Here is a 55,179-nt window from a genome sequence, read left to right on the forward strand (position 1 = left end):
GTCGAGCCAAACGACATCGATATCTATTCGCGGCCCGGCTACTATTTCCAGTATGACAATCCGAAGTTCAACGATGTCATCGAGGAGCTCGGCACCACGGTCGACAAGGACAAGAGGCTGGAGCTGCTGGGTGAGGCACAGAGGATTCTCGCGCACGACGTGCCCGCCGTCTACCTGTTCGAGCTGCCCAAGATTGGCGTCTGGGACGCCAAGCTGCAGGGCATGTGGACGAACTGGCCGATCGAGGCTGACGATCTCACCAAGGTGAAGTGGACGGATTGAGGCCGGCGCGATCGCCCGATCGCCTCCCATGACCGCATACCTCGTAAAGCGCCTGATCATCGCGGCCCTCACACTGGTGCTGGCCTCGATGGTGGTGTTCGCGGTCATGGAGATCCTGCCCGGCGACCCGGCGCGCCTGATGCTGGGCCTCAATGCCAGCGCCGACCAAGTCGAGGTGCTGCGCAACCAGATGGGGCTGAACGCGCCGCTGGTCCTGCGCTACCTGCACTGGGCGGCGGGCTTGCTCAGCCTCGATTTCGGCCGCTCCTACACTTATTCGGTCCCCGTCATCGACCTCGTGCGCGAGCGCATCGCCGTCTCCCTGCCGCTGGCGCTGATCGCGCTGGCGCTCTCGACCGTCATCGCCATCCCGGTCGGCGTGTTCTCGGCCAGCCGCCAGGGCCGGGCCGGCGACACGCTGGCCATGGGCGCCGCCCAGCTCGGCGTCGCCGTGCCGAATTTCTGGTTCGCGCTGATGCTGATCTACCTCTTCGCCGTCTGGCTGCGTCTGGTGCCGGCCGGCGGCTTTCCGGGCTGGGGCGCCGGTATCTGGACGGCGTTGAAGTCCTTGGTCTTGCCGGCCGTGGCCCTGGCGCTGCCGCAGGCGGCGATCCTGGGGCGCGTCGCCCGTTCGGCGCTGATCGAGGTGCTCAACGAAGACTATATCCGCACCGCGCGCGCCAAGGGCCTGCCCTATCGCGCCGTGCTCTGGCGCCATGCGCTGCGCAACGCCATGATCCCGGTGCTGACAATCCTCGGCCTGCAATTCGCCTTCCTGCTGGCCGGCACCATCATCATCGAGAATGTTTTTTACCTGCCGGGCCTCGGCCGGCTGATCTTCCAGGCCATCACCCAGCGCGACCTAATCGTCGTCGAAAGCATCGTCATGCTGCTGGTCGCCGCCGTGATCCTGATCAACCTCGTTGTCGATTTCTCCTACGCCATCGTCGACCCACGCCTCAGAGGCCGGCAATGACCATGCGCGTCGACCTGCCCGAGGAAACCCTTGCCGGCGTGCTGGCCAAGGCTTTTGGCAATCGCTCTTTCCTGATCGGGCTTGTCATCACGCTGCTAATCGTGGCGGTCGCGCTCCTCTCCTTCGTCTGGACACCTTACGACGTCACAAAACTGGTGATCGCCGACAAGACGCAGGCGCCCTCCTGGGCGCACTGGTTCGGCACCGATCATTTCGGCCGCGACATCCTGTCGATGATCATGGTCGGCGCCCGCAATTCGATCGCCGTCGCGCTGGTCGCGGTCGGCATCGGCATGGGCATCGGTGTGCCGCTTGGCACCTTCGCGGCGGCGCGCGGCGGGATAGCCGACGAGGCGCTGATGCGCGTCAACGATCTCGTGTTCGCCTTTCCGGCCTTGCTCTCGGCAATCATGATCACCGCGATCTTCGGCCCGGGCGCCGTCAACGCCATCATCGCCATCGGCATCTTCAACATCCCGGTCTTCGCCCGCGTGGCGCGGGCCGGAGCTTTGGCCATCTGGCCGCGCGAATTCATCCTTGCCGCGCGCGCCGCGGGCAAGGGCATGACGCGCATCACCGTCGAGCACATCCTGCCCAACATCGCCACGCTGCTGCTGGTCCAGGGCACGATCCAGTTCGCGCTCGGCATTCTCGCCGAAGCCGGGCTTTCCTATGTCGGCCTTGGCGCCCAGCCGCCGATGCCGAGCTGGGGCCGCATGCTGTTCGACGCGCAGACGCGCATGGTGACCGCACCCTGGATGGCGATCTTCCCCGGCATGGCGATCGTCGTCACCGTGCTCGGGCTGAACCTGCTCGGCGACGGCATTGCCGACATCCTCGATCCAAAATCACGGCGGCGCCGATGAGCCTGCTCGAGATCGAAAACCTGTCGCTTTCGATCGGTGATACGCCGATCCTGAAAGGCGTCGAGCTGACAATCGCGCCCGGCGAGGTGGTCGGCCTGGTCGGCGAATCCGGCTCCGGCAAGTCGATGACAGCGCTGACGATCATGCGGCTTTTGCCGCATCTGGCCCGCGCCGAAGGCCGCGTCGCCTTCGACGGCATCGATATCCTTGCCGCGAGCGAAGACCAGATGTGCGCCCTGCGCGGCGATGACATCGGCATGGTGTTCCAGGAACCGATGACGGCGCTGAACCCGGTCAAGACCATCGGCGAGCAGGTCGCCGAAGGCATCCGCTGGCACACCAGGGCGGGCCGCGCCGAGGCCGAGGACCGCGCGCGAAAGATCCTCGATCGCGTCGGGCTGCCGGAGGCCAAATTCCCGCTGTCGCGCTACCCGCACGAACTGTCCGGCGGCCAGCGCCAGCGCGTCGTCATCGCCATCGCCTGCGCGCTTAAACCGAAATTGCTGATCGCCGACGAGCCGACGACGGCGCTCGACGTGGTGCTGCAGGCCCAGATCCTCGACCTTTTACGCAATCTGGTCAGGGAAAACCGCATGGGACTCATGCTCATCTCGCACGACCTCGCGGTTGTGACCGAGATGGCCGATCGGCTGACTATCCTGCGTCACGGCGAGGTGACGGAGGCCGGCGACACCGCACGCACGCTGTCGGAGCAACAGCATCCCTACACGCGCGACCTGGCGTTGGCCTCCATGCATGTGCCGGCGCGCTCGAAACCGCACCTTGCCGGCTCGGCAAAACCCTTGCTCGAAGTCGAAAACGTCGGCCGGGACTATCCGGGACGGCGCATATCCCTGTTTCGGCCGGCGCAATCGATCCGCGCCGTCGAGGATGTCTCGCTCACCATCGAGCCCGCCCAATCGGTGGCGCTGGTCGGCCGCTCGGGCTGCGGCAAGTCCACGCTTGCCCGCATGATCCTCGCCCTGGACAAGCCGACGGCGGGCACGATCCGCTTTCGCGGCGAGGCCATCACCGGCAGGCCGGAATCTGCGCTGAGGCCGGCCCGGCGCGACATGCAGGTGGTGTTCCAGGATCCTTACGGCTCCTTCGACCCGCGCCAGAAGGTGGAGAAGCTGGTGGCCGAGCCGCTGCATCTTCTGGAAAAGCAGCCGGCAAAGGCTGAGAGCCGCGAGATGGTCGCGCATGCGCTCGATGAAGTTGGCCTTGGGCGGCGCGACATGGACAAATACCCGCATGAGTTCTCCGGCGGCCAGCGCCAGCGCCTGTCGATCGCCCGCGCCATCATCACGCGGCCGAAGTTGGTGGTCGCCGACGAGCCGGTCTCGGCGCTGGACGTCTCGATCCGCGCCCAGATCCTCGACCTTTTCGCCGAGCTCAATCAGAAGCTCGGCATCGCCTATCTCTTCATCACCCATGACCTGACGGTCGCCCGCGCCATGGCGGACGAAGTGCTGGTCATGCATGAGGGCAAGATCGTCGAACGCGGCCGGGCGGCCGAAGTGCTCGACCATCCGCGCTCGGAAGCGGCGCAGGCGCTGGTCGCGGCGGCGCCCGACCTTCACCGCGCCATCGCGCGGCGCATGCAGGAACAGGGGTGAGCCAGCCTCCTCTTTTTGACGCAATTCCGGGCAGAAGGCTACGGCGAAGTCGCTGAGCTTAAACGCTCACGCTTGTCCTGGAATTGCTTCAGCTCTCCGGCTTCACCAAATCGACGGGGCTGATGTCGAGCAGGTCGAGCGTGCGGCGCAGGAGCTTCACCTCGCTCTCCGCCAGCTTGGCATCGGCCTTGGCGATCTCAGCCATGTGGCGCGCAAGCAGCTTTCGGCGCTCGACATCGAGGTCGCGGAACAGCGCGATCGCCTGCGAGCCATTGGTCTCGTAGCCATAATCGTTGAGATATTCGATGACGCTGTCGATCGAGGCCTCCGGAATGCCGAAGGCTTCCTTGCAGATATGCCGGAAGACGACCATCTCGCTCTCCGAGACCGAGCCGTCGGCCAGGATCATGCGGAACAGCATCAAGAGTTCCGCCGACAGCACCGGGTCGTCCGCCACCTTGCGCACACCCGGGTCACCGTCGAAGATCGAACGTATCTGGTCGAGCAGCGCCATCGCCACCAAGCTCCCTTTGCGATTCCGATTGGATTGTTAGAGCAATTCCAGGAAAAGTGTGAGCGTTTAGGCGTGGAATTGGTCTTGCGCAAACTGGTGGGGCGTGATGGAAGCTGCGGCTTCCTTCCAAACACCCCTCCCCGATGATCGACCTTACCCTGCAGACCGTCCTCATCCTCATCGCCGCCGCCTTTGCCGCCGGCTTCGTCGACTCGATCGCCGGCGGCGGCGGGCTGATCACGATCCCGGCGCTGCTGCTCGCCGGCTTTTCGCCGGTCGCGGCACTTGGCACGAACAAATTGCAGGGCATGTTCGGGTCCGGCTCGGCCACCATCCATTATGCCGCCAACGGTCAGGTCGACCTGCGCCGCCAGCTGCCGTCGGCGCTGCTGGCGCTTGTCGGCGGCGCGGTCGGCGCCCTGTTAGCGACGGTCGTGCCCGGCGATTTCCTGCGCGCCCTGCTGCCGCTGCTCCTGATCGCCATCGCCCTCTATTTCGCGCTGAAGCCGAACATGAACGACGTCGACCGCGCCGAGCGGCTATCGCCTTTCCTGTTCGGGCTGATCATCCCGCCGCTGATCGGCTTCTATGACGGCGTCTTCGGTCCCGGCGCCGGCTCCTTCTACATGCTCGCCTTCGTCACCCTTGCCGGCTACGGCGTGCTCAAGGCGACGGCGCATACCAAGCTGCTCAACTTCGCTTCCAACATCGGCGGTTTCGTCGTCTTCGCCGCCGTCGGCGTCATCGATTGGAAGATCGGCTTGATGATGGGCGTGGCGCAGTTCATCGGCGCCCGTGTCGGCGCGAGCCTTGCCATCCGCATCGGCGCCAAGCTGATCAAGCCGTTGCTGGTGGTCGTCTGCCTGGCGCTCGCTGTGAAGCTGCTGGCCGATCCGGCCAATCCCTTACGCCAGCTCATTGGTATGTGAGGCGCATGCTGGTAGAATTCGGGTGTTGCGAATCAGGTTGGAGGGACCAGACATGAATCTCAGTGCGCCCACCCAGATCGTGTTCATTATTTCGTTGGTCATCGCCGTCATCGGCCTTATCGCCGCGCTTGGCGTTCTTGCATTCATTCCGCTTGCGTCCGTTTGGATCATGCTCATCGCCTATATCGTGCTTGCCGCCGGCTGTTTGATGCGCGGCACCTAAAGCAATTCCAGGAAAAGTTTTCCGTCCCGAATTGCGTTAACCGTTAATAGCCAATCTCAGGCAACTCGGAGCGCCCGGCCCTGCCGGGCGCTTTTGATTCTTGCGAGCATATTCTGATAGGCTCTCGGCATGTCCGACGAGACAGAGCGCCTTCGACAGGATAACCGCTCTCCGACCATCCATTTCGAGATGGTGCGGCGCAAGCCCCCCGCCTCGCTGGCCGGCATTGTCACGGATATCTGCGGCTATCGCGAGACATTGCCCGGCCATTTCCGCATCGTCGAATATGCTTCGCTGACCGTGCCGCTGGTGATCAGCTTCGCCGAAGCCTTCGCCATCGGCCTCGGTCACAGCCCGGGCGACAACGATCGCTACGCCAGTTTCGCCGCCGGTCTCTATGCTGGGCCGGTCATGGTCGAATCCTTCGGCGGCTCCTGCTGCGTCCAGGTCAATTTCACGCCGCTTGGCGCCAGGCGGTTCTTCGGCCTGCCGATGAGCGAGTTGCGCGATCGCATGGTCGGGTTGGACGACGCGCTGGGCTTTGACGGCATGGCATTGCGCGAACGGCTTGGCGAGGCATCGGATTGGAACGCGCGCTTCGACATTGCCGAGGGCTTCATCGCCGGCCGACTTGCGGAGGCGAATGCGCTTTCGCCCGAAATCGCCTGGGCGTACAGAACAGTCATCATGTCGGGCGGCCGCACCCGTGTTTCGGCGCTCGCCGGCGAGATCGGCTGGAGCCGCAAGCATCTGGCGGCGAGATTCACCGACGCGATCGGCATCGGCCCGAAGACATTGTCGCGCATCGTGCGCTTCAACCGCGCGCTCTCGCTGTCCAGGCGGCAGGAAGACGACTGGGCCGGCATCGCCGCCGATTGCGGCTACGCCGACCAGGCGCATCTGGTGCGCGAGTTCCGTCAGTTGGCCGGAGAAACGCCGACCGGGTTCGCGGCGTCGATGTAGGCCTGACCGAGGTAACATTTCTTCAAGACGCCGAAACCGCTTTCGCACAGGCTGGCATTCATCAACCGACACAGGGAGATTGTCATGCCGACAGCAAACGAAGCACCCCGCCTCTATCCGGCCCTGCGCTACAGGAACGCCGCTAAGATGATCGACTGGCTCAGCGAGGCCTTCGGCTTCGAACTGCGCGCCCGCTATGGCGAGGGCGACATCGTCCACCACGCCGAGCTCACTTTCGGTTCCTCGATGATCATGCTGGGCACGGCGCGCGACGACGATTACAGCAAGATGGTCGGCGAGCCCGGCGGCGGCGGCAAGTCGATCTACATCGCCGTCGACGACGCCGATGCCACCTATGCCAAGGCGAAGAAAGCCGGCGCGAGAATCATCCAGGAACTGGTCGACCGCGACTATGGCAGCCGCGAGTTCATCTGCCTCGACCCGGAAGACAATGTCTGGTCCTTCGGCACCTATTGGCCGAAGGCGGGAGAGAAGGCGTAGGAAGTCTCACCGACGTTGGGGATTGGCAACAGCGCCTGAACTTCGTCATCCACGGGCGAAGCAAGGAGCGAAGCGACGCGCGCAGACCCGAGGATCCATTCCGTTACTTTCGCCGAAGAATGCAGCGGAGCGAATTCTGCACCGTTGCAACACCTTGACGTCACGGAATGGGTTCTATGATCTGCGCGCGTCGCTTCGCTCCTTGCTCCGCCATAGAATGACGACCGCATGAACGGCTCGGCTAATCGCCAAGGCACGCGATCCTCAGGCACATCCGGCCGGTCCAGTCCCCCTGCGGTGGAACTGACCTATCGCGCCAGTCTAAAAATAGCATCGCAGTCGAGATGCCGCTCCAGCTCGTCCGCGACCTCGTCCAGCGCCCTCTCGACGTCCGCGCGATAGTCGATGCCGCCTCCCCTGACGCCAAGGCTCTGCAGGTAGGCGGCGCGAAAGGCGTCGGCGGAAAAAAGCCCGTGCAGATAGGTGCCGATCACCTTGCCGTCGGCGGTAACCGCGCCGTCCTCGACACCGTTGAGGATCGTCGACGGCCGCGCCGTGTCCGGGCCGGTGGTGCGGCCGAGATGGATCTCGTAGCCTTCGAGCGGCAGGCCGAACTGCACCGAATGCGCGCTTGAATTGCGCACGGTCTTTTCGGGCTCCATCACCGTTTCGATGTCGAGCAGGCCGAGGCCCTCGGCCTCGGTCACGCTGCCTTCGATGCCGTCCGGGTCGGTGACCCTTCTGCCGAGCATCTGGTAGCCGCCGCAAATGCCGACGACATGGCCGCCGCGCTTGCGGTGAGCGAGAAGATCCCGATCCCAGCCGTTCTCGCGGAATTTGAGCAGGTCTCCGATCGTCGACTTCGAGCCGGGGACGACAACCAGCCCGGCATCTTCCGGCAGCTTCTTGCCCGGCGGCACGAACACGACCTCGACCTGCGGCTCGGCTTTCAGCGGGTCGAGATCGTCGAAATTGGCGATGCGCGCCAGCATCGGCACAGCCACCTTCAGCGCCCGTTTCTCGCCGGAAGCGAGGCGCTCGAGCACGACCGAATCCTCCGAAGGCAGCCGGCCGGCCGCCTTCAGCCACGGCACGATGCCGAAGCAGCGCCAGCCGGTGAAGGTCTCTATCGCCTTGATCCCGTCGTCGAACAACGACACATCGCCGCGAAACTTGTTGATGAGATAGCCGGCGATCATGCGCCGGTCTTCCTCCGGCAGGATGAGATGCGTGCCGGCCACCGAAGCGATGACGCCGCCGCGGTCGATGTCGCCGGCCAGGATCACCGGCACATGGGCGCGCGTCGCAAAACCCATATTGGCGATGTCGCGGCTGCGGAGGTTGATCTCGGCGGGCGAGCCCGCGCCCTCGACGATGACGAGGTCTGCGCCCTCGCCCACCTTGGCCCAGGAATCGAGCACCGCATCCATCAGTCCGGTTTTCATCGCCTGGTAGTCGCGCGCCCGCGCTTCGCCATAGACCTTGCCCTGAACCACCACTTGCGAGCCGATATCGCTCTGCGGCTTGAGCAGCACCGGGTTCATATGGACAGTCGGCCGGACGCCGCAGGCCAGCGCCTGCAGCCATTGCCCGCGGCCGATCTCGCCCTCGCCGGCCTTGTCGCCGCCGGGAATGTCAGCGACGGCGGCGTTGTTCGACATGTTCTGCGGCTTGAACGGCCTGACCTTCAGCCCGCGGTTCTTCGCGGCGCGGCAAAGCCCCGCGACCAGCACCGTCTTGCCGACATCCGAGCCGGTGCCCTGCAGCATGATCGCCTTGGCCATCAGCCTCTGCCTCCCGAGCCGATCGTCGACTTCTGCGCCAGCGGCCCGCCGCGCCAGAGATAGAGAGCCATCAGCGGCTCCTTGCCCGTGCGCATGGCATGGCTGACGTTGGAGGCGTGGTGAATGACCTCGCCGGCGTCGCGAGTATGGAAACCGCCTTCGCCCATCCGCCATTCCGTGCCGCCGGTCAGCGGGACGTAGATTTCCTCGGCGATGTGGTGGTGGTCTGGATAGACGATGTCCGGCCCGAGGATCAGCAGCCCGGCCGCAACCGCGTCATTGACGAAATGCCCGCGCATGCCGAACACTTCCAGCCAGCCGTAATTGTCGACAAAGCCCTGCCCGAAATCGGCGGCGGTATAGGTCTGCCCCCAGCGTAACTCACCCCGATGGTCGGCAACGAACCGCGCCAGCGGCTGGGCGTCGGCCGGCGCAAGCTCGGCGATGCGATCGAGATAGCCAAGGCAGCCAAGCGCCCGCGGTTCGAGCGAACGGACAGGCATGTCCCAGCCGATGCGCGCGACTTCGTCCGCGACCAGATTATTGTCGGCGCCGGCGAGATAGGCGTGGAACCGGTCCAGCAACTCATCGAAAATTGTCGGCACGTACGAGCTCCGTTGGTCATTTCACGCACAGCCGGTCCGCAGGAAGCCGGGTTGCGCGGCGGCATCATTGGTCTAGATTGAACGGTGCGCAAAGCCAAAAACGACAGGCCAGAAGGCCTGAAACGACAGGGAGCACGCCATGGACGCGACAGTCGATGCGGGCACTGGCCAGTTCGAACTCAACGAGCAACAGCGCGCCATCCAGGAGATGGCCCAAGCCTTCGCGGCGGACCGCGTCGCGCCCAATGCGCTCGACTGGGACAAGACAAAGCACTTCCCCGCCGATGTGATCCGTGAGACCGGGCCGCTCGGCCTCGGCGGCATCTATGTGCGCGACGATGTCGGCGGCTCGGCGCTTGGGCGGCTCGATGCGGTGCTGATCTTCGAGGCTCTGGCCCACGCCGACCCGGCCTTCTCCTCTTTCATTTCCATTCACAACATGGCGGCCTCGATGATCGACCGCTTCGGCAGCGACGAGCAGCGCCAGCGCCTCCTGCCGAAACTGACCTCGATGGAATGGCTGGCGAGCTATTGCCTGACCGAGCCCGGCTCGGGCTCGGACGCAGCGGCGCTTAAGACGCGCGCGATGAAGAGCGGCGGCGACTATGTCTTGAACGGCGCCAAGCAGTTCATCTCCGGCGCTGGCGACAGCGACCTTTATGTCGTGATGGCGCGCACCGGTGCCGATGGTCCGAAAGGCATCTCGACCTTCGTCGTGCCGAAGGACGCACCCGGCCTTTCCTTCGGCGCCAACGAGCACAAGATGGGCTGGCACATGCAGTCGACCCGCCAGGTCATCTTCGACGACTGCAAGGTGCCGGCCGAAAACCTGCTTGCCGCCGAAGGCGCCGGCTTCGGCATTGCCATGGCGGGGCTCGATGGCGGCCGGCTCAACATCGCCGCCTGTTCGCTGGGCGGCGCGCAGTCGGCGCTCGACAAGGCGCTGGCCTATACGGCCGAGCGCAAGGCCTTCGGCGCCAAGATCAACCAGTTCCAGGCACTGCAGTTCAGGTTGGCCGACATGGAGACGGAGCTGCAGGCGGCCCGCATCTTCCTCTACGCCGCCGCTTCCAAGCTCGACCGCAAGGCGTCGGACGCCGGCAAATGGTCGGCGATGGCCAAGCGCTTCGTCACCGATATCGGCTTCGATATCGCCAACCAAGCGCTGCAGTTGCATGGCGGCTACGGCTATCTGCACGATTACGGCATCGAGAAGCTGGTGCGCGACCTGCGCGTCCACCAGATCCTCGAAGGCACCAACGAGATCATGCGCGTCATCATCGCGCGGGCGCTGATTGGTAGGCAGTAGGCAGTAGGCAGTAGGCAGTAGGCAGTAGGCAGTAGGCAGTAGGGAAAGATGATCGGCAAGATAAACTCGTACAAGGATTTGATCGTCTGGCAGCAGGCCATTGATTTGGCTGTGGCTACCTACTCCTTGACCAAGGCATGGCCAAAAGAGGAATTGTATGGGCTGACCAGCCAAATTCGCCGCTCAGCCACATCTATCCCTGCAAACATTGCGGAAGGTTACGGCCGAGATAACACCGGCTCTTACCAGCAGTTTCTCAGGATAGCCCAAGGCTCTCTAAAGGAGCTTGAAACGCATCTCCAGATCGCTGAACGCGTCGGCCTGACCACTCGTGATGAGGTTCATCATATGCTGTCAGCCACAGAAGCCATCGGAAAAATGCTTCGCCAGCTTATTATCAAACTCGCACCTGAATAGACCCCTACTGCCTACTGCCTACTGCCTACTGCCTACTGCCTACTGCCTACTGAAATCACGGGAGCACTACTATGGCAACGATCGCCTTCATCGGCTTGGGCAATATGGGCAATCCGATGGCCGCCAATCTGGTCAAGGCGGGGCATGCGGTGCTGGGCTTCGACCTTGTGCCTGAAAATCTTACGGTTGCGAAAGAGCACGGCATTACAGTCATGGCCAATGCCGTCGCCGCGGTGAAGGACGCCGATGTCGTCATCACCATGCTGCCGGCCGGCAAGCATGTGCTGTCGGTTTATGAGGACATCGCGCCCAAGGCAAAGAAAGGCGCGCTGTTCATAGATTCCTCCACGATCGATGTCGAATCGGCGCGCAAGGCGCATGCGATTGCCGCGAAGCATGGCTTGCAGTCGATCGATGCCCCGGTTTCCGGCGGAACGGGCGGCGCCGCGGCCGGCACGCTCACCTTCATGGCCGGTGGCTCGGATGACGCTTTCGCCGCCGCCGAGCCGATCCTGAAGCCGATGGCCGGGCGTGTCGTTCACTGCGGCGGCGACGGTGCCGGCCAAGCCGCGAAGATCTGCAACAACATGATCCTCGGTATCTCGATGATAGGCGTCGCCGAAGCCTTTGTGCTCGCCGAAAAGCTCGGCCTGTCGCACCAGGCGCTGTATGATGTCGCCTCCACCTCGTCGGGCCAATGCTGGTCGCTGACCACCTATTGCCCGGTCCCCGGCCCTGTTCCGGCCTCGCCGGCCAACCGCGACTACAAGCCCGGCTTTGCCGCGGCCCTGATGCTAAAGGACCTGAAATTGTCGCAGGAAGCCGCGCAGGGCGCGGGCGCCGTGACCCCGCTCGGCGCCGAAGCCACGCAGCTCTATGCCTTGTTCAACGCCCAAGGTCATGCCGGCGCCGATTTTTCCGGAATTATTAATTTCCTGCGCGGAAATCCGGCGTAAGATACTGATTTTCTAAGGTTATTTTCGATATCCGCCGGTCAGAAGCCGGCAAATTTAGATTTGCTTAAGGTCTCGCTAACTCACCGGTAACGATGTGCCTTTAAAACGGACTGCGAGGCGGACATCGCGTCTGCCCGGCGCTCCGGATCAGGTCTCGCGTACCGGAGCCCGTAAATTTCGCAAGTATTCCTGTAGCGAAATGCCATGCGTATCTGGCAGAGCCGCGTTCCCGAAGGGACGCGGTTTTTGCGTTTCTGGAACATCGAGATCGAACGGGCGCCCCTTTTCGAAGAGCGCCCGAAATCAATTACCGCTTCCGCAAATCCGCGTCCGCGAGATCGAGCGCCTTGGCGATGCGCTCGCAGGCCATGTCGATCGTGTCGCGGGTCCAGATCAGCGGCGGCGACAGGATCATCGTGTCGCCGGTAGCCCGCAACATCATACCGTTCGCGACCGCATGGTCGCGCACCGCGACCGCGGCGCTTCCCGAGGGCAGATAGCGTTCCTTGGTCGCCTTGTCCTTGACGATCTCGATCGCGCCCATCAGGCCGATCGAACGCACCTCACCAACCAGCCTGTGCCCGGCGATCCGTTCCTGCAGCGCCTGCGCGAAATAGGGGCCGGTGTCGTTCTTGACGCGCTCGACCAGCCCTTCCTTCTCGATGATCTCGAGGTTCTTGAGCGCCACCGCGCAAGCCACCGGGTGACCGGAATAGGTGTAGCCGTGATAGAACTCGCCTCCTTTCTCGACCAGCGTCCTGGCCACACGGTCGCCGACCAGCAGCGCCGACAGCGGCTGGTAGCCCGAGGTCAGCGCCTTGGCGGTGGTGATGGTGTCGGGCTCGATCCCGAACGTCTGCGCCGCGAACCATTCGCCGGTGCGGCCATAGCCGGTGATGACCTCGTCCAGCATCAACAGCACATCGTATTTGCGGCAGATGCGCTCGACTTCCGGCCAGTAGCTCATCGGCGGGATCTTCACCCCGCCCGCGCCCATCACCGGTTCGCCGATGAAGGCGGCGACCTTGTCGGCGCCGGCTTCGAGGATTGCATCCTCGACCGCCTTCGCCGCGCGGATGCCGAAATCATGGTCGCTTTCGCCGGGCAGCGCGAGTTCATAGGCATAGGGCATCATCACATGGACGATGTTGGGCACCGCGCCGCCGAGCTGCTTGTGCATCGGCTCCATGCCGCCCAGCGACGTGCCGGCTATCGTCGAGCCGTGATAGGCCGACTTGCGCGAGATGACGCGGTTCTTCTCGGGCTTGCCTTCGAGCGCCCAATAGTGGCGGACGAGCCTGAGCGCCGTATCGTTGGCCTCCGAGCCGGACGAGCCGTAGAAAACCTGGCTGACATGCTTGGGCGCGAGTTCCGCCAGCTTCTTCGACAACAGCACCGGCGTCGGCGTCGAGCATTTGAAGAAGGAGTTGTAGTAAGGCAGCTCCTTCATCTGCGCGTAAGCCGCCTCGGCCAGTTCGTCGCGGCCATAGCCGACATTGACGCACCACAGGCCCGCCATGCCGTCGAGGATTTCGGTGCCGTCGGCATCGTAGATGAACGGGCCGTTGGCATGGGTGATGATGCGCGAGCCGGTTTCACGCAGTTCCTTGTGGTCGGTGAAGGGATGAAGGTGATGCGCGGCATCAATCTGCTGAAGCTGCTTCAGCGAATAATTCTGATAGGTCATGGGTTTGATCTTTCCTCTTGAAACCAATCCGGCGGGAGCCGGAGGCGGATTCGTCAGAGGAAGGCAGGCGGCGAATAGCCGATGCGGGCGCACAGCCGCAAAAGCTCGGCGCGCAGCGTCCGCGGTGACGGCGTCACCGCGACCCCGAAGGCGCCTGATGTGCTGAAGCGGATCATGACGGCAGCTTATGCCGCCTCAGGCCCAAAATTCAAGCGGTTCCAGTCAGGCGGTCTTACCGAGCGACCGCTTGAGGAACATATAGCGCATCGCCGTCTGCGCCGCTTGCGGCCGGCGGTCGCCGCGCCCGCCATGGCCGCCTTCGGTTTCCTCGAAGAACAGCGTCTTGCCGTGACCTGCCTCCTGCAGCCGCGCCGCCATCTTGCGCGCATGTCCGGGATGCACGCGATCGTCGGCGGTCGAGGTCATCAACAGGACCGGCGGATAGGCGGCATCGGCCTTGACATGTTGATAGGGCGAATAGGCGCCGAGCCAGGCCGCCTCCTCCGGCTTCGACGGGTCGCCATATTCGGCGATCCAAGAGGCGCCGGGCGGCAGTTCGGTGTAGCGCAGCATGTCGAGCAACGGCACGTCGATGATGACGGCGCCGAACAGTTCCGGGCGCTGCGTCAGCGACGTGCCGGTGAGCAGGCCGCCGTTGGAGCCGCCGTGGATGCCGAGCTGCGCCGCCGTGGTGATGCCGCGCTTGACCACATCCTCCGCGACGGCAGCGAAATCGTCGAAGGCGTTCTGGCGCTTGACCTTGAGCGCGGCCTGGTGCCAGGCCGGACCGAACTCGCCGCCGCCGCGGATGTTGGCCTGGACATAGGCGTTGCCCTTGTCCAGCCAGAGCTTGCCGCGGATGCCGGCATAGCCCGGCAGCAACGGCACCTCGAAACCGCCATAGCCGTAGAGCAGCGCGGGGACCGGTCCTTTCTGGTCGCGGCGCCGCACCACGAAATACGGGATCATCGTGCCATCCTTCGAGCGCGCCTCGAACTGCTCCGAAACATAAGGCGAGGCGTCGAAGCGGGCCGGCTGCGACTTCACCGTTTCAAGTGTCTCGCCATTGTCGTCCGACCAGATGATCGAGCTCGGCGTCAGGAAATCGGTGAAGGAGAAGGAGACGCTCGAGCCGAAATGCTCGACATGGCTGATGCCGACATTGCCGTTGTCGGGCAGCGCGATCCGTTTCAGCGACCAGCCTTCGGCCGTACGGTCGCAGGCGATGACCTTGCCGCGCACATTGTCCATCAGGTTGATGAACAGCCGGTCCTGCGTCCTGGCGAGACCCGCAATGGAAACGCGGTGCTCCGGTTCGAGGAGCGTCTCGATCCGTTCGAACGCACCCGTTTCAATCCAGCGATCGAAATCGACCGAATAGAGCCCATCGGGCAGGCAGCGCGTGCCGTCCGGCGCCGTCCAGGGGCTGCGCACGCCGAAGATCAATTGGCCCTTGAAGATCGCCGTGTCGGTGGCGTCGTCGGGCAGCGGGATGCGCCGGTTCTCGCCCGAAGCCAGCCGCAGGAAACTGTGGGAGGTGAAGAAATCGAGCGTCTTGCCGAGCAGCACATGCCGCTTGTCGCCGTCATGCTCCACGCCGCCACCGACCGCGAGATGTTGCTTTTCGCCTTCGAAGATCGGCGTCGCGTCCTCGAGCTTGGTGCCGCGCCGCCACAGCTTGATCACGCGCGGATAGCCGGACTGCGTCCTGTCGTCTTCCTCGAAAGCGGCAGAGACGATGACGGTATCCTTGTCCAGCCAGGAAAAGCCCGACTTGGAAGCACGCGCGGAAAAACCGCCATCGACAAAGGACCTCGTCGCGATGTCGAACTCGCGCATCTCGCTGGCGTCGCCGCCATCGGGCGACATGTAGAGCAGGCAGCGGTTGAAATCGGGATAGAGCCGACTCGCCCCGCCGAACACCCATTTGATGCCTTCCTTCGCCGAGAGCTGGTCGAAATCGATGATCGTCTCCCAATCCGGCTTGTCGGTCTTGTAGGAAGCGACGGGCGTGCGCCGCCACAGTCCAAGCGCATTGGTCTTGTCCTGCCAGAAATTATAGACGTAGCCGGCAAGCGCCGCCCCGACCGGCATATTGTCCTCGGCGGTCATCAGGTCGAGCGCGGTTTCGAATGTCGCCTGATAGGAAGGATCGCCCTGCAGTTCGGCGACCGTCAGCGCGTTCTGGCGATGAACCCAGTCCAGCGCTTCCTCGCCGTTGCGATCCTCCAGCCAGAGGAAGGGATCGTTGGCGGTCAATTCGGGCTGGGTTTTGGTCATCGTGCTGGTCATGCAGGTCTCCATCTGGCGACCTCGCCTACATCGCGTTCGCTGCCTTGATATTCAAGAGCCATGTCGGGACCGATTACAAAACCCGCTGGCGCGCGATCGTCGCCGCCGCCAGCGCCGCGCAGATTGCGCCAAGCGTGACCGGCAGGCCGGCGGCGCCGATGACATCCATAACGCCACCGGTGAGCGGCGGCACGATGATGCCGCCAAACCCCCACGTCAGCGAGAAGGCGGCATTGCCGGCGACCAGCGCCGAGCCAGTGAAGCGTTCGCCGAGCTCGATGATCGACATCGTGTAGATGCCGTAGGAAACGGCGCCCCAGATAAAGACGCAGCCCCAGATCAGCGGCGTCTCGATCAGCGCCGGCAAAAGCGCGCATCCAAGGATAGTTACCGCCACGCAGCCGAACCGCACCAGGCGCGCCGTCAGTTTTTCGGCGAGCAGGCCGAGCGGCACCTGCATGGCGATGTTGCCGGCGATCATTACCGACAGCAGCGCCGACATGCGCGCCTCGGGAATGCCATGATGCGTCCCATAGACCGGCAGCAGCGCCAGTATAGCCTGCTCGAAACCGGCCGCGACGACGACCGCCGACATCAGCAGCCAGGCCAAGGGTATGAAGCCCAGCACCGAAACCTTGTTATCGGCCTCGTCGACCTTCGGCAGCCGCTTCACCACCACGGCCAGGCAACCGCCGCAGAAGAGGAAGGCTAGAATACCGACCAGGAAAGGCGGCCAGCCTTCGGTGCCGACGGCAAGCAGGCAGAGCGGTCCGGCCGCGAAGCCCGCCGAGATGATTGTCGAATAGATGCCCATGACGCGGCCGCGCCGAGCCGGCGGCGCAAGCGCAATCACCCAGATTTCGCTCAAGACATAGAGCGGGTTGGTCACCACGCCGATCAGGAGGCGCAGCGGAAACCACAGATAGACATTTTGCGCCCAGCCGATCAGCGCCAGCACCAGCGCCGAGAGCGCCGCGCAAGTGAGCGCGGTGCGCCCTGCCCCGAACCGGCGCGCCAGCCCCGGGATCAGTGGCGAGGACAGGATGAAGCCGACCGGCGTCATTGCCGCCGACAGCCCGATCACCGCCGGCGAAACGCCCTGACGCTGCAGGATGAAGCTGAGCAGCGGATAGGAAAGTCCTTGCGCGATGGCGAAGACAGACACGGTCGCGATCACGCCGGTGATCGCGGCCCACTGCACCGTCTCGCCGCGCTCCGAACCAGCCAGAGCCATCGGTCTTGCTCCAATCGCCTGGAGGCTTAGCCGGTATGGCCGGCTGCCGTAAGAGCCAACTGGCGGCGAAAGCGCATGTTCCAGCCAGTCCCTGTCAGGAGCGCTGGCGCTGCAAGGTACGGTACAAGGCGAACGCCACCAGCAACATATCGAGCCCAACGATGACGGCAGGCAGCCCGAGCGGGCCGATCGCCTGCATCAGGGCCCCGGCGCCGGGCGGGCCGACAATGCCGCCGACGCCCCACAGCAACGCGAAGGCTGCATTGCCGGTGACCAGCAGCGAGCCCTTGAAGCGGCTGCCGAGCTCGACCAGCGCCATCGTGTAGACGCCGTAGCCGACCGCGCCCATCACCAACAGCACGCCCCAGATCAGCGGCGTGGCGATCAGCAGCGGCAACAGGATCGCGCAGACCGTCGTCGCCACCGCACAGGCGAGGATCATCGGCCGCCCGCCGAAGCGTTCGGCGAGCAGGCCAAGCGGGATCTGCAGGACGATATTGCCCAGCGAAAGCATCATCACCAGGGCGGCAAGCATCGCTTCGGGCAGGCCGTAGCCCGCGCCGAAGACAGGCACCAACGCATAAGTGCTCTGCTGAACGGCGGCGGAGACCAGCACGGCCAAAAGCAGCGCCGGCGCGAGCCGCGCGAAACCGACAAAACTACCGGCGGGCTGGCCATCGTCCTCGAAACCGGTGAGCTTGGAGGAGACGAGGCGCAGAATGACCGCGCAAAGCGCGAAGCCGGCAATGCCGACGCCGAAAGGCGCCCAGCCGGCGGTGCCGACAAGGGTTAAGGTAAACGGCCCGGCCGCGTAGCCGGCGCCCATCAGTGTGTTGAACACGCCCATGACACGCCCGCGCCGCGATGGCGGCGCCAGCGACAGCGCCCAGACCTCCCCAAGCACATAGAGCGGGTTGATGACCACGCCGATGATGAAGCGGATAACGTACCAGGCGACCCAGTTCTGCAGATAGCCAATAGCCAGGAAGCACAGCGCGCCGACCAGCGAGCAGCCGACCGCCAGGTTGCGTGCGCCGACCAGCCGCACGGCCGCCGGCACGAAGGAGGCCGACAGGATCAGCCCGACCGGCATCATCGCCGCCGACAGGCCGATCAGGCCGGGCGACAGGCCTTGCTTCTGCATCAACAGCGTGAACAGCGGCGAACTCAGCCCTTGCGCCGCGCCGAACATCGCAAGCGCCGCCGTGACGCCGGCAAGGGCTGCCCATTGCGGTCGATCTTCGGCGGTCTGGGCGGAAGCAGTCATTGTGGCTCGCAATTGAACAATCACGGCATCATTATCAGTGGCGAGAGCCCTCCTGATGCCTCAGCGGAAGCAATTCGGCGATCCAGTCCGCTCCCCTTCCGTCATGTCGCTTCCCTCGCCCTAGTGGTCGCCGCCTCCTCACCGGCGACATTGCCGCCAGTTCATTATGCCGCCAATTTCGCATCCTCACGAGGCTTCTCATGACTGCCGCCCTCCATCCCGCCGAACCGGCATTGGCAACAGATCGCGCCCGCCGTGGCGGCCGCGCGGGAAAGCGCGCCGGCGGCTCGGCCGCCTTCGAGCAGCCCGTCTTCCGGCAGCTGAAGAACCCGCTGACCCCGACTAGGCTCGTGTCCGATGACGAATTGGAATCAATCCACCTCGCCTCGCTGCGTGTGTTGAGGGAAATCGGCGTCGACGTTCTGCACGACGAGGCCCGCCGCATCATGAAGGCGCATGGCGCGGACGTGCGCGAAGGCTCGGAGCGCGTGCGCTTCGACAGCGACATGATCCTCGAGCTTGTCTCGCACTGCCCGTCGGAATTCACCCTGCATGCCCGCAACCCGGCGCATAATCTGCGCTTCGGCGGCAACAACGTCATCCTGTCGATGATGGCTTCGGCGCCGAACTGCTCCGACCTCGACCGCGGCCGCAGGCCTGGCAACCAGGCCGATTACCGCAACTTCCTGCGGCTCGCGCAGATGCACAACATCCTGCACTGCACTGGCGGCTATCCGGTCGAGCCGATCGACATCCATCCGTCGGTGCGGCACCTGGAATGCATTCGCGACCTCGCCATGCTGACCGACAAAGTCTTCCACATCTATTCACTCGGCAAGGAACGCAACGTCGACGGCATCGAGATCACCCGCATCGCGCGCGGCATCAGCCGCGAGCAGCTGATGCAGGAGCCTTCGGTCTTCACCATCATCAACACCAATTCGCCGCTCAAGCTCGACGTGCCGATGATGGAAGGCATCATCCAGATGTCGAGCATGGGCCAGGTCGTGATCGTCACGCCGTTCACGCTGTCGGGCGCCATGGCGCCCGTCACCGTCGCCGGCGCGCTGGTGCAGCAGAACGCTGAGGCTCTCTCCGGCATCGCCTTCGCGCAGATGGTGAAGAAGGGCGCGCCGGTCGGCTATGGCGGCTTCACCTCCAATGTCGACATGAAGTCCGGCGCGCCGGCCTTCGGCACGCCCGAATATATGAAGGCGCAGCTTGTCGGCGGCCAGCTTGCCCGCCGCTACAACATCCCGTACCGCACCTCCAACACCTGCGCCGCCAACACGGTCGACGCGCAGGCCGCCTATGAAAGCGTGTTCTCGCTGTGGGGCGCCATCCAGGGCGGCGGCAACCTGATGATGCACGGCGCCGGCTGGCTTGAAGGCGGCCTGCGCTGCTCCTACGAAAAGACCATCCTCGACATAGATCTTTTGCAGATGGCGGCCGAGTTCCTCACCCCGCTCGACCTCTCCGAGGACGCGCTCGGCTTCGACGCCATCCAGTCGGTCGGCCCCGGCGGCCATTTCTTCGGCACCCCGCACACGCAGGCGCGTTACAAGACCGCCTTCTATTCGCCGATCGTGTCCGACTGGCGCAACTTCGAGACCTGGACCGAGGCCGGCTCGCCGACGGCAATGGAGCGGACCAACAAGGTCTGGAAGGAGCGCCTTGCCTCCTACGAGGAGCCCTATATGGATCCGGCCATCCGCGAGGAACTCAACGACTTCGTCGAGAAGCGCCGCGCCGAAGGCGGCGCGCCGACGGATTTCTGATCATCTGTGTTGAGGATGAATAGTCGACCCCCACTCCGTCGAGCTGCGCTCGACACCTCTCCCCCGATCGACGGGGGAGAGGAAAGGCGCGAGGCGATTCCAGTTGGCGCCCTTCCTCTCCCTCCGGAGGGAGGAGAGGTGGCGCCGCGCAGCGGCGACGGAGTGGGGGAAGGCGCTGCTCAAACCCGCAGTCGCCGCAAAGTTGGCACGACCCAGCGGGCGCGAAATCTGCGGCAAGCTGGCAACCAGGCGGAAGCATTGCTTTGGCTTGAACTGAAGGCACGCAAGCTCGGCGGCTATCGCTTTACGCGCCAATTCTCCATCGGCCCCTTTTTTGCGGACTTCGCTTGCCGCGAGCGTTTGCTCGTCGTGGAGGTCGATGGATCCCAACATGCCGACAACTCATATGACCGGCGCCGCGACGACTTCATGCAGGCTCAAGGTTACTCGATCCTGCGTGTTTGGAACCATGACGTCCTGAAACATCGTGCTTCCGTCTGTGAAACCATCCTCGCCGCGCTTGACGGCAGGCTGACCGAAAACATCGCGGCATCGGATCTCCGTTTTGTTTTCACACCTCGACCACTCGATTCAGTATTTTCAAACACGGAACTATCTTCATGAAATCCCACGTAAAAGCGGTTGTCATCGGCGGCGGCGTCGTCGGATGCTCGGTGCTCTATCACCTCGCCAAGGCCGGCTGGACCGACATCATGCTGATCGAGCGCTCGGAGCTGACCTCCGGCTCGTCCTGGCATGCGGCGGGCGGCTTCCACACGCTCAACGGCGACCCCAACGTCGCCAAGCTGCAGGCCTACACGGTCCAGCTCTACAAGGAGATCGAGGAGATTTCCGGCCAGTCCTGCTCGCTGCATCTGACAGGCGGCGTCATGATGGCCGACACGCCAGAGCGCATGGACTTCCTGCGGCTGGCCCACGCCAAGGGCCGCTATCTCGGCATGGACACCGAGCTGATCACGCCTTCGGAAGCCAAGGCGATGTTCCCGCTGATGGACGAGAAGAACTTCGTCGGCGCCATGTGGGATCCGGTCGAAGGCCATCTCGACCCGTCCGGGACGACCATCGCTTACTCCAAGGCTGCGAAGAAACTCGGCGCCGAGATCGTGCTGCGCAACCGCGTCGTTGATCTCACCCAGCAGCCGGACGGCACCTGGAACGTCGTCACCGAGCAGGGCACGGTCCATGCCGAGCATGTGGTCAATTGCGGCGGCCTGTGGGCACGCGAGATCGGCCGCATGGTCGGCGTCGAGCTGCCGGTGCTGGCCATGGAGCACATGTACCTCTTGACCGAGCCGATGCCGGAGGTCGAGGAATTCAACAAGTCGACCGGCCGCGAGATGATCGGCGTGCTCGACTTCAAGGGCGAGATCTACACCCGCCAGGAGCGCAACGGCATCCTGCTCGGCACCTATGAGAAGGCCTGCAAGCCGTGGTCGCCGGTCAACACGCCGTGGGATTTCGGCCACGAACTCTTGCAGCCCGACATCGATCGCATCGCGCCGTCACTGGAAATCGGCTTCAAGCATTTCCCCGGCATCGAGAAGGCCGGCATCAAGCAGATCATCAATGGCCCCTTCACTTTCGCGCTCGACGGCAACCCGCTGGTCGGCCCGGTGCAGGGCCTGACCAATTTCTGGTGCGCCTGCGCGGTCATGGCCGGCTTCAGCCAGGGCGGCGGCGTCGGCCTCGCGCTCTCCAACTGGATGGTGCATGGCGATCCTGGCTTCGACGTCTGGGGCATGGACGTCGCCCGCTTCGGCGAATGGGCGAGCCTGCGCTACACCAACGCCAAGGTGCGCGAGAATTATTCGCGCCGTTTCTCGATCCGCTTCCCCAACGAGGAGCTTCCCGCTGCCCGTCCGGCGCAGACGACGCCGCTCTACGACACCATGCTCGCCAACAACGCCGTGATGGGCGACTCCTGGGGCCTGGAGACGCCTCTCTGGTTCGCGCCGAAGGGCACGGAGCCGAAGGACATCGTCTCCTTCCACCGCTCCAACGATTTCGGCCCGATCGGCGAGGAAGTACGCGCCACGCGCGACAGGGTCGGCGTCACCGAGATCGCCAACTTCGCCAAATACGAGGTCTCGGGACCGGGCGCGGAGGATTTCCTCAACCGGTTGATGACCAACCGCATGCCGAAGGTCGGCCGCATCGTGCTCACCCCGATGGTCAACGAATTCGGCAAGCTGATCGGCGACTTCACCATCGCCAAGACCGGCGAGGACCGCTTCATGATCTGGGGTTCGTCGGCCGCGCAGAAATACCATATGCGCTGGTTCGAGAAACACCTGCCGAAGGACGGCCCAAGGGCGTCAGAGGTGCGTATCCACCGCTTCGACCAGACGCTGGTCGGCCTGTCGATCGCCGGGCCGAAGTCGCGCGACCTGTTGCAGAAGCTGGTCGATGTCGACGTCTCCACAAAGGCCTTCCGCTTCATGGACTTCCGCGAGATGGCGGTCGGCGGCGCGCCCTGCATGGTGAACCGCATCACCTATACCGGCGACCTCGGCTACGAGATCTGGATGGCGCCCGCCTATCAACGCCTCGTCTACAAGGCGATCAAGGAAGCGGGCGCGGAATTCGGCCTGGTCGATTTCGGCATGCGCGCGCTGCTGTCGATGCGCCTGGAAAAGAACTTCCCGACCTGGTTCCGCGAGTTGCGCCCGATCTACGGACCGTTCGAGGGCTCGATGGACCGCTTCATCAAGCTTGAGAAGAACGACTTCATCGGTCGCGAGGCGTCAGCGAAGGAGCATGCCGAGGGTCCGAAGCTGCGCCGAGTCTCCTTCATCGTCGACGCGGCGGATGCCGACGTGATGGGCGACGAGCCGATCTGGGCCAAGGTCGGCAAGGACTACGGCACGGTCGAGAAGCCGCATGGCTATGGCGCGCCGCGCTTCGACACATCCGGCAAGGAAGTGCGTGGCTCGAAAGCCGCGGAAGGCGCTTCCGCCGTGCGCGGCATCGTCGACGGAGACTGGCGCGTCGTCGGCTGGGTCACGTCGGGCGGCTATGCGCATTACGTCCAGAAGTCGATGGCGCAGGGCTATGTCCCCGCGGCCCTTGCCGAGGACGAGAGCGCCGGCCTGTTCGAGATCGAAATCCTCGGCCACCGCCGCCCGGCCCGCATCAATGTCGAGCCGCCTTTTGACCCGAGCGGCGAGAAGATGCGGACTTGAAGCCTACGAATTGTTGGATTGCGTCGGTTGCTATGGCATGGTCCGAGCCCGCTACCGGCGCATCAGCATGAGAAGACCACCCCCTTGCGGCAGCTAGAGAAATGGACCGATTGGCTGTGCGATGAACGGGTTGGTCCATTCAGCGCCGCGGTCGCCTCGGTCCTCCTCTACTGCCTGACCCAGATCGTCGTGATGGCCTTGTTGTCCCATGTTGCGGGCACCGGTGTCGGCGTCGACGATTCCGAGCAATTGATGGAAATGCGGTTCATGGCTGCCGGCTACGGCAGTTCGCAGCCGCCTTTGTACACCTGGCTGGCGATGCTCGCGGCCTCGCTGGTCGGAACCAGCGTGCTTGCCCTCAAGATCGTCAAATACGGCCTGCTGGCCGCGGGGCTGGCCGCCTATTTCACCGCCATACGCCGCCTCGGCTACTCGAACCGCGCCGCTGCGGCCGGCATGTTCGGGCTGCTTCTGTTTCCCCAGATCTTCTGGGAGATGCAGCACGCCCTCACCCATTCGGTCGCCATATTCTGTTTCACCTCGGTGCTGCTTCTGGCGCTGGCCGAGGTTGAGAAGCGGCGATCGGCCATCGCCTATGCGTTGTTGGGCCTGTCGGCGGCGGCCGCGATGCTGTCGAAATACAACATCGTCATCTTCCTTGCCGCCTTGTTCCTGGCGGCTCTTTCGGTTCGCGAAACGCGCGCAGCGATCCTCGACCGCCGTTTCCTGATCAGCGTGGCGGTGGCGGTCCTGGCCTGCCTGCCGACGCTTTATTGGAGCCTCACGCATCTGGAGGATCTGCTCTCGCATCAAGGGGGCCTGGGCGTGGCCGAAGGCGGCAGCGTTGCGAAAACGGCATTTCTCGGCATCCGCAGACTGGCCAACGCGATCGTCAATTTCGCTGGACTGCCGGTCGCGATCTTCGCCGTCGCCTACGCCCTGGCGATAAGAAGACGGACGGAGCCGCCTCAGCCGGTAAGGTGGCCGGAAAAGCTGTTGTGGCGGGCGATCGTCCTTGGTCTTGTGGTCACGGTCACAGTCGTGTTGGCGGCTGGCATCACGCAGTTTCGCGACCGCTGGATGCTGCCGATCTTCATTCTCTTGCCCGCGGTCCTTGCCATGCGCTTCGACGCCATGGGCCAGAGGGGCCGAAAGACCCAAGCCACCATCGTCTTCGTCGGCGCAGTGCTTGCCATCCTCGTGCTGCCGCTGAGTTGGTACATGCACCTGCATGGCGGCGACAGCCGCGGCGGTATCGTGCGCATGGATTACCGGTCGCTCTACGATCAGATCAATGCCGACGGGCCGGTCAAGACCGTGGTCTCGAGCTGGTTCTGGGTCGGCAATCTGCGCCTGATCGATGCCGATCTCATCGCGCTCGACGATGAGACGCCGGACTTCGCCAGATCGATCCGCGAACCGGCGGTGCTTGTCCTGACCGATGACAGGGAATCGTCCTCGGACGTCTTCGAAGAGCTGGCGAGGGCCGGCTACGCGATGGACACCGTCCACCGCACTATTGAAGTGCCGCAGGCGCTCGGCCTCCCGCCGCGCAAGGTCACAATCACCAAACTGCACAAGAAGGCCGCGCAGTAAGTTTCAGGGGAACGAATGGACACGCAACGCTTCGGCCGCCACCGCAAGATCATGCCCTTCGAACCAGGCTCGGTCGAAGCGCTGCGCGAGGCCTCGCGCGAGAAGGCGGCGTCGCTCAACCAGCATGTGCTGGGCTATGGCGAGACAGCTGAGGCGGAATGGGCCGCCGCCGGCATCGCAGCGCCCGATCTGCCCGCCATGCGCAGATACCGGCTGGACCGCATTCGCGCCGAGCTGAAGCGCCGCGACTATGCCGGCGCCCTGCTCTACGACCCGGTCAACATCCGCTACGCGACGGACTCGACCAACATGCAGCTCTGGGTCGCGCACAACCCGACACGCCATTGTTTCGTCGCCACCGAAGGGCCGGTGGTGCTGTTCGACTATTTCTCCTGCGAGCATCTGTCCGACCATTCGGGTGTCGTCGACGAGGTGCGCCCGGCCGTGTCGTGGATATATCTCTACAGCGGCGAGCTTACCGAGCAGAAGGTCCGGCGTTGGGGCGCGGGCATCGCCGAACTCGTTGCCGAGCATGGCGGCGGCAACCGCCGCATCGCCGTCGACCACATCAATCCCGAAGGCGTGGAAGAACTCGCCCGTCGTGGGATTTCCGTCGGCAACGGCGAGGCGGTGATGGAGAATGCGAGGCTCATCAAATCGCCGGACGAGATCCTCGCCATGCGCCGCTCGATCGTCGCCTGCGAGGCGGCGATGAGCGAGATGCAAGTGGCGCTGAAGCCGGGCATCTCCGAAAACGAATTATGGGCGGAGCTGCATCGAGGCAACATCGCGCGCGGCGGCGAATGGATCGAAACGCGTCTTTTGTCCTCGGGACCGCGCACCAATCCCTGGTTTCAGGAATGCTCCTCGCGCATCGTCGAGGATGGCGACCTCGTCGCCTTCGACACGGACCTGATCGGTCCTTACGGGTTCTGCGCCGATCTTTCGCGCACATGGCTCTGCGGCGACAGGCAGCCGTCGAACGAGCAGCGCGATCTGTTCCGCATCGCCGCCGGCCAGATCGCCCACAACACGGATTTGATGCAGCCGGGCATCTCCTTCCGCGATCTCGTCGAGCGCTCGGCGGTGCCGCCGGACGATTGCTATCTGACACGCTACGGCGTGCTCTATCACGGGGTCGGCCTGGCCGACGAATATCCGACGCTGCCGCATGCCGGCGACTGGACGGGCGACACGCCGGACGGCCTGCTCGAATCCGGCATGGTGCTGTGCGTCGAAAGCTATATCGGCAGGCTTGGCGGACGCGAAGGCGTCAAGATCGAGGAGCAGATCCTGATCACCGAGAGCGGCAATGAGAAACTGTCAGCCTACCCGCTGGACGAGCGGCTGCTCTGATCCGCTTTCGATGGTCGCGACGGCGTCGCGCATCGCGGCAACGACTTGTTCCGGCGTCGTTCTGGCGGTGATGTAGGGCAGCCCCTTGCGCCGCGCCGTCCAGCCGACCACCTTCACGCCTTTCGCCGCCGGCTCGAAACGCCGCGCCAACGCCCAGCTTTCGCAGTCGATGGCCGCGATATCGGCCCTGCCTTCCGCGACCGCCACGATCGACGACCGGTGGCCGCCGCTTTCGCTGCGTGAGGCGAAGATGTCCAGGCTTTTGTCCATGGCTTGCAGGTCGCGCGTCAGCCCGATCAGCCCGGACATCGAGTCCGGATTGTTGAAGGTGAAGCGTTTGCCGCGAATGAGATCGAGCGGGATGACAGCCTTGCCATCCGCCGGCGAGACGACTGACGGTCCGCCGTCCGCGGCCATCACCAACGCGCTGGAATAAAGCTCGCCCTGCCCGCCCTCGAACGCATCGTAGCTTGGCTGGGCAATCACCTGCACATGCGGGGCGAGGCCGAGTTCCATTGGCCCCCAGCATGTTTGCCCGAAGAGCAGCGCCGGGCTCAGCCAGAACTGGAGAAAATCGAACTCGTCCGAGGGTAGCGTCGCCGGATCGGGCGCGATCGGCTTGCCGGCGTCATCGCGAATGCCGCCAGGCACCGGCGGCAGTTCGCGATTGCTGCGCACGACCGCCTCCGGCGCATCGATGCCCCTTTGCCGGAAGGCATCGCGGAGCCGCGCCCATTGCGCGTCGACTTCGCCACGCGCCTCGGGCCAGTCATACATCGGCAGGGCCGCAACGTACTTGCTCATGTCGAATGGCTTTCAAAGACAGGCGATTTTCGGCGCCTGCGTTCCGCCGCGAAAAAAGCGGTCGCGGGAAGTCGAAACTACTCTTTCGGCGGCTCCGCCGGAACCGGCGCCGTGCCGAGCCCATTGACGTTGCGCGCCCTGACCCGCGGCTTGAAGGCGCGACCGGGCTCCGGCGCGCGCCGCAGCACCGGGTGGACGATCGGCTCCTTGGCCTTGAAGGCGTGGGCTTTCAGCATCGCGAAATAGTTCGGATAGGCGTAACCGTTGTTCATCCGCAGCCACTCTTCGCGGCGCTCGCGAAACAGCTTCGGCAACCTGTACCAGGCAATGGTCGGGCTCTTGTGATGAACGAAATGCAGGTTGTTGTTCAGGAACAGGAAGGAGAGCGGCGAACGCTCCACGATCACCGTGCGCCCTTCCGGATGCTCCGACCACTGGTGCTCGGCATAGGTGCGGATCGAGATCAGCGACTGGCCGAGCCACACCGGCACCAGGATATAGAGCCACAGCGGAATGCCGAAGCCAAACGTGACGATCGGCACCACAACCGCGAGACCGATGGCATGCAGCAGCCAAGCCTTGCGGATCGCCTTGTCGCCGGCAAGGATCTGCTTGGCATCGTCGATGAAGAAACCGACCGAGGACAACCACGGACCGAGAACGAAGCGGCCGACCATGGTGTTGTTGATCTTGAGCAGAAGCTTCATTGTCGGCGGCAGCTCGTCATGCATCCAAAGCGCCTGGTAATAGCTCTCCGGATCGTCGAGCGGATCGGTCAGGCGCTCGTCCGCATGATGGCGAAGGTGGATGGTCTTGAAGCGGCGGAACGGCCACACCACGCCGATCGGCAGGAAGACGCACGCTTCATTGATCCTGGCGTTGCGGGTCGGATGACCGTGCAGCACTTCGTGCATGATCGACGATTGCAAGGCCAGGATAAACGGCAGGACGGCAAGCGCCAAAAGCGGATGGGATGGCCACAGAAGGAAGCCGATGGCGAGCCACGCGCCGTAGCAGAAGAGTGTGAGGAAGACTGTCGGCCATTCGACCGCCGGTGCGGTGCTACGTCTCTTGTTCATGCCGGTATTCATGCTTCTTGCCATGCTATCGACCACTGCCCTCCAGTCGCCGGAACCAACTCGATTCCTGACAACATTGTGTCAGGAGCCTGCCGTTACATCAACGCGACAATGCGCACAAACTGTTGCGAATGCGCATTTCTGGCTGCATATGTTATACATTGTAAACAAATATGGGGATTCATTTCCGCCTGAGCCGCGCTCCGGCGCAAATTTTTCCTCTCCAAAGCAGGAGCAGCGTGGTGGACAAGCGCGATCTGTCGACGACCTTTCGAGAGCGCCTGAAATTGCTCTTGACACGGTCCGACTTGAACCAGTCGGCCTTCGCGACAGCGGTCGGGATCGACCGTTCGGCGCTGTCGCAACTGCTGTCCGGCGCCTCGACCCGCCTGCCCCGCGCCGAGACCCTCCTCAACATCGCCGCCGAGTTCAAGGTGTCGCTCGACTGGCTGCTTGGCCTGAGCCAGGACGAAGGCGTCACCGGCGAAATAAGAGAAAGCCTGGAGATCGAGGAGGCGCCCGACGGCTTCGATCGCACGCTTTTGGCCAAATGGCATGCCGAGGCCGCCGGCACGAAGATCCGCTACGTGCCCGCCGGCATTCCCGACCTTCTGCGCACCGAGGCACTGGTGGAATACGAGGCCGGCATCACCAACAAGAGCCGTGAGGCGCAAGCCGGCGAGACGCAGTACCGCATCGACTACACAAGGCGGCCGGAGACCGATATGGAGGTCTGCATGCCGCGCCATACGCTGGAGATTTTCGCGCGCGGTCTCGGTGTCTGGGACCGTTTCCCGGAGGCCGAACGGCGCAAGCAACTGCTGCACATGGCAACGCTGCTCGACGACCTTTACCCGACTTTCCGGCTGTTTCTCTATGACGGCCGCATGCGCTATTCGATCCCCTATACGATCTTCGGCCCCTATCGCGCCGCTATCTATGTCGGCGACATGTACCTGGTGTTGAACGCCACCCAGCCGGTCCGCACGCTCACCAGCCATTTCGACAATCTGATCCGGGCTGCCGACATCAACGCGCATGAGGCGGCGAGTTTTGCGCAGAAGCTGGCCGCAATGTCCTTCCCGTCAGGCTCTGTCTAATCGGCTCCATCGGCGCCATCTTGGCGATCGGCCATAGGCCGGCCGCCGCTCATCGTTTCGGGAAACCCATGCAAGCACCGCGTCACATCGTTGTTCCTCCTAAGTCGGGCCGTTCCATGCGCGTCAAGCGCGGCGATCTGATCCGCATCGTCGATCCCAAGGGCCAGCAGGTCTCGGACCTCTGGGCCTTCTCGACCGAAGGCAGGCTCGACTGGCTGAGCACCTCGCAGACCCGCGACATCACCGAGCGGCTGTTTCCGAAACCCGGCGACCATTTCTACAGCGCCGCGGGCAAGATCGTGCTGACGCTGATCGAGGACGCCTCGCCTGGACCGCACGACATGCTCTACCCGGCCTGCGACAGCGCGCTCTACGAACGGGCCGGCCTGCCCAACCATCCGAACTGCCGCGACAATCTGATGAAGGCGCTCGGCGCGGAAGGCATCGAACTGCCCTTCGCGCCCGACCCGGTCGATCTCTTCCAGAACTCCATGCCGCAGCCTGACGGGACTTTGGTGGTCGAGGCATCGATCAATCCGCCGGGCGGCTACGTGACGCTGCGCGCCGAACAGGACCTCCTGCTTGTCGTCACCGCCTGCTCGGTCGATCATCACCCGACCAACGGCGATGCCTGCACCGAGATCGAGGTCGAGATCACTCCGGCTTCGTAAGGCCTTCGCGGCCGCAAGCTCGTTGACTGGACATAAAGACTTCTTTATATCGTTATTTGAATTCGAACACGAAAGCCAAAGTCATGACCGCGACCAACCCGATTGACGCCCTGCTTGCCGAAAAGGGCGTGCTTTTGGCCGATGGCGCCACCGGCACCAATCTGTTCGCGATGGGTCTCGAGGCCGGCGAAGCGCCTGAGCTGCTCAATGAGACTTCGCCCGAGACCATTGCCAGCCTGCATCGGAATTTCGTCGACGCCGGCGCCGATATCATTCTCACCAACTCCTTCGGCGGCACTCGCCACAGGCTGAAGCTGCATCATGCGCAGGATCGCGTTCACGAGCTGAACAAGCGCGCCGCCGAGATTGCCCGCTCCGTCGCCGACAAGGCCGGCCGCAAGGTGATCGTCGCCGGCTCCGTCGGCCCGACCGGCGAATTGCTGGTGCCGCTCGGCGCCATGACTTACGACGATGCGGTCGAGGCCTTCGCCGAACAGATCGAGGGTCTCAAGGCCGGCGGCGCCGAAGTCGCCTGGATCGAGACCATGTCGGCGCCGGACGAGATCCGCGCCGCGGCGCAAGCCGCCATCCGTGTCGGCCTGCCCTATACCTATACCGGTTCCTTCGACACGGCCGGCCGCACCATGATGGGCCTGCTGCCGAAGGATATCCACGCCGTCGCCGATGGCCTGTCGCAGGCCCCTCTCGGTGTCGGCGCCAATTGCGGCGTCGGCGCTTCCGATATCCTGGCTTCGCTGCTCGACATGACCGAGGCGAAACCGGACGCGACCGTGATCGTCAAGGGCAATTGCGGCATTCCGGAATTCCGCGGCGCGGAGATATATTATTCCGGCACGCCGGAGCTGATGTCCGATTATGTGCGGCTGGCGGTCGATGCCGGCGCCAGGATTGTCGGCGGCTGCTGCGGCACCTCGTTCGCGCACCTTGCCGCCATGCGCAAGGCGCTCGACGCGCACACCAAGTCGACCCGCCCGACCGTCGAGACGATCGTCGAGCGCATCGGCCCGATGCGCAACAAGGTGGCGACGGCAAACACCGCCGAGACCAGCGAAGCCCGCCGCGAGCGCCGGCGCAGCCGCGCCTGATACGATTTCTACTTGCTGTTTTCGGCGTAGCGCGACAGCGCGGTATTGAGATCGGTGCCGGCACTGCCCTGATTGTCGGCGCCCATCGTCATCAGGGCGCCCGATGCGCCGGGGTCGCTGATCTGTTCCAGCATCACGCGAAAACGGTCGTTGTTGAGGGCCGAAAGCGCTGTGTTGCGCGCCGCGTCGACATCGTTCCTGATGCGCGCGGATTCCGCTGAAGGAGCGGACGGTCCGCGCACCGGGGCATTGAGCGCCGTCGAGTTCGCGTTCCCGATTGTCGTGATATGCACTGCTGATCCCTCAAATCTCTATCAGCATTGACTAACAGAAGCTCGTTGCGGCGAGGTTCCGGAAAAGCAGCGCAGTTTAACGATCGCAAAAAGGCCGGCGGGATTTTCTCCCGCCGGTCCTTCCTTCAATCAATAATGGCCTACTTGTTGCCGTCCAGCGATGAGGCCAGGCGCACCAGCGACAGGAACTCTGCCCTGTAGCCGAACGGATCGGCGCCGCGCGCGGCGTTGGCGATCTCCGCGATGCGGTCGTAGCCGAAATTCGCCGTCTGATCCTCGTCGCGCAGCTTCTGCCCCAAGGCCGCGACCGCGACTGAGAACCGCTGGTCGGCGCCGGCAGCGTCGAAGGACGAGACCTCGTTGGCGGCGGTCACCGGCGTGGTGATGAGCTTCGAGACATTCTCGTTAGGCAGCTTATAGCGGATCTTGACGAAGGCATATTCGTCGGCATTTGCGATGCCGCCATTGTCGACCTTGGCTTGGCCGTAGCGCAGCGGGTCGACCTGCTCGCCGCCGCTGCCCTTCGGCGTGATTTCATAGACCGCCGTCACCGAGTGGCCCGAGCCGATATCGCCGGCATCGACGCGGTCATTGTTGAAGTCCTCGCGCTTGAGCGCGCGGGTCTCATAACCGACGAGACGGTATTCCGACACCTTGGCCGGGTTGAACTCGACCTGGATCTTGACGTCCTTGGCGATGGTGAACAGCGTCGACGATGCATCCTCGACCAGCACCTTCTCGGCTTCGGCGAGCGTGTCGATATAGGCTGCCGTGCCGTTGCCGTTCTGGGCGATGGTCTGCATCATCTGGTCGTTCAAATTGCCGCGGCCGAAGCCGAACACCGACAGGAACACGCCGGTCTTGCGCTCCTTCTCGATCAGCCGTTTGAGGTCGTCGTCATCGGTCTGGCCGACATTGAAATCGCCGTCTGTGGCCAGCATCACCCGGTTGACGCCGTCCTTGACGAAGGATTGCTGGGCAAGCTTGTAGGCCTCGCGGATGCCTTCCTCGCCGGCCGTCGAGCCGCCGGGCGCCAGATTGTCAATTGCAGCAAGGATCTTCTGCTTTTCGGCCGCCTTGGTCGGCATCAGCACCGTGCCGGCATTGCCGGCATAGGTGACGATCGAAACGGTGTCGTCGGGCTTCAGCTTGCTCACCAGCAAGCGGAAGGCGGATTTGAGCAGCGGCAGCTTGTCCGGCTCGTCCATCGACCCCGACACGTCGATCAGGAAGACCAGATTGGCCTTCGGCTGCTCGGCCGGCTTCACGTCGAAACCCTTGATCGCGACATGCATGAGCTTGGTGTGCTCGTTCCACGGCGTCGGCATGACGGTGACGGTCGAGTTGAACGGCGTTGAAGCCGATTCGGGGCCCTTCCAGTCATAGGGGAAGTAGTTGATCATCTCCTCGACGCGCACCGTGTCCGGGTCGGGCAGAGCGCCTTCCTTCAACGAGCGCCGCACGAAAGAATAGGAGGCCGTGTCGACATCGATCGAGAAAGTCGAGACCGGATCCTGGGCTGTTTCATGCACCGGATTGGTTTTGAAATTCTCGACGCGGTCGCGGTTTTCCTCCTGCGGCTGCAGTTGGTCGACCGGCATGGGCGCAGGCTGCACCATCAGCTTGGAATCGGCGACCGCCGGCGGAGACGCCGGAATCCCGGCAGCTGCTCCTGCCGGTGCCTTGTCGGCGCGCTCCAGCTCGTCGGCGCTCCGTTTGGGGGAATAGCCCGCAATTACCCCGACCCCATCTTTACCGCCGGCCGCGAGTTGGCCGCTCTCCGCCGGCGTAGCCTGCAAGGCGCGCTTGGCCGCCGGCGTCGCCTCCTGCCTGAACAGGGTGTCGACCTCTGTCGCCGGCTTCGGCGCCGCTTGTGAATTGGCCCGGGTCTCGGCGTCCGCGTCGGTCTTCTTTTCCTTGGCGGGCGCCGCTGCCAGCGGCTCGTTGACCGCGGGCTGTTCCGGCTTCTGCGCCACCGGCTTGTCTGCCACCGTCTCGGTGACGCTGCCGTTGCTGCCGATGACCCGCGGCTGTTCCTTCAGCATCTCGAAAGCGGCATAGCCGGCAATAGGCAGCGCGACCAGCGCGGTGATGGCCGGCGTGGCAATGAGTTTCCGTTGCATGATGTCTCTCCAGAGCATTCTTGCTCGCTCCGTGAGACGAAGGCCTGCGGGCGTTCCTTGGGGGACCGCGGAAATTCTTTCGTCGAGGTCGAAAGCCTGCATCGCGGCGGTGAACGCGCGCGCCTTCGCCTCGCCGTCAGGCGCCGGTACCGCGATGTCGCGCAGCCTTTCGAGTTCGTTGTCGTCGACCATGGTCACACTTCCCCGGCTGAGCGCATCAGCAGCTTCAGCCGTTTCTTCGCTTCATGGATGTGCCAGGAAACCGTCGCCTGCGAGATCGCCATCACTTCCGCCGCCGCGGCGTGGTTGAGACCTTCGCCATAGACCAGCAGAACCGCGTCGCGCTGCTTGTCTGGCAGCATCCGCACCGCCGCCCACAGCGCCTCGGTCGGATCGTCGGCCTCAGCCGGTGCTTCGCCGGCAATCGACGCATAGGCGCCGTAGGCATCGGTCTTGGCGGTGTCGCGGGCGCGCTTGCGCATCATGTCGCGCGCCGCGTTCAGCGTCATGGCATAGAGCCATGTCGTGAAGGCGCCGCTGCCCTGATAGTCGCGGATCGCGCGGCCAAGCCGCACGCAGACGTCCTGGGCTATGTCCTCGGCATCGGTCTTGCGTCCGCACCAGCGATAGGCGGCGCGATAGACGAAACCATAGTGCCTTTCGAGCAATCTGCCGAAAGCACCCCTGTCTCCGCCCCTCGCCCGCACGATCAATTCGGCATCGGAGGCTTCGCCGTCGTCCAGCATCATCGCCGTCATTTGCCTGTTGGACGAAGGCTAATGGCCAATCCTTGGGGCGATGCAAAGATTTTTTTGCACAAACATTCCTTCACCCCGTTTACGGGGAGAAGGTGTCACGAAGTGACGGATGAGGGGCAGCGCGGCCATAGATCAGAAGATCACTTACCCCAATGTCTCTTTGAAAAACGTCGTCAGCCGCTTCCAATGGCGCTCGGCACCCGCCTCGTCATAGACGCTGTGGTCCTTGACGCACCAGCCATGGCCGACGCCGACATAATTCTCGATGACATGATCGACTTCGGCGACCCTGAGCGCTTCCGCCAGCCGCGCCGACTGCTCCGGCGGGAAGCTGCGGTCGACGCCGGCAACCCCCACATAGACGCGCGCCTCGATCGAGGCCGCCTTGCGGTGCGGGCTGTCGGGCGCGTCGCTGGCGAGATTGCCGCCGTGGAAGCTTGCCGCGGCGACGATGCGGTCGGGGTGGGTCGCGGCCGCATTGAGCGCCCGCGCGCCGCCCATGCAATAGCCAACGACGCCGATCGGCCCATCGACCCCTTCGGCGGCGAGCGCATCAAGGAAGGCGGCATTGTCGCGGATGGTCATTTCCTGCGTGGTGCCGGTAACCAGCGCCATCAGCTTGGTCTTGGTTTCCTCCGCCGTGAAGGCGGTCTTGGCGTCGAACGGACCATAGGGCGCGTTGCGGTAAAAAAGATCGGGCACCAGCACGGCATAGCCGTGGCCGGCGAGCCGCTCGGCCATCTCGTCAAGCGCCGGGCGCGGCCCGAAGGCGTCCATATAAAGGATGACGCCGGCGCTGGCCTTGGTTGACGGTCGAAAAAGGCCAGCCTTTGCCTTGCCGTCCCTGGTTTCGAACTCGATCTGCTTTCCAGTCATGATGCTCTCCGTTGCCTGTCGCGCGTTAGATATCGGCACGCGCCGTTCCGGCAAGCCATTCCCGGACCAGGCCGTTCAAGATTTCGTGCGGCCAGCCTGCCTCCTAGAGCCGCGCGAAGGCCGCCATATGAAAGGCCTGCACCTCCGGCGGATAGCGATAGCTTGTGCCATAGGGGCAGGCGTTGCGGTCGAGGCAGCCGCCCACCCGGCAGGGCTCGCCGCGGGAGCCGCGAACATGGTCCAGACAGGCTTCATGGGCAAAGCCCTGCCCGGAATAGGCGTCCACCGGACAGGATTTCAGGCAGGGTTTTGCGACACATGTGTCGCAGAGATGAATCGCTGCATGAGGGTCGGGAAGAGAAATCTCGTCCTCGAACAGCAATGCGCCGCGATAGGCATGCCATAGCCCATATTGCGGGTGCATCAGAACGCCGAGCGGCGACGGTTTCAACCCTTCGGCCCGCATCGCCCATTGCTGGAACGGCAGATAGGGCCGGTCTGAAGGCGAAACGGCGCGGGCGTCGCAGCCTTGCGCGACCGAGCCGATCACCGCGCGCGACCAAGTGTCGAGCGGATTGGCGATGTCCCTCGCCTGCTGTTCCAGCCAGCGCTGAAAATACGGCCATGGCGCCGCGCCTGCTTGCCCGACCAAAAGCATCGATTTGGCCGGAGCGCCAGAAGGTCCGGCCGGTGCAACCGCATCATCGCCAAAGCTGAAACCGCCGCGAAGGATCAGGCCACTGGCCGCGAGCACGGCCGCAATCTCCTCGACCGTGCCGCGGGAAAAAGTCATCCCTTCCGGTCCGGGTCGGAGAACGCGCTCCGCCAGACTTCCTTATGGATGATGTCGGCCACTTTAGCCCGGCCTGACTCGGGCTCCTTTCACGTGAAGGCGTCGGCCATCGAGCCCTTCTTCTTGGCGATGAAATCCTTCAGCGCCTCGTCGATGGCCGGATCGAGATGCGGCGCCTCGTAGCTCTCCAGCCAGCGGCGGGCGAGCTCGTTGGCGCGCTGCGGGGCGGTCTTCTCGCCTTCGGCCAGCCACTGCTCGTAGGAATTGTTGTCGGCGATGTTGGAGCGGTAGAATGCCGTCTGGAAATTCGCCTGGGTGTGGTCGCAGCCGAGATAATGGCTGCCCGGACCGACCTGGCGGATCGCGTCCATCGCCTGGCCGTTTTCCGACAGGTCGACGCCCTCGGCAAACTTCTGCTGCATGCCGAGTTGGTCGATATCCATCATGAATTTTTCATAGCAGGAGGCGAGACCGCCCTCGAGCCAGCCGGCCGAATGCAGCACGAAATTGGTGCCGGCAAGGATCGTCGAGTTGAGCGTGTTGGCGCTCTCATAGGCTGCCTGCGCGTCCGGGACCTTCGAGGCGCAGAGCGAGCCGCCGGTGCGGAACGGCAAACCGAGCCGGCGCGCGAGCTGCGCGGCGCCATAGGACACCAGCGACGGCTCCGGCGTGCCGAAGGTCGGCGCGCCCGACTGCATCGAGATCGACGAGGCGAAGGTGCCGAACAGCACCGGCGCGCCGGGCCTGATCAGCTGGGTGAACGAGGCGCCGGCCAGCACCTCCGCCAGCACCTGCGTCAGCGTGCCGGCGACCGTCACCGGGCTCATCGCGCCGGCCAGGATGAACGGCGTGACGATGCAGGCCTGGTTGTGGCGCGAATAGACTTTCAGCGCGCCGAGCATGGTCTCGTCGAACACCATCGGCGAGTTGGCGTTGATCAGGCTGGTCAGCACCGTGTTGTTCTCGACGAAGTCGTCGCCGAACACGAGCTTGGCCATCGCCACCGTGTCCTCGGCCCGTTCCGGCGCCGTCACCGAGCCCATGAACGGTTTGTCCGAATAACGGATGTGCGCGTAGATCATGTCGAGATGGCGCTTGTTGACCGGCACGTCGACCGGCTCGCACACCGTGCCCCCCGAATGGTGGATCGATGGCGCCATATAGGCGAGCTTCACGAAATTCTGGAAATCCTCGATGGTCGCGTAACGGCGGTTGCCGTCGAGGTCGCGCACGAAGGGCGGGCCGTAGACCGGTGCGAACACGGTCGCGTTGCCGCCGATCTGCACCGAGCGCTCCGGGTTGCGCGCATGCTGGGTGTAGATCGAAGGCGCGGTCTTCAACAGCGAACGGCAAAGACCTTTCGGAAAATGCACGCGCTCGCCCTTGACGTCGGCACCCGCATCTTTCCAAAGCGCCAGCGCCTCGGCATCGTCGCGAAAAATGATGCCGATTTCTTCCAGCACCGTGTCGGTGTTCTTCTCGATCAGCGCCAGGCCTTCCTCGTTGAGGACCTCGTACACGTTGATCTTGCGCTTGATGTAGGTGAGCTGCGTGCCCGGACCGCCGCCCGAACGGGCAGCCCGGCGTGCCGCCGCGCCGCCGCTGGCGCCGCGTCCGCGCCGTCCGCCCGACGCTTCCTGCTCGACTGCCGCGTTATCGCTCATGATCGTTCTTCCTATAAATCTGGCCTGAACTGGCCTGCGGCCCATCGCTGCCGCTTCTTGCCCGGATCGTAGCCATGCACCCTATTGGAAACGGCCAGCCAGCGCCAACGCCTGTCGCAAAATCGACAAGAAAAGCGCCAATTTTTCAGTCGCTTTCCTTTTGCGGGAAGTCGCAAATCAGCTATGGATGCCCTGCCCTCGCGGGTTAGGTATTGGCGCATCGATTTTTAGGCTGCCGCAGTCATTCCGAGCAGCAAGGAGCCCGAGAGAAATGTCCGACGACGAGATCATCCTTTCCGAGCTTTCCGACGACGAGCTCGTGCAGCAGATGCACGACGATCTTTATGATGGGCTGAAGGAAGAGATTGAGGAAGGCACGCGAATCCTGCTCGAGCGCGGCTGGGCGCCCTACAAGGTGCTGACCGAGGCACTGGTCGAAGGCATGCGTATCGTCGGCGAGGATTTCCGCGACGGCATCCTGTTCGTGCCGGAAGTGCTGCTCTCGGCCAACGCCATGAAGGCCGGCATGTTCATCCTGCGTCCGCTGCTCGCCGCCACCGGCGCGCCGAAACAGGGCAAGATGGTGATCGGCACCGTCAAGGGCGACATCCACGACATCGGCAAGAACCTCGTCGGCATGATGATGGAAGGCGCCGGCTTCGACGTCATCGACCTTGGCATCAACAACGCCGTCGAGAAGTACCTGGACGCGATCGAGCAGCACCAGCCCGACATCATCGGCATGTCGGCGCTGCTCACCACCACCATGCCCTACATGAAGGTCGTGATCGACACGATGAAGGAAAAGGGCATCCGCGACGATTACGTCGTGCTGGTCGGCGGCGCGCCGCTCAACGAGGAATTCGGCAAGGCCGTCGGCGCCGACGCCTATTGCCGCGACGCGGCGGTGGCGGTCGAGACCGCCAAGGACTACATGAAGCGCAAGCACAACGTTCGCGCTTCCGCCTGACCCAAGGCATCAGGATGGATCGACAAGAAAAGCCGCGCCTTGCAGCGCGGCTTTTTTGTTCCCAGATGATGGACGAGGCTGCAGATCAGTTGACAGTGTCTTTGACCGCCCTTGCCGTCGATTTGACGTCCTTGCCGACGCCACGGATGGTGTTGGCGCAGGCGGTGAGTGCAAGCGCGCAGGCCAGGATGGCGATCGGCGCGATGCGTAGCAGTTTCATGGACGGTGTCTCCCTCGACAGATATTAAGCCCCGCAGCGAAAGCCGGCCCGACTTGGTCAAGACGCAAAAAACGGAACCGAATCAAACAGACAGGCTGCTCGTCATCGCCTGCGGGATGATTGCGCGCGAAGTTTTGGCCGTCAAGCAACAGCTAAAGCTCGACCATCTCGATCTGACCTGCCTGCCAGCCGAGTTCCATTTCTATCCGGACCGCATCGCGCCGGCGATGGACAAGGCGATCGAGAAAGCCAAGGCGGAAGGCTACCGGCACATCTTCGTCGGCTATGCCGATTGCGGCACCGGCGGCCTGCTCGATCGCGTCATCGAGAAGCACGGCGTCGAGCGCATGGCCGGGCCGCACTGCTTTGCCTTCTACCAGGGCATGGACGCCTACGCGAAGGTCGCCGATGACGACATGATGTCGTTCTACATGACCGACTTTCTCTGCCGTCAGTTCGAGGCCTTCTTCATCAAGCCGCTCGGCCTCGACCGCCATCCCGAGCTGATCAAGGATTATTTCGGCAACTACGAGAAGCTGATCTATCTCGCCCAGACCGACGATCCGGAGCTCGACAAGGTCGCCGAGAAAGCCGCCGCCATGCTTGGCCTCGTCTATGAGCGCCGCTCGACCGGCTATGGCGACCTGGCCGGCGAGCTGGCGCGGACGGCACAGGGCGCTGCCCGAGACGCCTAGCCGTCACGTCTTTTCCAGCGCGGCAAGCACATCGGCGAAGCTGGTCCCGCAGACGAAGCCCAGCCTCTCCCTCGCCCGCGACGGATCGTAGACGCGATCGATCGACGAAAACATCGTCCAGCCTTTCCTGGCATAAAGGCGCGGATAATCCGGGAAATAGCGCGCGACGACAGACGGCGCGTCGGCGATCAATTCGGCGCAATCCTGCGGCCGGAACGGTGTCGGCGCCGAGATGATGAAGATGTCGAAGCCAAGGCTCGGCGCCTTCTCCAGGGCCGCCACATGGGCGTCGGCCGCGTCCTCCACCGTCAGCCGACGGAACAGCAATTCGTTGGCCTTGGTGTTGGCATCGGACTGCTCGATGGCATGCGCCATGTCGTCCGCCTCGGGAAAGAAGCGCGCCGTGCGCAGCACCACCACCGGCAGTCCATGCTCGATATGGTAGAGGCGACAGAGATGCTCGGCCGAGAGTTTCGTCACGCCATAGATGTTGCGCGGCTCAGGCGACATCTCTTCCGTCAGCCAGGCGGCCTTGCGCGCGCCGCCCTGGAAGCCGGCGCGGATTGCCTGCGAGATCATGAGCGACGTCGTCGAGGTGAAGACGAAGCGTTGCACGCCGCAGGCCACGGCCGCATCGAGCAGGTTGAGCGTGCCTTGCACATTCGTGGCCACGAAGGCCGTGTTCTCATGATGCTCGATGTTCGGCTTGTGAAGCGCCCCACCGTGAATGATGGCCTCGATGCTATTCTCGCGGACGGTCCTCAGGACAAGCTCGCGATCGGCGATCGAGCCGACGACCTGCGTGCGCGCCGAGGGAACCGGGTCAAGGCCGACGACGTGAGGGCCGAGCGCTTCGAGCCTCGGCTTGAGCGCGCCGCCCAGCCAGCCGGACGACCCCGTGAGCAGGATCCGCATGCGATCGAACCACCATTTTTGCGAACTGCTGTTGTTAAGCACGGATGACAGACGATCGCGAACCGGTAAGTTTTGCGCCAGCGATAGAAAGAACTTTGTTCCAGCCATTGATTTGAGGAAACATGTTCATGATGCCTCGCCTGTTCCTTGCCGTCCTCGGTCTCGTCGCCCTCACTTTACCGTCCCTTGCCGACGGCGAGGTGCAGAAGCTGATCACGGCTGCCGACAAGGCGCGATTGGACAAATATGGCGAGACGCGCAAGGCGGCCCTCGAAGAGGCCAAGGCCGGCGATCCGTCCGAGGTCAAGCAGTTGGATGACCTGCTCGCCAGACCTCTCGTCGCCTTCTCCGACAAGGATCTCACCGGCAACTGGAAGTGCCGCACCATCAAGGCGGGCGGCTTGAGCCCGCTCATCATCTATGGATGGTTCAAGTGCAAGGTGACCGACGACGGCTCCGGCTGGCGGCTCGCCAAGATCAGCGGCTCGCAGCGCACCGCCGGCCGCTTCTTCGACGATGGCGAGAAACGCTCCATCTATCTCGGCTCGTTCTCGGTCAATGACGACAAGGCCAAGCCCTATGGCAGCGGCCCCGAAAGCGACCAGGTCGGCTACGCTTTCCGCAACAGCGCCACCGAGTGGCGGATCGAATTCCCGGCGCCTTATTACGAATCGAAACTCGACATCATGGAATTCAAGCGCTGAGCCCGTCCTTTGCTGCCTCGTTGAAACGCCTCCGCCACACCAAGGATTAACCCGCTCCGCATAGCATGCGCCCGGCTTTCAAAGTGGGTGGTTGCCGTGGCAGCGTCGGAATCGAATACGCGACCGGTCGTGGTCGTCACCGAAGGTGGTCCGCATATCTGGGCCATCGTCAATGCGCTTGCCGACCGTGTCGGTCCCGTCAGCGTCATCCTCGAATCCGCCGAATCCAAAAAGCGCCTGCTCATCCGCCGCGCGCGGCGCCAGGGCTGGGTCTCGGCCCTCGGCCAGCTCGGCACCATGGTGTTGACGAGACTCGGCAAGCGCTTCCTGGCTGCCCATGCCGAGAGGCTGATCGCCGAGGAGAAGCTCGACACCGAACCGCGGCAAGGTCAGGCGATCATCCATGTGCCTTCAGCCAATGGGCCGGAATGCCTCAAGGCGGTCGCCAGGATCAATCCGGGCGTGGTGCTGCTTGCCGGCTGCAGACTGCTGTCGAAGGAAACGCTGGCAACAATGCCTTGCCCGGTGCTCAACTACCACGCCGGCATCGCGCCGAAATATCGCGGCATGAATGGCGGCTATTGGGCGCTGGCCTCCGGCGATCAAGCGAATTTCGGCACCACCGTGCATCTGGTCGATGCCGGCGTCGACACCGGTGGCGTGCTGAAGCAGGCGCGCGGCAGGCCCAAGACCGGCGACACCATCGCCAGTTACGCGCTGCGCCAGGCGGCGTTTTCGCGCGATATCTGCGTCGAGGCGGTCGCCAATGCGCTGGTCGGCAGACTGGAAACGATCGACCCGAATCTACCGTCGAAGCAATGGTATCACCCGACGATCTGGCTCTACCTCTGGACCGGCCTGACCAAGCGCATCTGGTAGGCCGGTCAATTGGTCGCCCTGTATGCTATTGTCTACAGGAGAGTAAGTTCTGCCGATGTCCAACATGGCCCTTATCAATATTCGCGTCGCCTCTGACTAACGTGAGCTTCTTGAAGCTGCTGCCCGTCGAGCACACACCAATCTCAGCGACTTCATCCGGCATAAGGCCGTTGAAGCAGCCGAAATGCAGGTGCTGGATGGGCTTGTGGTGACGATCCCGGCTGCCGAATGGGAAAAGTTCGAGGCTTGGGCGAAGTCGCCGGCGCGGGGGCGCGCCGGTTTGCAAAGGCTCGCTGCGTCGCGGCCTGTGTGGCAGGTCTGACACCTCCTCGGCCCCTTGCCATCGACGACGGAGACCCCGTCTCTCAATCCGCGCTCATGACCTTTCTTTTTGCGACCTCCGCCAGCGTCGCTTTTGAAGGCGCGCGCGTCGTCCCATAACAAGCAGCCCAACAGCGCATGCGGCAATGCTCCAAGACTTCGAGGAGTGAGAATTCATGGCCGATCTGATCGTCGTCTATTGGCGCGACATCCCCGCCCAGGTCATCGTCAGGAAGGGCCGGCAGAACGCCAAGCGCGAGCTGCCGCTGCGTTTCACCGAGGCGATCGACATGTGCGCCATGCGCACCGGCGCCGGCGGCACCGACGACTATCTGGCGGAATGGCGCAAGGCCGATCCGATCCCGGTCGGCGACGACATCGAGGCCGAGGTCGAGAAGGCCTATCAGGAACTCGACGCGAAATATGACCGCGAGCGGCTAGTCGCTCTGGTCAAGGCTGGCGGGAAAGAAAATGTCTGACAAGCAGCCGGCGGTTACCCAGGCCACCTTGGTCAAGAAGGCAGCGCCGAAATCCGACTACAAGCCTGCCGACGTGTCGCCGCAGCGGCGCGTCCAGCGCACTTTCGCCGTGCGCCTGTGGTCCATCCGGCATTCGCGATTGCTCGAATGGTTCTACAGCCGGTTCGCCGACATTTTCCTGCTCTTGCATCCTTTGTGGAAGGGCATCGGCTACGGCCGCGTCGAAGCCCCGGTGAAATTCGTCGAGAAGCGCGTCAAGGGCTTCATGTTCGACTGCCGCATGTGCGGCCAGTGCGTGCTCTCCTCCACCGGCATGTCGTGCCCGATGAACTGCCCCAAGCAGCTGCGCAACGGCCCTTGCGGCGGCGTGCGCGCCAACGGCAATTGCGAGGTCGAGCCGGACATGCCTTGCGTCTGGGTCAAGGCCTGGGAAGGCTCGCGCAATATGGTGCATGGCGACAATATCCTCACCGTGCAGAAGCCGGTCGATCAGTCGCTGCGCGAAACCTCGGCCTGGCTGAGGGTAACCGCGCAGGCCGCCGCCGCGCGTGAAACGACCCAGAACCCTGGAGCTTCGGCATGACCGCCCGTCAGGTCGACGAGAACCCGGCCGGCATCCACCTGCCGCTTGAGCCCCTGCCCGGCCACACATCGCGCGGCCGGCTGGAGCGCGTGCTGCGCCGCGGTGAGTTTGCTGTAACGACCGAGCTTAATCCACCCGACAGCGCCGATCCCGAAGACGTCTACAACCGCGCCAAGATTTTTGATGGCTGGGTCGATGCCATCAATGCCGTCGATGCCTCGGGCGCCAACTGCCATATGTCGTCCGTCGGCATCTGCGCGCTGCTCACCCGCATGGGCTATGCGCCGATCATGCAGATCGCATGCCGCGACAAGAACCGCATCGCCATCCAGGGCGACGTGCTGGGCGGCGCGGCCATGGGCGTCGCCAACATGCTGTGCCTCACGGGCGACGGCGTGCAGGCCGGCGACCAGCCCGGCGCCAAGCCGGTGTTCGACCTCGATTCCATGTCGCTGCTCGAAACCATCCGCATCATGCGCGACAATGGCAAGTTCCTGTCCGGCCGCAAGCTGACGACGCCGCCGCAGGTCTTCTTGGGTGCCGCCGTCAACCCCTTCGCGCCGCCCTACGACTTCCGCCCGATCCATCTCGGCAAGAAGATCGCCGCCGGCGCGCAGTTCGCACAGACGCAGTACTGCTTCGACGTGCCGATGTTCAGAACCTTCATGCAGAAGGCCCGCGACCTCGGCCACACTGAAAAGCTCTTCCTGCTTTGCGGTGTCGGACCGCTCGCTTCCGCCAAGACGGCGAAGTGGATCCGCTCCAACGTGCCGGGCATCCATATCCCCGACGCTGTGATCAAGCGGCTGGAAGGCGCGCAGGACCAGAAGAAGGAAGGCAAGCAGCTCTGCATCGACATCATCAACGAGGTGAAGGAAATCCCCGGCGTCGCCGGCATCCATGTGATGGCCTACCGCCAAGAGGAATATGTCGCCGAGATCGTCGATGAATCCGGCGTGCTGAAAGGCCGCCAGCCCTGGAAGCGGGAGCGCCGGCGCGACGACCAACTGGTCGCCGACCGACTTGACCACCTGCTGCACGACGAGATTACCGAAACCCAGGTGGATATGGTGAAGACCGCGCATTGACAGCGTGGCCAGTCACCATCCGCTTGAACGAGATCAGATAACGATATAAAGAACTCTTTATATCCCGACGGAGAGATTTCATGACCCGCACCATCGTCGCCTCGGCGACCCGAGAAATCGTCATCGGCTTCGATCAGCCCTTCTGCGTGATCGGCGAACGCATCAACCCGACCGGCCGCAAGAAGCTCGCCGCCGAAATGGTGGCCGGAAATTTCGAGACCGTCATCAAAGACGCGCTGGAGCAGGCCGCCTGCGGCGCCACCATGCTCGACGTCAATGCCGGCGTCACCGCCGTCGACCCCAATGCGACCGAGCCGGCGCTTCTGGTGCAGACGCTGGAGATCGTGCAAGGCCTGGTCGACCTGCCGCTGTCGATCGATAGCTCGGTGACCGCCGCGATCGAGGCCGCGCTGAAGGTCGCCAAGGGCCGTCCGCTGGTCAACTCCGTCACCGGCGAGGAAGAAAAGCTCGAGGCCATCCTGCCGCTGATCAAGAAATACAACGTCCCGGTCGTCGCCATCTCCAACGACGAGACCGGCATCTCGATGGACCCGGACGTCCGCTTCGCCGTCGCCAAGAAGATCGTCCAGCGCTGCGCCGATTTCGGCATTCCCGCCCATGACGTCGTCGTCGACCCGCTGGTGATGCCGATCGGCGCGCTGGGCGATGCCGGACGCCAGGTGTTCGCGCTGCTGCGCCGGTTGCGCGAAGAGCTCAAGGTCAACACCACTTGCGGCCTCTCCAACATCTCCTTCGGCCTGCCGCACCGCCACGGCATCAACGCCGCCTTCATCCCGATGGTGATCGGCGCCGGCATGACCAGCGCCATCATGAACCCGGTCCGTCCGCAGGAAATGGAAGCCGTGCGCGGCGCCAATGTGCTCAACGGCACCGACGAGAACTGCACCAACTGGATCCGCACCTACAAGGACTATAAGCCGGTCGAAGGCGGTCAAGCCGTTGCGGCTCCAACGGCCGTCAACGCGCCGGGCGAAGGCAGCGGCAATGGCGGCCGTCGCCGCGGCGGCCGTGAAGCCCGCATGGCCAGGGGATAAGCGCGCAATCGTGAGCCGCACCGCAAACAAGGCTGGTCCGATCGCATCGTGGATGCGGCCGGACAGCTCTGCTTTGCGTTCAGGCCATGCCCAATATGGCGTCGAACAGCGCCATTCCCGCCCACGATCCGAAGAGGCCTGTTACGCCGCCGACGATGAAATCATCGTCATAGGCGGGCCAGAACGCGTGCAGCAGCAGCGCACCGACGATCGCGCCGAGGATCCCGGTGGCGAGGTATTGCGGATTGCGCAGCCACGAGCCCTTGATCACGCGCACCATGGTGAACGCGGTGAAGACGGCGGAAAGCAGAAGATCCGACATGGTTGGCCCCTGGACCAGCAGACTCTCCACCCAACAGTAAAACGATCCGTTAAACGGCATCGACAATTGCCATCGAGACGCGTGCCAGCATGAACCCTCCGCCCAACATCACCGATCCGCTCGTGCTGTTCATGCCGTCGGGCAAGCGCGGCCGGTTCCCCGTTGGAACGCCCGTGCTCGATGCGGCGCGCCAACTCGGCGTCTATGTCGAAAGCGTATGCGGCGGCCGCGCCACTTGCGGGCGCTGCCAGATCGAGGTGCAGGAAGGCAATTTCGCCAAGCACAAGATCGTCTCGTCCAACGACCACATCTCGCCCAAGGGCGCCAAGGAAGAGCGCTACGAGCGCGTGCGCGGCCTGCCTGAACGGCGCCGCCTCTCCTGCTCGGCGCAGGTCCTCGGCGACCTCGTCATCGACGTGCCGCAGGACACGGTCATCAACGCCCAGACCATCCGAAAGGACGCCGACACCAGGGTGATCGCCCGCGATACGGCGATCCGCATGTGCTATGTCGAGATCGAGGAGCCCGACATGCACAAGCCGCTCGGCGACCTCGACCGGCTCAAGATCGCCCTGATGAAGGACTGGGGCCTCAAGAACCTCGAATTCGATTTCTATCTGCTGCCGCAGGTGCAGGGCATCCTGCGCAAGGGCAACTGGACCGCGACGGCCGCCATCCACAAGGATGCCGACAGCGACATCGCGCGTGTCATCGCGTTGTGGCCCGGCCTCAAGAACGAAGCCTATGGCCTTGCCTGCGACATCGGCTCGACCACCATAGCCATGCATCTGGTGTCGCTGCTGTCGGGCCGAGTCGCGGCATCTTCCGGCACGTCCAATCCGCAGATCCGCTTCGGCGAGGATCTGATGAGCCGCGTCTCTTACGTGATGATGAATCCGGACGGTCGCGAAGGCATGACGGTCGCCGTGCGCGAAGCGGTTTCCGGCCTCGTCGACAAGGTCTGCGCCGAAGGCAATGTCCAGCGCGCCGACATCCTGGATTCCGTCTTCGTCGGCAATCCGATCATGCATCACTTGTTCCTCGGCATCGATCCGACCGAGTTGGGCGGCGCGCCTTTCGCGCTTGCCGTCTCCGGCGCGGTGCGCATCAAGGCCTCCGACATCGGCCTGAAGCTCAACCAGGGCGCCCGCCTCTATATGCTGCCTTGCATTGCCGGCCATGTCGGCGCCGATGCCGCCGCCGTCACCCTGTCGGAAGGCCCGCATCGCCAGGACGAGATGATGCTGATCGTCGACGTCGGCACCAATGCCGAGATCGTGCTCGGCAACTCGACGCGTGTGGTCGCGGCCTCCTCGCCCACCGGCCCGGCCTTCGAGGGCGCGGAAATCTCCGGCGGCCAGCGCGCCGCGCCCGGCGCCATCGAGCGCGTGCGCATCGACCCGGACACGCTTGAACCGAAATATCGCGTCATCGGTTCGGAGTTGTGGTCGGACGAGCCGGGCTTCCTCGACAGCGTGCAGGCGACCGGCGTCACCGGCATCTGCGGCTCCGGCATCATCGAGATCGTGGCGGAAATGTACCTTGCCGGCATCATCTCCGAAGATGGCGTCGTCGACGGATCGCTGGCCGCGCGCTCGCCGCGCATCGTTCCCAACGGCCGCACCTTCTCCTATGTGCTGAAGGAAGGCGAACCCAGGATCACCATCACCCAGAACGACGTGCGCGCCATCCAGCTTGCCAAGGCAGCACTCTATGCCGGCACCAAGCTGTTGATGGAAAAGCAGCACACCGAGCACGTCGACCGCATCCATTTCGCCGGCGCGTTCGGTTCGTTCATCGATCCGAAATACGCCATGGTGCTCGGCCTCATCCCCGACTGCGACCTCGACAAGGTCTCGGCCGTCGGCAACGCCGCCGGCGCCGGCGCGCGCATGGCGCTGCTCAATCGCGGCTACCGTCGCGAGATCGAGGAGACGGTGAGCAGGATCGAGAAGATCGAGACGGCGCTGGAGCCGAAATTCCAGGAGCACTTCGTCTACGCCATGGCGCTGCCGAACAAGGTCGACCCCTTCCCGAAGCTGGCGGCCGCGGTGAAGCTGCCGCCGCGCAAGGCGATGAGCGAGGACGGCACCGCCGGCGACGCTACCCCACGCCGGCGTTCACGCGAGGAGCGCGCGGCACGGCGCGGCCGCGACTAACGTTTCAGCTCATTCGGCGGCCCCTGCGGCCGCGGCAGTGCTTGCCTTCACGGCGCCCTTGGGACGTTGCGGGTGCAGCAGGCCGATCAATGGCTTTTCGACGATCAGATAAAGCACTGCCGAGAGCGCCAGCGTGATGGCCAGGATCGTTGCCGGCTGCAAGACCGCCGGGAGGCCGGCCCTCAAGACGATACCCGTCGCCAGGACGCCGGCCACGACATGCCATAGGTAGATCGAATAGGACGCATCGCCGAGAAAGCTGGGCAAGGCCGCGGGCTTGAACGGCCGCGCCCGCTCGGCAAACACCGCGCCAGCCACGATCAGCGTGGCCGGAAGCCCCCAGCGCAAGGCGCGAGCCATGTCGGCATCGAACAGCGGGCTGGCCGCAAGGAGCAGAAATCCTAAGACAGCCATCGCCAGCGCCACTCCGAGCGGCAGCCTGGCGCCCTGGAGCCACAAGCGCCCCACGACGACGCCGGCCGCGAACTCGAGCACGACAGGATCGGTGAAGGCATGCGCGTATCCCGCGGGCAAGACGAAATGCAGCGCGACGATGGCCACAAGGGCGCCCACGAGAACTCCGAACCGCCAGCGCTCCCCGAGGAACAGGACCAGGGTGAAAACGAGATAGAACATCATCTCATAGCAAAGCGTCCAACCCTGTATGACGATGGGATGCAGCGCCCCCTCCTGCAGGACAGGCAGGAAGAACAGCGAGCCGACGAAATTCGCCATACTGAAGAAATGGCCGTAGAAGAATTGTGGCTTGATCAGGATGCCTGCCGCGGTCAGCAGCGTGACGATCCAGTAGAGAGGCACGATTCGGGTGATCCGGCGACCCATGAAACGCCAAGGATCGGCCGGCCTGCCGGCCGTCGTCACCCACATGATCAAACCGCTGATGACGAAGAAAACGTCGACGCCGGCTGCTCCGACGTGGAACGGACCGCCGAACTGTTCGCTGACGTGAAAGCAAACGACTGCGCAGGCGGCAAGGCCCCGCAGATATTGAATACTGTGGATGCTCGTCACGATGCTCTGGTCCAGATCGCGCTATGCTGCAGTGCATACAGTCGATATCGCATCGCACAATAACAAAGCAGCCGAGCGCTGCTGTCAACCCGCGGATGGCTTCTATCCGGACGGAAGCCGGAATGCCCGCCGGTCCAATTCGTTTGTATGCAAATGTTTCCGGATTCGCGCTATCCGGAAACCGAAACGCTGTTTTCGCGAAATCGATCCGATACATGCGTGAGCGATTTAACCGACATCGAACGGCGGCTGCGGACAATCCTCGGCCGCCGCTGCTCTTCAAGGGAGATGAAAATGTCGATGTACGACAACCTCAGCCGTTTCGGCGTGACCATCAGGCTGGCTCACGCCAGGAACAAGGCGATCCGCGCGCTGAACAGCCTGCCGGCGCATGTCCAGAAGGATATTGGCTGGCCGGCTTCGCCGCCGAGCGACCCGCAGGCAGCCCTTCATGCGCTGCTTCTGGGCACACCGCGCTGATGACCTTCGCCGACAAATGCAAGCTGCTCGGCAAGCGCCGTGGCCGCGACGCGGCCTCGGCGAACGTCGACAACAAATTGCGCGCGGCGCTGCTGTCGAAGCGGCGCTAGAGCAATTCCAGGAAACGTGCGCAGCGGTTAGGCTCGGCAATTCGCCGTAGCCTTCCGCCCGAAATCGCGCAAACAAAGAACTGGCACCATCGGATCACGCCGATGTGCCAGCGTGAATCCTTGACATTTTTAACTGAGGTACAATCTTCGCAGAGCGGGGGGAATTCTCTTAGTCGGCTCTGCCGAAGTGCGTGTATCTGCATGCCCAGTTTGAAAAGCCATCTCGTTTCGTTCGTTCTCAGGCACAGCCGCAAGAAGGCGTTTTCCAGTCCCGAGAACCTGCAGCGCTGGATCGCCTACGCCCGCAAGACAGAGGATTATCATCCGCCGGCCTTGCTCAGGGCACGGCTGGACATCGCCGAGACCGAGATCGACGGCTTTCCCGTCTATGAGATCGCGCCGAAGGCGGGCGAAAGCCGGCGCATCCTCTACATGCATGGCGGCGCCTATGTCTTTCAGATCACCTCCTACCATTGGGGGCTGATCGCCGAAATGGCCGAGCGTCTCGGCTTCGGCATCACCGTGCCGGTCTACCCCATCGCGCCGGAGCACGATTTCCATGACATGTTCGGCATGGTCGGCGACGTCTACCGGCGCATGCTCGAAGAGACTGAGGCGCAAGACATCGTCTTCATGGGCGATTCCGCCGGCGGCAACATGGCCGTCGTGCTGACCATGATAGCCGCCGAGGAGGGCCTGCCGGCACCGTCGCGCCATGTGCTGATCTCGCCCGGTCTCGACGTTTCGCTTGCAAATCCGGAAGTCTTCGAGGCCGAGCGGCAGGATCCGTGGCTGGGTATTGCGGGCGGGCTGGAAGCGGTGCGGCTCTACAGCGCCGGTTTCGATCGCACCGACTGGCACATCAGCCCGCTTTACGGCGACCTGTCCGTGCTGCCTAAGACGCTGCTGCTGACCGGTTCACGCGACATGCTGACACCAGACAATCTCATCTTCGCCGAACGCGCACGCGCTGCCGGTGTCGAGGTCGACCTGGTCTACGAGGAAGGCATGTTCCACGTCTGGCCGTTGATCGAGATGCCCGAGGCGCGCCGCGCGCGCGACAGCATCGTTGCATTCCTCGATAATGTTCCAGCAGCGCGCCAGGCTCGTGCGCGACGCAGGACGAAAGCCGCTTTCGCGGGGCGCCCGGCGCCGGCGGCCGAATAGCTCAGAACTTGCCGGTTTCCCGGAACAGTTCGAACGTCGCGCGGATATGGTCGGCGACGGCCTTCACCGGCGCGCTCGCATCGGGCGCCACCACCATGGCGAGATTGTAGGTGCCGATCTCGGGCATGCCGTCCTTGGCGCCCAGCGAGACCATCTCGTCGCCGAGGAAGGACTTCGGCAGCGGCGCCACTGCAAGGTCGGCCATGATGGCGGCGCGCTGGCCGGCCGTGTGGGCGCTCATATAGGCGATGCGGTAGTTGCGGCCCTCGCGGCCAAGCGCTTCCAACGCCCCTGCCCGCCATGCGCAGCCTTCTTCCCACAGCGACACCGGCAGCGGCTCGCGCAGATGCGCGCAGCCGCCCTTGGCGCCCGCCCACACGATCGGTTCGGTCAAAAGCACCTCGGCGCCGATCGCGCTGGTCTTGTAGGAATTGGTGAGCAGCGTGATGTCGAGCGCGCGGTCGTCCATGCGGCGGCGCAGATTGATGCTCTGGTCGATGGTGACGTCGACGGCGATCGACGGATGCGACTGGGCAAAACGCTTCAGCACATGCGGCAGCACGCGCTCGCCATAATCGTCCGGGGAACCGAGCCGCACCACGCCCACGATGTCGGGGATGATGAATTTCGACACCACCTCGCGGTTGATCGACAAAAGCCGGCGCGCATAGCCGAGCAGCATCTCGCCATCGGTGGTCAGCGTCACCGAACGCGCGTCGCGCGCGAAGACGGAACGGCCGAGGATGTCCTCCAGCTTCTTGATCTGCATGGAGACGGCCGATGGCGTGCGGAACACCGCATTGGCGGCGGTGGTGAAGCTGCCGGTCTCGGCGATCGCCACAAAAGTGCGCAGCACATCGAGGTCAAGCAGCGGCAAAGGATGATTGAGCGGGGCGTTCATGGCAGCTTGCCTTCAATTTTTCTGATGCAATTCATCATTCCATTTCGTTTGATTGAACATCACTCCAGGCGCATAGTCAATTCGATCGATGCAGGATGCTGCCAAAAGCAGCCATCAAACGCCCCTGACACAATCCTGCAGTCGACGTGAAATGAAGCTGAAACAGACCTGGCTTAACGCAGTGACGGGCGCCTCCCTGCCCGCATAGAGGAGAAAGAAATGTCTATCCTGTCATCCATCGGTCGGCTTGCGACCGAATTCAGCGCGGCCCGTGCCCGCTACCAGACCGAACGCGCCATCCATGCGCTGCCGATCGAACTGCAGAAGGATATCGGCTGGCCGGAAGCCGCCGATGCCAAGACCGGCTTGCGCTTCGGCGTCGGAAGTTGGGCCGGAGCGAAGTAATCAAGTGTGTATGGAGTTCTGAAGGCCTGCCGCGTCAGCTCGGCAGGCCTTTTGCTTGTTTTTAGCGCCTTTGTTTGCACTCAAACGACTTTTCCAGCCATGCGATCACAGCATGACGCATATGAACCACCCGCATAGCGGGTTAACACGCCGATTAAACCCTTGTAAATAATAGGAAATCTTGGGCAGCCTGCCAAAAAATGTCGCAAATGATGTCGCTTTTCATATCAAGCGGTTCGTTTTTGCGATTTAGTTTCTGCTGAAGTGAGCCTATATCCACGCCAGCAAACGAGCTGCCCCACTCCATCAAGCGAAGGCGACCCGTCTGAGCAACCCAATGGAGATGACAATGAAGCTTTTTGCCCGCCTGTTTGCCCGCCGCGAAATGAACCTGACCACCGCTTTGGAGCGTCAGCGCCTCGCCAAGACCATGCCCGGCCAGACCGGCGCCGTGGCTGCTGCCCGTCTCGGCTTCATTGCCTGAGACAATCCGGCATACCGAATTCGACGCCGCCCGGCTCCGCCGAGGCGGCGTTTTCATTTGGTCATTTGCCGCTGCCGTCGGTGTCCTCACGCCCTTCGGTTGCATGAATTGCCCATTTGCGACCCGTGTCGCAAATTTAATCTTCACTTAGCCGCCTACCCGATTGACAGGAATGGTTTTTCCTGTTGTCGCTATGCTGTTCGCGACATCCTGTTCGCGTCATGGCTGCGTGAGGTTTCCCCGTGAATGCCGTAAAGCATCCGATCAAGAGATCGTTTGTATTCTTCCTCATTCCCGATTTCACCATGATCGCCTTCGCGACGGCGCTCGATCCGCTGCGCTCGGCCAACCGGATGCTCGGCTACGAAGCCTATCGTTGGCGGCTGGCGAGCATAGACGGCAAGCCGGTGCGCGCCTCGAACGGCGTCGAATGCGCGGTCAACACCTCGCTCGAGGAAGAGCGCAAGAAGATGGCCGGGCCGGATCGGCCGAACATGGCGATCGTCTGCAGCGGCATCAATGTCGAGCGCTACCAGAACAAGTCGGCCTTCGCCTGGCTGCGCGAGGAGTATAATCGCGGCGTCGCCGTCGGCGGCCTCTGCACCGGCGCGCATATCCTGGCCGCCGCCGGCCTGTTGTCCAACAAGCGCTGCGCCATCCATTGGGAGAACCTGCCGGGCTTTTCCGAGGCATTCCCGAAGGCCAACGTCTTTGCCGACCTCTTCGAGGTGGACCAGAACGTCTACACCTGCGCCGGCGGCACCGCCGCGCTCGACATGATGTTGAAGCTGATCGGCGACGATTTCGACGAGAGCCTCGTCAACCGCGTCTGCGAGCAGGTGCTGACCGACCGCGTGCGCAGCCCGACCGACCGCCAGCGCCTGCCGCTGCGCGCCCGCCTCGGCGTCCAGAACTCCAAGGTGCTGACCATCATCGAACTGATGGAGGCCAACCTTTCCGAGCCGCTGTCACTGATCGAGATCGCCGACCATGTCGATCTTTCCCGGCGGCAGATCGAGCGCCTGTTCCGCACCGAGATGGGCCGTTCCCCTGCCCGCTACTATCTGGAAATCCGGCTCGACCGCGCCCGGCACCTGCTGATCCAGTCGTCGATGCCGGTGGTCGAAGTGGCGGTCGCCTGCGGCTTTGTCTCCGCCTCGCATTTCTCCAAATGCTACCGCGAGCTCTACGCCCGTTCGCCCCAGCAGGAGCGCGTCGACCGCAAGCAGTTGCTGGCCGCCTAGTCGATTTTCGCAATTTGTCGTGACATTGTCTGGCGGATATGGTACGTCCGTACTTGGAGATAGCCATGGCCACCCGAACCAATCGATCCGAAAAACTCGACCTGCGCCTTACCGCGGAAGCGAAGCGTATTCTTGCAACCGCAGCTGCGGCCGAGCGTCGTTCGCTAAGTGACTTCGTCCTTGAAAGTGCGCTTGGGCGGGCTGAGGAAACGTTGGCGGACCGGCGCACCTTCTATCTTGATGCGGAGAAATGGGCTGCGTTTCTCTCGGCACTTGATGCACCGACGCAGGACCTTCCGCGCCTCAAGAAACTCCTGAGCGAACCAAGCATCTTTTCCGGCCGCGATCCGGCGTGAACCCGTTTCGCATCGAGAAGTTGGCTCGCGGCCATCCGGTAGAGAAGTTCGATTGCGGCGAACAACCACTCAATCGCTTTCTTGCTCGCTATGCATTTCAAAACCAGCAGGCCAACGCGTCGCAGACATATATTGGCCTCTCAAGCGAGAACGTGATCGGCTTTTATACGCTGGTCGTCGGCGAAGTCGCCTATGACGACGCACCCGATCGTTTGAAAAAGGGCTTGGCTCGCCATCCCGTGCCGATAATGCTGCTGGCGCGTCTCGCGGTCAGCCTGGACTGGCAGGGCAGAGGCGTTGGAGCGGGACTGCTGCGCGATGCAGTCTTACGCAGCTTGCGAGCGGCCGATATCGCGGGCATCCGGGCTATCACGGTTCATGCAAAGGGCGATAACGCTCGTAGCTTTTACGAACGCTACGGATTCATCCAGTCGCCAACTGACCCGCTACACCTTTATGTGCTTATAAAGGACCTGAGGAATCTCTGAGCTTACACGGCGGTCTGCGCCGTCCGCATCGCCTCGACACGGATGTCTTCGGTGAGTTGCGCCTTGAGCGCCGAGAATTCCGGGCTGGTCTTCAGCGTGTAATGGCGCGGATGCGGCAGGTCGACCGGCACGTCCGATTTGATGCGGCCGGGCCGGGCACTCATCACGATCACCCGCGACGCCATGAAAATCGCCTCCTCGATGTCATGGGTGACGAACAGCACCGTCTTCTTGCGCCGCTCCCAGATGCCGAGCAGCAATTCCTGCATCAGCCCGCGCGTCTGGTTGTCTAGCGCGCCGAACGGCTCGTCAAGCAGCAGGATTTCGGGATCGTTGGCCAGCGCCCGCGCGATCGCTGTGCGCTGCTGCATGCCACCCGACAGCTGTTTCGGCCAATGGTTCTCGAAACCCTTCAGCCCGACGAGATCGACATAGGAAGCGACGATCTCGTTGCGTTCGCGCTCGGGCCTGCCTTGCTCGCGCAGGCCGAAGCCGATG

At 63.6% G+C, this 55,179-nt stretch carries 57 protein-coding genes and 1 pseudogene (2 of these 58 running past the window's edge); 36 read left to right on the forward strand and 22 right to left on the reverse strand.

All coding sequences use genetic code 11. The annotated features are described in order from the left end of the window. The 4 genes in view from FJW07_RS10750 to FJW07_RS10765 are tightly spaced (at most 28 nt apart) and all read left to right on the forward strand, a layout consistent with a single transcriptional unit that may run on beyond the window. Positions 1 to 282, forward strand: partial view of an ABC transporter substrate-binding protein gene (locus FJW07_RS10750; protein WP_140785852.1) — the 3' end only. Its footprint begins 1,200 nt before the window's first position; 282 of the gene's 1,482 nt are visible here — the last part of the coding sequence; its start codon lies beyond the left edge, outside the window; it ends in the stop codon at positions 280 to 282. Between the two features lie 28 nt (positions 283 to 310). After that, positions 311 to 1,258, forward strand: coding sequence for an ABC transporter permease (locus tag FJW07_RS10755; RefSeq protein WP_140785853.1), 948 nt, complete (start codon positions 311 to 313; stop codon positions 1,256 to 1,258). Next, the gene (locus FJW07_RS10760; protein WP_140785854.1) at positions 1,255 to 2,124 is read left to right on the forward strand and encodes an ABC transporter permease; all 870 of its coding nucleotides are present in this window, start codon (positions 1,255 to 1,257) and stop codon (positions 2,122 to 2,124) included. Before FJW07_RS10755 ends, FJW07_RS10760 begins: the two co-directional genes overlap by 4 nt. Then, positions 2,121 to 3,743: a dipeptide ABC transporter ATP-binding protein gene (locus FJW07_RS10765; protein WP_140856311.1), complete on the forward strand. Its 1,623-nt coding sequence runs from the start codon at positions 2,121 to 2,123 to the stop codon at positions 3,741 to 3,743. Before FJW07_RS10760 ends, FJW07_RS10765 begins: the two co-directional genes overlap by 4 nt. 88 nt (positions 3,744 to 3,831) lie before the next feature. Here FJW07_RS10765 and FJW07_RS10770 read toward each other — a convergent pair whose 3' ends face one another. Continuing rightward, positions 3,832 to 4,263 carry a TerB family tellurite resistance protein gene (locus FJW07_RS10770; protein ID WP_140785856.1) on the reverse strand — a complete coding sequence of 144 codons (432 nt, stop codon included), beginning with the start codon at positions 4,261 to 4,263 and terminating at the stop codon, positions 3,832 to 3,834. Between the two features lie 137 nt (positions 4,264 to 4,400). Between FJW07_RS10770 and FJW07_RS10775 the strand changes: the two genes are divergently transcribed. From FJW07_RS10775 to FJW07_RS10790, 4 genes are all read left to right on the forward strand, one after another. Further along, entirely contained in the window at positions 4,401 to 5,186 is a 786-nt protein-coding gene (locus FJW07_RS10775) for a TSUP family transporter (protein WP_140785857.1), read from the forward strand. A gap of 52 nt (positions 5,187 to 5,238) precedes the next feature. Beyond that, complete coding sequence (locus tag FJW07_RS10780) at positions 5,239 to 5,409, forward strand: hypothetical protein (RefSeq protein ID WP_140653476.1); 171 nt, start codon at positions 5,239 to 5,241, stop codon at positions 5,407 to 5,409. Between the two features lie 129 nt (positions 5,410 to 5,538). Further along, positions 5,539 to 6,372, forward strand: coding sequence for an AraC family transcriptional regulator (locus FJW07_RS10785; RefSeq protein WP_140856312.1), 834 nt, complete (start codon positions 5,539 to 5,541; stop codon positions 6,370 to 6,372). A gap of 84 nt (positions 6,373 to 6,456) precedes the next feature. Continuing rightward, positions 6,457 to 6,873 carry a VOC family protein gene (locus FJW07_RS10790; protein ID WP_140856314.1) on the forward strand — a complete coding sequence of 139 codons (417 nt, stop codon included), beginning with the start codon at positions 6,457 to 6,459 and terminating at the stop codon, positions 6,871 to 6,873. Between the two features lie 308 nt (positions 6,874 to 7,181). Here FJW07_RS10790 and FJW07_RS10795 read toward each other — a convergent pair whose 3' ends face one another. Both FJW07_RS10795 and FJW07_RS10800 read right to left on the reverse strand, forming a co-directional pair. Then, positions 7,182 to 8,657: a cobyric acid synthase gene (locus FJW07_RS10795; RefSeq protein WP_140856316.1), complete on the reverse strand. Its 1,476-nt coding sequence runs from the start codon at positions 8,655 to 8,657 to the stop codon at positions 7,182 to 7,184. Continuing rightward, a complete protein-coding gene (locus FJW07_RS10800) occupies positions 8,657 to 9,262 on the reverse strand; it encodes a dimethylsulfonioproprionate lyase family protein (RefSeq protein WP_140647962.1) in 606 nt (201 codons plus the stop codon). Before FJW07_RS10800 ends, FJW07_RS10795 begins: the two co-directional genes overlap by 1 nt. Positions 9,263 to 9,401: 139 nt before the next feature. Between FJW07_RS10800 and FJW07_RS10805 the strand changes: the two genes are divergently transcribed. From FJW07_RS10805 to mmsB, 3 genes are all read left to right on the forward strand, one after another. Further along, complete coding sequence (locus tag FJW07_RS10805) at positions 9,402 to 10,571, forward strand: isobutyryl-CoA dehydrogenase (protein ID WP_140856317.1); 1,170 nt, start codon at positions 9,402 to 9,404, stop codon at positions 10,569 to 10,571. Between the two features lie 48 nt (positions 10,572 to 10,619). Next, a complete protein-coding gene (locus FJW07_RS10810) occupies positions 10,620 to 10,988 on the forward strand; it encodes a four helix bundle protein (RefSeq protein WP_140647964.1) in 369 nt (122 codons plus the stop codon). 71 nt (positions 10,989 to 11,059) lie between these two features. Then, entirely contained in the window at positions 11,060 to 11,944 is an 885-nt protein-coding gene (mmsB, locus tag FJW07_RS10815) for a 3-hydroxyisobutyrate dehydrogenase (RefSeq protein WP_140856319.1), read from the forward strand. A gap of 307 nt (positions 11,945 to 12,251) precedes the next feature. Here mmsB and FJW07_RS10820 read toward each other — a convergent pair whose 3' ends face one another. The 5 genes from FJW07_RS10820 to FJW07_RS10840 all read right to left on the reverse strand — a co-directional run bounded on the left by FJW07_RS10820 (position 12,252) and on the right by FJW07_RS10840 (position 18,424). Next, on the reverse strand, positions 12,252 to 13,631 hold the full coding sequence (locus FJW07_RS10820; RefSeq protein ID WP_140856321.1) for an aspartate aminotransferase family protein: 1,380 nt from the start codon (positions 13,629 to 13,631) through the stop codon (positions 12,252 to 12,254). A 53-nt stretch (positions 13,632 to 13,684) separates the two neighbouring features. Further along, positions 13,685 to 13,807 carry a hypothetical protein gene (locus FJW07_RS10825; protein ID WP_041003987.1) on the reverse strand — a complete coding sequence of 41 codons (123 nt, stop codon included), beginning with the start codon at positions 13,805 to 13,807 and terminating at the stop codon, positions 13,685 to 13,687. A 46-nt stretch (positions 13,808 to 13,853) separates the two neighbouring features. After that, positions 13,854 to 15,923, reverse strand: coding sequence for a prolyl oligopeptidase family protein (locus FJW07_RS10830; protein ID WP_140856323.1), 2,070 nt, complete (start codon positions 15,921 to 15,923; stop codon positions 13,854 to 13,856). 73 nt (positions 15,924 to 15,996) lie between these two features. Continuing rightward, positions 15,997 to 17,157, reverse strand: coding sequence for an MFS transporter (locus FJW07_RS10835; RefSeq protein WP_140856325.1), 1,161 nt, complete (start codon positions 17,155 to 17,157; stop codon positions 15,997 to 15,999). Between the two features lie 94 nt (positions 17,158 to 17,251). Next, a complete protein-coding gene (locus FJW07_RS10840) occupies positions 17,252 to 18,424 on the reverse strand; it encodes an MFS transporter (RefSeq protein WP_140856327.1) in 1,173 nt (390 codons plus the stop codon). Between the two features lie 200 nt (positions 18,425 to 18,624). On the opposite strand from FJW07_RS10840, the gene FJW07_RS10845 reads away from it, so the two are divergent. The 5 genes from FJW07_RS10845 to FJW07_RS10865 all read left to right on the forward strand — a co-directional run bounded on the left by FJW07_RS10845 (position 18,625) and on the right by FJW07_RS10865 (position 26,357). After that, a complete protein-coding gene (locus FJW07_RS10845) occupies positions 18,625 to 20,202 on the forward strand; it encodes a trimethylamine methyltransferase family protein (RefSeq protein WP_140856329.1) in 1,578 nt (525 codons plus the stop codon). A gap of 162 nt (positions 20,203 to 20,364) precedes the next feature. After that, a complete protein-coding gene (locus tag FJW07_RS10850) occupies positions 20,365 to 20,826 on the forward strand; it encodes a DUF559 domain-containing protein (protein ID WP_246680741.1) in 462 nt (153 codons plus the stop codon). Beyond that, positions 20,823 to 23,405: an FAD-dependent oxidoreductase gene (locus FJW07_RS10855; protein WP_140856333.1), complete on the forward strand. Its 2,583-nt coding sequence runs from the start codon at positions 20,823 to 20,825 to the stop codon at positions 23,403 to 23,405. The genes FJW07_RS10850 and FJW07_RS10855 overlap by 4 nt, the downstream gene beginning before the upstream one ends. Before the next feature lie 84 nt (positions 23,406 to 23,489). Further along, a complete protein-coding gene (locus FJW07_RS10860) occupies positions 23,490 to 25,001 on the forward strand; it encodes a glycosyltransferase family 39 protein (RefSeq protein WP_140856334.1) in 1,512 nt (503 codons plus the stop codon). 15 nt (positions 25,002 to 25,016) lie between these two features. Next, positions 25,017 to 26,357 carry a Xaa-Pro peptidase family protein gene (locus FJW07_RS10865; RefSeq protein ID WP_140705546.1) on the forward strand — a complete coding sequence of 447 codons (1,341 nt, stop codon included), beginning with the start codon at positions 25,017 to 25,019 and terminating at the stop codon, positions 26,355 to 26,357. Here FJW07_RS10865 and FJW07_RS10870 read toward each other — a convergent pair. Together FJW07_RS10870 and FJW07_RS10875 are read right to left on the reverse strand one after the other, a co-directional pair. Next, positions 26,325 to 27,161: a PhnD/SsuA/transferrin family substrate-binding protein gene (locus tag FJW07_RS10870; RefSeq protein WP_140856336.1), complete on the reverse strand. Its 837-nt coding sequence runs from the start codon at positions 27,159 to 27,161 to the stop codon at positions 26,325 to 26,327. The two genes, FJW07_RS10865 and FJW07_RS10870, sit on opposite strands and share 33 nt — an antisense overlap. A 77-nt stretch (positions 27,162 to 27,238) precedes the next feature. Beyond that, on the reverse strand, positions 27,239 to 28,240 hold the full coding sequence (locus FJW07_RS10875) for a fatty acid desaturase (RefSeq protein ID WP_181175380.1): 1,002 nt from the start codon (positions 28,238 to 28,240) through the stop codon (positions 27,239 to 27,241). A gap of 242 nt (positions 28,241 to 28,482) precedes the next feature. Between FJW07_RS10875 and FJW07_RS10880 the strand changes: the two genes are divergently transcribed. The 3 genes from FJW07_RS10880 (at position 28,483) to bmt (ending at position 31,117) form a co-directional block, all read left to right on the forward strand. After that, positions 28,483 to 29,340: a helix-turn-helix transcriptional regulator gene (locus FJW07_RS10880; RefSeq protein WP_140653510.1), complete on the forward strand. Its 858-nt coding sequence runs from the start codon at positions 28,483 to 28,485 to the stop codon at positions 29,338 to 29,340. 68 nt (positions 29,341 to 29,408) lie between these two features. Further along, the gene (locus tag FJW07_RS10885) at positions 29,409 to 30,011 is read left to right on the forward strand and encodes an urea carboxylase-associated family protein (protein WP_140705552.1); all 603 of its coding nucleotides are present in this window, start codon (positions 29,409 to 29,411) and stop codon (positions 30,009 to 30,011) included. A gap of 83 nt (positions 30,012 to 30,094) precedes the next feature. Next, complete coding sequence (gene bmt, locus FJW07_RS10890; RefSeq protein WP_140653512.1) at positions 30,095 to 31,117, forward strand: betaine--homocysteine S-methyltransferase; 1,023 nt, start codon at positions 30,095 to 30,097, stop codon at positions 31,115 to 31,117. 8 nt (positions 31,118 to 31,125) lie between these two features. Here bmt and FJW07_RS10895 read toward each other — a convergent pair whose 3' ends face one another. From FJW07_RS10895 to FJW07_RS10920, 6 genes are all read right to left on the reverse strand, one after another. After that, positions 31,126 to 31,410, reverse strand: a complete 285-nt coding sequence (locus FJW07_RS10895; protein WP_246672478.1) for a hypothetical protein — start codon at positions 31,408 to 31,410, stop codon at positions 31,126 to 31,128. Positions 31,411 to 31,550: 140 nt separating this feature from the next. Continuing rightward, positions 31,551 to 33,725 (reverse strand): VWA domain-containing protein, encoded by a 2,175-nt coding sequence (locus FJW07_RS10900; RefSeq protein WP_140856338.1) that lies wholly within the window; start codon positions 33,723 to 33,725, stop codon positions 31,551 to 31,553. A 2-nt stretch (positions 33,726 to 33,727) separates the two neighbouring features. Then, entirely contained in the window at positions 33,728 to 34,291 is a 564-nt protein-coding gene (locus FJW07_RS10905; RefSeq protein WP_140856340.1) for a sigma-70 family RNA polymerase sigma factor, read from the reverse strand. A 144-nt stretch (positions 34,292 to 34,435) separates the two neighbouring features. After that, positions 34,436 to 35,167, reverse strand: coding sequence for a dienelactone hydrolase family protein (locus FJW07_RS10910; RefSeq protein ID WP_140646584.1), 732 nt, complete (start codon positions 35,165 to 35,167; stop codon positions 34,436 to 34,438). 103 nt (positions 35,168 to 35,270) lie between these two features. Beyond that, on the reverse strand, positions 35,271 to 35,960 hold the full coding sequence (locus tag FJW07_RS10915) for a 4Fe-4S dicluster domain-containing protein (RefSeq protein WP_140856342.1): 690 nt from the start codon (positions 35,958 to 35,960) through the stop codon (positions 35,271 to 35,273). A gap of 89 nt (positions 35,961 to 36,049) precedes the next feature. Next, the gene (locus FJW07_RS10920) at positions 36,050 to 37,624 is read right to left on the reverse strand and encodes a trimethylamine methyltransferase family protein (RefSeq protein WP_140856344.1); all 1,575 of its coding nucleotides are present in this window, start codon (positions 37,622 to 37,624) and stop codon (positions 36,050 to 36,052) included. A 271-nt stretch (positions 37,625 to 37,895) separates the two neighbouring features. Between FJW07_RS10920 and FJW07_RS10925 the strand changes: the two genes are divergently transcribed. After that, a complete protein-coding gene (locus FJW07_RS10925) occupies positions 37,896 to 38,594 on the forward strand; it encodes a B12-binding domain-containing protein (protein ID WP_140495658.1) in 699 nt (232 codons plus the stop codon). A gap of 85 nt (positions 38,595 to 38,679) precedes the next feature. Here the strand turns inward: FJW07_RS10925 and FJW07_RS10930 are convergent, their stop codons facing one another. Then, positions 38,680 to 38,814 (reverse strand): entericidin A/B family lipoprotein, encoded by a 135-nt coding sequence (locus tag FJW07_RS10930; protein ID WP_041003961.1) that lies wholly within the window; start codon positions 38,812 to 38,814, stop codon positions 38,680 to 38,682. 53 nt (positions 38,815 to 38,867) lie between these two features. Between FJW07_RS10930 and FJW07_RS10935 the strand changes: the two genes are divergently transcribed. Then, a complete protein-coding gene (locus tag FJW07_RS10935) occupies positions 38,868 to 39,509 on the forward strand; it encodes a DUF1638 domain-containing protein (RefSeq protein ID WP_140856346.1) in 642 nt (213 codons plus the stop codon). 3 nt (positions 39,510 to 39,512) lie between these two features. On the opposite strand, the gene FJW07_RS10940 is transcribed toward FJW07_RS10935, so the two are convergent. Continuing rightward, positions 39,513 to 40,424: an NAD(P)-dependent oxidoreductase gene (locus tag FJW07_RS10940; protein ID WP_140856348.1), complete on the reverse strand. Its 912-nt coding sequence runs from the start codon at positions 40,422 to 40,424 to the stop codon at positions 39,513 to 39,515. A gap of 128 nt (positions 40,425 to 40,552) precedes the next feature. Here FJW07_RS10940 and FJW07_RS10945 point away from each other — a divergent pair, with 128 nt between their 5' ends. From FJW07_RS10945 to FJW07_RS10975, 7 genes and pseudogenes are all read left to right on the forward strand, one after another. After that, on the forward strand, positions 40,553 to 41,128 hold the full coding sequence (locus FJW07_RS10945; protein ID WP_140856350.1) for a DUF4893 domain-containing protein: 576 nt from the start codon (positions 40,553 to 40,555) through the stop codon (positions 41,126 to 41,128). A 96-nt stretch (positions 41,129 to 41,224) separates the two neighbouring features. Continuing rightward, a complete protein-coding gene (locus tag FJW07_RS10950; protein WP_140856351.1) occupies positions 41,225 to 42,007 on the forward strand; it encodes a formyl transferase in 783 nt (260 codons plus the stop codon). Between the two features lie 112 nt (positions 42,008 to 42,119). Continuing rightward, a pseudogene (locus FJW07_RS32050) lies at positions 42,120 to 42,329 on the forward strand (DUF1778 domain-containing protein); the annotation flags it as partial. Positions 42,330 to 42,504: 175 nt separating this feature from the next. After that, positions 42,505 to 42,807: a virulence factor gene (locus tag FJW07_RS10960; RefSeq protein WP_140856353.1), complete on the forward strand. Its 303-nt coding sequence runs from the start codon at positions 42,505 to 42,507 to the stop codon at positions 42,805 to 42,807. Further along, positions 42,800 to 43,390, forward strand: coding sequence for a methylenetetrahydrofolate reductase C-terminal domain-containing protein (locus FJW07_RS10965; RefSeq protein ID WP_140784769.1), 591 nt, complete (start codon positions 42,800 to 42,802; stop codon positions 43,388 to 43,390). Before FJW07_RS10960 ends, FJW07_RS10965 begins: the two co-directional genes overlap by 8 nt. Further along, positions 43,387 to 44,478: a methylenetetrahydrofolate reductase gene (locus FJW07_RS10970; protein WP_140646594.1), complete on the forward strand. Its 1,092-nt coding sequence runs from the start codon at positions 43,387 to 43,389 to the stop codon at positions 44,476 to 44,478. Before FJW07_RS10965 ends, FJW07_RS10970 begins: the two co-directional genes overlap by 4 nt. 80 nt (positions 44,479 to 44,558) lie before the next feature. Then, positions 44,559 to 45,533 carry a methyltetrahydrofolate cobalamin methyltransferase gene (locus FJW07_RS10975; protein ID WP_140646596.1) on the forward strand — a complete coding sequence of 325 codons (975 nt, stop codon included), beginning with the start codon at positions 44,559 to 44,561 and terminating at the stop codon, positions 45,531 to 45,533. A gap of 79 nt (positions 45,534 to 45,612) precedes the next feature. On the opposite strand, the gene FJW07_RS10980 is transcribed toward FJW07_RS10975, so the two are convergent. Continuing rightward, complete coding sequence (locus FJW07_RS10980; protein ID WP_246672479.1) at positions 45,613 to 45,855, reverse strand: hypothetical protein; 243 nt, start codon at positions 45,853 to 45,855, stop codon at positions 45,613 to 45,615. A gap of 89 nt (positions 45,856 to 45,944) precedes the next feature. On the opposite strand from FJW07_RS10980, the gene FJW07_RS10985 reads away from it, so the two are divergent. After that, entirely contained in the window at positions 45,945 to 48,014 is a 2,070-nt protein-coding gene (locus FJW07_RS10985; protein WP_140856355.1) for an ASKHA domain-containing protein, read from the forward strand. 9 nt (positions 48,015 to 48,023) lie between these two features. Here FJW07_RS10985 and FJW07_RS10990 read toward each other — a convergent pair whose 3' ends face one another. Next, entirely contained in the window at positions 48,024 to 49,046 is a 1,023-nt protein-coding gene (locus FJW07_RS10990; RefSeq protein ID WP_246680735.1) for an acyltransferase, read from the reverse strand. Between the two features lie 294 nt (positions 49,047 to 49,340). Here FJW07_RS10990 and FJW07_RS31710 point away from each other — a divergent pair, with 294 nt between their 5' ends. Both FJW07_RS31710 and FJW07_RS11000 read left to right on the forward strand, forming a co-directional pair. After that, entirely contained in the window at positions 49,341 to 49,526 is a 186-nt protein-coding gene (locus FJW07_RS31710; protein ID WP_181166902.1) for a hypothetical protein, read from the forward strand. Positions 49,527 to 49,837: 311 nt separating this feature from the next. After that, a complete protein-coding gene (locus tag FJW07_RS11000; RefSeq protein WP_140784766.1) occupies positions 49,838 to 50,803 on the forward strand; it encodes an alpha/beta hydrolase in 966 nt (321 codons plus the stop codon). Between the two features lies 1 nt (position 50,804). On the opposite strand, the gene FJW07_RS11005 is transcribed toward FJW07_RS11000, so the two are convergent. Beyond that, on the reverse strand, positions 50,805 to 51,704 hold the full coding sequence (locus FJW07_RS11005; RefSeq protein WP_040981895.1) for a LysR substrate-binding domain-containing protein: 900 nt from the start codon (positions 51,702 to 51,704) through the stop codon (positions 50,805 to 50,807). Positions 51,705 to 51,923: 219 nt separating this feature from the next. Between FJW07_RS11005 and FJW07_RS11010 the strand changes: the two genes are divergently transcribed. The 5 genes from FJW07_RS11010 to FJW07_RS11030 all read left to right on the forward strand — a co-directional run bounded on the left by FJW07_RS11010 (position 51,924) and on the right by FJW07_RS11030 (position 54,681). Beyond that, on the forward strand, positions 51,924 to 52,109 hold the full coding sequence (locus FJW07_RS11010; protein ID WP_140646602.1) for a hypothetical protein: 186 nt from the start codon (positions 51,924 to 51,926) through the stop codon (positions 52,107 to 52,109). 349 nt (positions 52,110 to 52,458) lie between these two features. Next, positions 52,459 to 52,593, forward strand: a complete 135-nt coding sequence (locus tag FJW07_RS32270) for a hypothetical protein (RefSeq protein ID WP_112099240.1) — start codon at positions 52,459 to 52,461, stop codon at positions 52,591 to 52,593. 305 nt (positions 52,594 to 52,898) lie between these two features. Continuing rightward, positions 52,899 to 53,837 carry a GlxA family transcriptional regulator gene (locus FJW07_RS11020; RefSeq protein ID WP_348639758.1) on the forward strand — a complete coding sequence of 313 codons (939 nt, stop codon included), beginning with the start codon at positions 52,899 to 52,901 and terminating at the stop codon, positions 53,835 to 53,837. A gap of 65 nt (positions 53,838 to 53,902) precedes the next feature. Then, the gene (locus tag FJW07_RS11025) at positions 53,903 to 54,193 is read left to right on the forward strand and encodes a DUF1778 domain-containing protein (protein WP_140705583.1); all 291 of its coding nucleotides are present in this window, start codon (positions 53,903 to 53,905) and stop codon (positions 54,191 to 54,193) included. Beyond that, positions 54,190 to 54,681, forward strand: a complete 492-nt coding sequence (locus FJW07_RS11030; RefSeq protein WP_140705585.1) for a GNAT family N-acetyltransferase — start codon at positions 54,190 to 54,192, stop codon at positions 54,679 to 54,681. The genes FJW07_RS11025 and FJW07_RS11030 overlap by 4 nt, the downstream gene beginning before the upstream one ends. A 2-nt stretch (positions 54,682 to 54,683) precedes the next feature. On the opposite strand, the gene FJW07_RS11035 is transcribed toward FJW07_RS11030, so the two are convergent. Continuing rightward, on the reverse strand, positions 54,684 to 55,179 hold the 3' portion of the coding sequence (locus FJW07_RS11035; protein ID WP_140856359.1) for an ABC transporter ATP-binding protein. 293 nt of this gene lie beyond the right edge of the window; 496 of the gene's 789 nt are visible here — the last part of the coding sequence; its start codon lies beyond the right edge, outside the window — the gene reads right to left on this strand; it ends in the stop codon at positions 54,684 to 54,686.

The sequence above is a fragment of the Mesorhizobium sp. B3-1-9 genome, assembly GCF_006439595.1.
GTDB lineage: Bacteria > Pseudomonadota > Alphaproteobacteria > Rhizobiales > Rhizobiaceae > Mesorhizobium.

Bases quoted from the DNA above. Each gene is read 5' to 3' on its own strand.
- FJW07_RS10755 (WP_140785853.1), top strand. From the start codon at position 311: ATGACCGCATACCTCGTAAAGCGCCTGATCATCGCGGCCCTCACACTG.
- FJW07_RS10760 (WP_140785854.1), top strand. From the start codon at position 1,255: ATGACCATGCGCGTCGACCTGCCCGAGGAAACCCTTGCCGGCGTGCTG.
- FJW07_RS10765 (WP_140856311.1), top strand. From the start codon at position 2,121: ATGAGCCTGCTCGAGATCGAAAACCTGTCGCTTTCGATCGGTGATACG.
- FJW07_RS10775 (WP_140785857.1), top strand. From the start codon at position 4,401: ATGATCGACCTTACCCTGCAGACCGTCCTCATCCTCATCGCCGCCGCC.
- FJW07_RS10780 (WP_140653476.1), top strand. From the start codon at position 5,239: ATGAATCTCAGTGCGCCCACCCAGATCGTGTTCATTATTTCGTTGGTC.
- FJW07_RS10785 (WP_140856312.1), top strand. From the start codon at position 5,539: ATGTCCGACGAGACAGAGCGCCTTCGACAGGATAACCGCTCTCCGACC.
- FJW07_RS10790 (WP_140856314.1), top strand. From the start codon at position 6,457: ATGCCGACAGCAAACGAAGCACCCCGCCTCTATCCGGCCCTGCGCTAC.
- FJW07_RS10795 (WP_140856316.1), bottom strand. From the start codon at position 8,657: ATGGCCAAGGCGATCATGCTGCAGGGCACCGGCTCGGATGTCGGCAAG.
- FJW07_RS10805 (WP_140856317.1), top strand. From the start codon at position 9,402: ATGGACGCGACAGTCGATGCGGGCACTGGCCAGTTCGAACTCAACGAG.
- FJW07_RS10810 (WP_140647964.1), top strand. From the start codon at position 10,620: ATGATCGGCAAGATAAACTCGTACAAGGATTTGATCGTCTGGCAGCAG.
- mmsB (WP_140856319.1), top strand. From the start codon at position 11,060: ATGGCAACGATCGCCTTCATCGGCTTGGGCAATATGGGCAATCCGATG.
- FJW07_RS10820 (WP_140856321.1), bottom strand. From the start codon at position 13,631: ATGACCTATCAGAATTATTCGCTGAAGCAGCTTCAGCAGATTGATGCC.
- FJW07_RS10825 (WP_041003987.1), bottom strand. From the start codon at position 13,807: ATGATCCGCTTCAGCACATCAGGCGCCTTCGGGGTCGCGGTGACGCCG.
- FJW07_RS10830 (WP_140856323.1), bottom strand. From the start codon at position 15,923: ATGACCAGCACGATGACCAAAACCCAGCCCGAATTGACCGCCAACGAT.
- FJW07_RS10835 (WP_140856325.1), bottom strand. From the start codon at position 17,157: ATGGCTCTGGCTGGTTCGGAGCGCGGCGAGACGGTGCAGTGGGCCGCG.
- FJW07_RS10840 (WP_140856327.1), bottom strand. From the start codon at position 18,424: ATGACTGCTTCCGCCCAGACCGCCGAAGATCGACCGCAATGGGCAGCC.
- FJW07_RS10845 (WP_140856329.1), top strand. From the start codon at position 18,625: ATGACTGCCGCCCTCCATCCCGCCGAACCGGCATTGGCAACAGATCGC.
- FJW07_RS10855 (WP_140856333.1), top strand. From the start codon at position 20,823: ATGAAATCCCACGTAAAAGCGGTTGTCATCGGCGGCGGCGTCGTCGGA.
- FJW07_RS10865 (WP_140705546.1), top strand. From the start codon at position 25,017: ATGGACACGCAACGCTTCGGCCGCCACCGCAAGATCATGCCCTTCGAA.
- FJW07_RS10870 (WP_140856336.1), bottom strand. From the start codon at position 27,161: ATGAGCAAGTACGTTGCGGCCCTGCCGATGTATGACTGGCCCGAGGCG.
- FJW07_RS10875 (WP_181175380.1), bottom strand. From the start codon at position 28,240: ATGAACAAGAGACGTAGCACCGCACCGGCGGTCGAATGGCCGACAGTC.
- FJW07_RS10885 (WP_140705552.1), top strand. From the start codon at position 29,409: ATGCAAGCACCGCGTCACATCGTTGTTCCTCCTAAGTCGGGCCGTTCC.
- bmt (WP_140653512.1), top strand. From the start codon at position 30,095: ATGACCGCGACCAACCCGATTGACGCCCTGCTTGCCGAAAAGGGCGTG.
- FJW07_RS10900 (WP_140856338.1), bottom strand. From the start codon at position 33,725: ATGGTCGACGACAACGAACTCGAAAGGCTGCGCGACATCGCGGTACCG.
- FJW07_RS10905 (WP_140856340.1), bottom strand. From the start codon at position 34,291: ATGACGGCGATGATGCTGGACGACGGCGAAGCCTCCGATGCCGAATTG.
- FJW07_RS10910 (WP_140646584.1), bottom strand. From the start codon at position 35,167: ATGACTGGAAAGCAGATCGAGTTCGAAACCAGGGACGGCAAGGCAAAG.
- FJW07_RS10915 (WP_140856342.1), bottom strand. From the start codon at position 35,960: ATGACTTTTTCCCGCGGCACGGTCGAGGAGATTGCGGCCGTGCTCGCG.
- FJW07_RS10920 (WP_140856344.1), bottom strand. From the start codon at position 37,624: ATGAGCGATAACGCGGCAGTCGAGCAGGAAGCGTCGGGCGGACGGCGC.
- FJW07_RS10925 (WP_140495658.1), top strand. From the start codon at position 37,896: ATGTCCGACGACGAGATCATCCTTTCCGAGCTTTCCGACGACGAGCTC.
- FJW07_RS10930 (WP_041003961.1), bottom strand. From the start codon at position 38,814: ATGAAACTGCTACGCATCGCGCCGATCGCCATCCTGGCCTGCGCGCTT.
- FJW07_RS10940 (WP_140856348.1), bottom strand. From the start codon at position 40,424: ATGCGGATCCTGCTCACGGGGTCGTCCGGCTGGCTGGGCGGCGCGCTC.
- FJW07_RS10945 (WP_140856350.1), top strand. From the start codon at position 40,553: ATGATGCCTCGCCTGTTCCTTGCCGTCCTCGGTCTCGTCGCCCTCACT.
- FJW07_RS10960 (WP_140856353.1), top strand. From the start codon at position 42,505: ATGGCCGATCTGATCGTCGTCTATTGGCGCGACATCCCCGCCCAGGTC.
- FJW07_RS10965 (WP_140784769.1), top strand. From the start codon at position 42,800: ATGTCTGACAAGCAGCCGGCGGTTACCCAGGCCACCTTGGTCAAGAAG.
- FJW07_RS10970 (WP_140646594.1), top strand. From the start codon at position 43,387: ATGACCGCCCGTCAGGTCGACGAGAACCCGGCCGGCATCCACCTGCCG.
- FJW07_RS10975 (WP_140646596.1), top strand. From the start codon at position 44,559: ATGACCCGCACCATCGTCGCCTCGGCGACCCGAGAAATCGTCATCGGC.
- FJW07_RS10980 (WP_246672479.1), bottom strand. From the start codon at position 45,855: ATGTCGGATCTTCTGCTTTCCGCCGTCTTCACCGCGTTCACCATGGTG.
- FJW07_RS10985 (WP_140856355.1), top strand. From the start codon at position 45,945: ATGAACCCTCCGCCCAACATCACCGATCCGCTCGTGCTGTTCATGCCG.
- FJW07_RS31710 (WP_181166902.1), top strand. From the start codon at position 49,341: ATGTCGATGTACGACAACCTCAGCCGTTTCGGCGTGACCATCAGGCTG.
- FJW07_RS11000 (WP_140784766.1), top strand. From the start codon at position 49,838: ATGCCCAGTTTGAAAAGCCATCTCGTTTCGTTCGTTCTCAGGCACAGC.
- FJW07_RS11005 (WP_040981895.1), bottom strand. From the start codon at position 51,704: ATGAACGCCCCGCTCAATCATCCTTTGCCGCTGCTTGACCTCGATGTG.
- FJW07_RS11010 (WP_140646602.1), top strand. From the start codon at position 51,924: ATGTCTATCCTGTCATCCATCGGTCGGCTTGCGACCGAATTCAGCGCG.
- FJW07_RS32270 (WP_112099240.1), top strand. From the start codon at position 52,459: ATGAAGCTTTTTGCCCGCCTGTTTGCCCGCCGCGAAATGAACCTGACC.
- FJW07_RS11020 (WP_348639758.1), top strand. From the start codon at position 52,899: ATGATCGCCTTCGCGACGGCGCTCGATCCGCTGCGCTCGGCCAACCGG.
- FJW07_RS11025 (WP_140705583.1), top strand. From the start codon at position 53,903: ATGGCCACCCGAACCAATCGATCCGAAAAACTCGACCTGCGCCTTACC.